The organism is Streptomyces triticagri (assembly GCF_003429565.1).
In the GTDB taxonomy this organism is placed as follows: Bacteria; Actinomycetota; Actinomycetes; order Streptomycetales; family Streptomycetaceae; genus Streptomyces; species Streptomyces triticagri.
Map to the genome: position 1 here is coordinate 55,242 of NZ_QUAK01000038.1, position 57,671 is coordinate 112,912.

General features: G+C 71.6%; 47 protein-coding genes and 1 pseudogene (1 of these 48 only partly in view). 21 read left to right on the forward strand and 27 right to left on the reverse strand.

The window, feature by feature from the left end:
• Positions 1-15: 15 nt before the first annotated feature.
• Positions 16-675, forward strand: a complete 660-nt coding sequence (locus DY218_RS07790; RefSeq protein ID WP_128555175.1) for a TetR/AcrR family transcriptional regulator — start codon at positions 16-18, stop codon at positions 673-675.
• A gap of 13 nt (positions 676-688) precedes the next feature.
• Here DY218_RS07790 and DY218_RS07795 read toward each other — a convergent pair whose 3' ends face one another.
• The 11 genes from DY218_RS07795 to DY218_RS07845 form a co-directional block, all read right to left on the reverse strand.
• Positions 689-1,798, reverse strand: coding sequence for a Zn-dependent alcohol dehydrogenase (locus DY218_RS07795; RefSeq protein WP_128555176.1), 1,110 nt, complete (start codon positions 1,796-1,798; stop codon positions 689-691).
• Between the two features lie 56 nt (positions 1,799-1,854).
• Positions 1,855-3,243, reverse strand: coding sequence for an aldehyde dehydrogenase family protein (locus DY218_RS07800; protein WP_128555177.1), 1,389 nt, complete (start codon positions 3,241-3,243; stop codon positions 1,855-1,857).
• Positions 3,244-3,311: 68 nt separating this feature from the next.
• Positions 3,312-4,592, reverse strand: coding sequence for an MFS transporter (locus DY218_RS07805; RefSeq protein ID WP_128555178.1), 1,281 nt, complete (start codon positions 4,590-4,592; stop codon positions 3,312-3,314).
• A gap of 86 nt (positions 4,593-4,678) precedes the next feature.
• Positions 4,679-6,142, reverse strand: coding sequence for a CitMHS family transporter (locus tag DY218_RS07810; protein ID WP_128555179.1), 1,464 nt, complete (start codon positions 6,140-6,142; stop codon positions 4,679-4,681).
• 152 nt (positions 6,143-6,294) lie between these two features.
• Positions 6,295-8,547 (reverse strand): molybdopterin oxidoreductase family protein, encoded by a 2,253-nt coding sequence (locus DY218_RS07815; protein ID WP_128555180.1) that lies wholly within the window; start codon positions 8,545-8,547, stop codon positions 6,295-6,297.
• Between the two features lie 313 nt (positions 8,548-8,860).
• Entirely contained in the window at positions 8,861-11,242 is a 2,382-nt protein-coding gene (locus tag DY218_RS07820; RefSeq protein WP_128555181.1) for a glycosyl hydrolase family 95 catalytic domain-containing protein, read from the reverse strand.
• A 46-nt stretch (positions 11,243-11,288) separates the two neighbouring features.
• Entirely contained in the window at positions 11,289-12,641 is a 1,353-nt protein-coding gene (locus tag DY218_RS07825) for a glycoside hydrolase family 27 protein (RefSeq protein WP_199566655.1), read from the reverse strand.
• 27 nt (positions 12,642-12,668) lie between these two features.
• A complete protein-coding gene (locus DY218_RS07830) occupies positions 12,669-13,574 on the reverse strand; it encodes a carbohydrate ABC transporter permease (protein WP_128555182.1) in 906 nt (301 codons plus the stop codon).
• Between the two features lie 3 nt (positions 13,575-13,577).
• Positions 13,578-14,555 (reverse strand): carbohydrate ABC transporter permease, encoded by a 978-nt coding sequence (locus DY218_RS07835; RefSeq protein ID WP_128555183.1) that lies wholly within the window; start codon positions 14,553-14,555, stop codon positions 13,578-13,580.
• 5 nt (positions 14,556-14,560) lie between these two features.
• Entirely contained in the window at positions 14,561-15,829 is a 1,269-nt protein-coding gene (locus DY218_RS07840; protein WP_199566656.1) for an ABC transporter substrate-binding protein, read from the reverse strand.
• A gap of 91 nt (positions 15,830-15,920) precedes the next feature.
• Positions 15,921-17,075, reverse strand: a complete 1,155-nt coding sequence (locus tag DY218_RS07845; RefSeq protein ID WP_199566657.1) for an ROK family transcriptional regulator — start codon at positions 17,073-17,075, stop codon at positions 15,921-15,923.
• Between the two features lie 74 nt (positions 17,076-17,149).
• Between DY218_RS07845 and DY218_RS07850 the strand changes: the two genes are divergently transcribed.
• Positions 17,150-19,207 (forward strand): alpha-galactosidase, encoded by a 2,058-nt coding sequence (locus tag DY218_RS07850; RefSeq protein ID WP_128555184.1) that lies wholly within the window; start codon positions 17,150-17,152, stop codon positions 19,205-19,207.
• Positions 19,208-19,234: 27 nt separating this feature from the next.
• Here the strand turns inward: DY218_RS07850 and DY218_RS07855 are convergent, their stop codons facing one another.
• The 4 genes from DY218_RS07855 to DY218_RS07870 all read right to left on the reverse strand — a co-directional run bounded on the left by DY218_RS07855 (position 19,235) and on the right by DY218_RS07870 (position 24,214).
• Positions 19,235-19,849 carry a TetR/AcrR family transcriptional regulator gene (locus DY218_RS07855; protein WP_128555225.1) on the reverse strand — a complete coding sequence of 205 codons (615 nt, stop codon included), beginning with the start codon at positions 19,847-19,849 and terminating at the stop codon, positions 19,235-19,237.
• A 98-nt stretch (positions 19,850-19,947) separates the two neighbouring features.
• Positions 19,948-21,243 carry a hypothetical protein gene (locus DY218_RS07860; RefSeq protein ID WP_233521426.1) on the reverse strand — a complete coding sequence of 432 codons (1,296 nt, stop codon included), beginning with the start codon at positions 21,241-21,243 and terminating at the stop codon, positions 19,948-19,950.
• The gene (locus DY218_RS07865) at positions 21,240-22,142 is read right to left on the reverse strand and encodes a cupredoxin domain-containing protein (protein ID WP_233521427.1); all 903 of its coding nucleotides are present in this window, start codon (positions 22,140-22,142) and stop codon (positions 21,240-21,242) included. The genes DY218_RS07860 and DY218_RS07865 overlap by 4 nt, the downstream gene beginning before the upstream one ends.
• On the reverse strand, positions 22,139-24,214 hold the full coding sequence (locus tag DY218_RS07870) for a right-handed parallel beta-helix repeat-containing protein (RefSeq protein ID WP_128555185.1): 2,076 nt from the start codon (positions 24,212-24,214) through the stop codon (positions 22,139-22,141). The genes DY218_RS07865 and DY218_RS07870 overlap by 4 nt, the downstream gene beginning before the upstream one ends.
• A gap of 162 nt (positions 24,215-24,376) precedes the next feature.
• Here DY218_RS07870 and hmgA point away from each other — a divergent pair, with 162 nt between their 5' ends.
• The 3 genes from hmgA (at position 24,377) to DY218_RS07885 (ending at position 27,783) form a co-directional block, all read left to right on the forward strand.
• Positions 24,377-25,690, forward strand: a complete 1,314-nt coding sequence (gene hmgA, locus DY218_RS07875; RefSeq protein ID WP_128555186.1) for a homogentisate 1,2-dioxygenase — start codon at positions 24,377-24,379, stop codon at positions 25,688-25,690.
• 80 nt (positions 25,691-25,770) lie between these two features.
• Positions 25,771-26,520: a GntR family transcriptional regulator gene (locus tag DY218_RS07880; RefSeq protein ID WP_128555187.1), complete on the forward strand. Its 750-nt coding sequence runs from the start codon at positions 25,771-25,773 to the stop codon at positions 26,518-26,520.
• A gap of 66 nt (positions 26,521-26,586) precedes the next feature.
• Positions 26,587-27,783, forward strand: a complete 1,197-nt coding sequence (locus DY218_RS07885) for a type ISP restriction/modification enzyme (protein WP_128555188.1) — start codon at positions 26,587-26,589, stop codon at positions 27,781-27,783.
• 40 nt (positions 27,784-27,823) lie between these two features.
• On the opposite strand, the gene DY218_RS07890 is transcribed toward DY218_RS07885, so the two are convergent.
• Together DY218_RS07890 and DY218_RS07895 are read right to left on the reverse strand one after the other, a co-directional pair.
• Entirely contained in the window at positions 27,824-28,588 is a 765-nt protein-coding gene (locus tag DY218_RS07890; RefSeq protein WP_128555228.1) for an ABC transporter permease, read from the reverse strand.
• A 216-nt stretch (positions 28,589-28,804) separates the two neighbouring features.
• Positions 28,805-29,074, reverse strand: coding sequence for a hypothetical protein (locus DY218_RS07895; protein ID WP_128555189.1), 270 nt, complete (start codon positions 29,072-29,074; stop codon positions 28,805-28,807).
• 244 nt (positions 29,075-29,318) lie between these two features.
• Between DY218_RS07895 and DY218_RS07900 the strand changes: the two genes are divergently transcribed.
• Positions 29,319-30,929: a serine/threonine-protein kinase gene (locus tag DY218_RS07900; protein ID WP_128555229.1), complete on the forward strand. Its 1,611-nt coding sequence runs from the start codon at positions 29,319-29,321 to the stop codon at positions 30,927-30,929.
• 12 nt (positions 30,930-30,941) lie between these two features.
• On the opposite strand, the gene DY218_RS07905 is transcribed toward DY218_RS07900, so the two are convergent.
• The gene (locus DY218_RS07905) at positions 30,942-31,751 is read right to left on the reverse strand and encodes an SGNH/GDSL hydrolase family protein (RefSeq protein ID WP_128555190.1); all 810 of its coding nucleotides are present in this window, start codon (positions 31,749-31,751) and stop codon (positions 30,942-30,944) included.
• 284 nt (positions 31,752-32,035) lie between these two features.
• Here DY218_RS07905 and DY218_RS07910 point away from each other — a divergent pair, with 284 nt between their 5' ends.
• The 6 genes from DY218_RS07910 (at position 32,036) to DY218_RS07935 (ending at position 40,598) form a co-directional block, all read left to right on the forward strand.
• A complete protein-coding gene (locus DY218_RS07910) occupies positions 32,036-32,473 on the forward strand; it encodes a hypothetical protein (RefSeq protein ID WP_199566658.1) in 438 nt (145 codons plus the stop codon).
• A gap of 1 nt (position 32,474) precedes the next feature.
• A complete protein-coding gene (locus tag DY218_RS07915) occupies positions 32,475-33,569 on the forward strand; it encodes a GNAT family N-acetyltransferase (protein ID WP_128555191.1) in 1,095 nt (364 codons plus the stop codon).
• Between the two features lie 346 nt (positions 33,570-33,915).
• Entirely contained in the window at positions 33,916-34,782 is an 867-nt protein-coding gene (locus DY218_RS07920; RefSeq protein WP_128555192.1) for a glycosyltransferase family 2 protein, read from the forward strand.
• Positions 34,779-35,834 (forward strand): glycosyltransferase family 2 protein, encoded by a 1,056-nt coding sequence (locus DY218_RS07925; RefSeq protein ID WP_233521428.1) that lies wholly within the window; start codon positions 34,779-34,781, stop codon positions 35,832-35,834. Before DY218_RS07920 ends, DY218_RS07925 begins: the two co-directional genes overlap by 4 nt.
• Positions 35,831-36,631 carry a polysaccharide deacetylase family protein gene (locus DY218_RS07930; RefSeq protein ID WP_199566659.1) on the forward strand — a complete coding sequence of 267 codons (801 nt, stop codon included), beginning with the start codon at positions 35,831-35,833 and terminating at the stop codon, positions 36,629-36,631. The genes DY218_RS07925 and DY218_RS07930 overlap by 4 nt, the downstream gene beginning before the upstream one ends.
• A complete protein-coding gene (locus DY218_RS07935) occupies positions 36,624-40,598 on the forward strand; it encodes a lipopolysaccharide biosynthesis protein (protein WP_407703580.1) in 3,975 nt (1,324 codons plus the stop codon). Before DY218_RS07930 ends, DY218_RS07935 begins: the two co-directional genes overlap by 8 nt.
• Positions 40,599-40,606: 8 nt before the next feature.
• Here DY218_RS07935 and DY218_RS07940 read toward each other — a convergent pair whose 3' ends face one another.
• Entirely contained in the window at positions 40,607-41,251 is a 645-nt protein-coding gene (locus DY218_RS07940; RefSeq protein WP_199566660.1) for a TetR/AcrR family transcriptional regulator, read from the reverse strand.
• Between the two features lie 110 nt (positions 41,252-41,361).
• On the opposite strand from DY218_RS07940, the gene DY218_RS07945 reads away from it, so the two are divergent.
• The gene (locus DY218_RS07945) at positions 41,362-41,838 is read left to right on the forward strand and encodes an ester cyclase (protein ID WP_199566661.1); all 477 of its coding nucleotides are present in this window, start codon (positions 41,362-41,364) and stop codon (positions 41,836-41,838) included.
• Positions 41,835-42,329: a DUF3237 domain-containing protein gene (locus DY218_RS07950; RefSeq protein WP_128555194.1), complete on the forward strand. Its 495-nt coding sequence runs from the start codon at positions 41,835-41,837 to the stop codon at positions 42,327-42,329. The genes DY218_RS07945 and DY218_RS07950 overlap by 4 nt, the downstream gene beginning before the upstream one ends.
• 10 nt (positions 42,330-42,339) lie before the next feature.
• Here the strand turns inward: DY218_RS07950 and DY218_RS07955 are convergent, their stop codons facing one another.
• Complete coding sequence (locus tag DY218_RS07955) at positions 42,340-43,755, reverse strand: GH39 family glycosyl hydrolase (RefSeq protein WP_128555195.1); 1,416 nt, start codon at positions 43,753-43,755, stop codon at positions 42,340-42,342.
• A gap of 427 nt (positions 43,756-44,182) precedes the next feature.
• Here DY218_RS07955 and DY218_RS07960 point away from each other — a divergent pair, with 427 nt between their 5' ends.
• Positions 44,183-45,280 (forward strand): DUF5925 domain-containing protein, encoded by a 1,098-nt coding sequence (locus DY218_RS07960; RefSeq protein ID WP_128555196.1) that lies wholly within the window; start codon positions 44,183-44,185, stop codon positions 45,278-45,280.
• 100 nt (positions 45,281-45,380) lie between these two features.
• On the opposite strand, the gene DY218_RS07965 is transcribed toward DY218_RS07960, so the two are convergent.
• Positions 45,381-45,752 carry a GntR family transcriptional regulator gene (locus DY218_RS07965; RefSeq protein ID WP_128555197.1) on the reverse strand — a complete coding sequence of 124 codons (372 nt, stop codon included), beginning with the start codon at positions 45,750-45,752 and terminating at the stop codon, positions 45,381-45,383.
• Between the two features lie 71 nt (positions 45,753-45,823).
• Here DY218_RS07965 and DY218_RS07970 point away from each other — a divergent pair, with 71 nt between their 5' ends.
• Positions 45,824-46,768: a GNAT family N-acetyltransferase gene (locus tag DY218_RS07970; protein ID WP_128555198.1), complete on the forward strand. Its 945-nt coding sequence runs from the start codon at positions 45,824-45,826 to the stop codon at positions 46,766-46,768.
• Positions 46,749-47,330 carry a DUF402 domain-containing protein gene (locus tag DY218_RS07975; RefSeq protein WP_128555199.1) on the forward strand — a complete coding sequence of 194 codons (582 nt, stop codon included), beginning with the start codon at positions 46,749-46,751 and terminating at the stop codon, positions 47,328-47,330. Before DY218_RS07970 ends, DY218_RS07975 begins: the two co-directional genes overlap by 20 nt.
• Here DY218_RS07975 and DY218_RS07980 read toward each other — a convergent pair.
• Positions 47,282-48,205, reverse strand: a pseudogene (locus tag DY218_RS07980) (NUDIX domain-containing protein); the annotation flags it as partial. The gene DY218_RS07975 and the pseudogene DY218_RS07980 sit on opposite strands and share 49 nt — an antisense overlap.
• Positions 48,206-48,481: 276 nt before the next feature.
• Between DY218_RS07980 and DY218_RS35600 the strand changes: the two are divergent.
• Positions 48,482-48,616, forward strand: coding sequence for a hypothetical protein (locus tag DY218_RS35600; RefSeq protein ID WP_267899366.1), 135 nt, complete (start codon positions 48,482-48,484; stop codon positions 48,614-48,616).
• Positions 48,617-48,640: 24 nt separating this feature from the next.
• Here the strand turns inward: DY218_RS35600 and DY218_RS07985 are convergent, their stop codons facing one another.
• Genes DY218_RS07985 through DY218_RS07995 form a run of 3 tightly spaced genes read right to left on the reverse strand, consistent with a single transcriptional unit; the run spans position 48,641 to position 51,700 of the window.
• The gene (locus DY218_RS07985) at positions 48,641-50,158 is read right to left on the reverse strand and encodes a tripartite tricarboxylate transporter permease (protein ID WP_128555201.1); all 1,518 of its coding nucleotides are present in this window, start codon (positions 50,156-50,158) and stop codon (positions 48,641-48,643) included.
• A 1-nt stretch (position 50,159) separates the two neighbouring features.
• Positions 50,160-50,720: a tripartite tricarboxylate transporter TctB family protein gene (locus DY218_RS07990; RefSeq protein WP_128555202.1), complete on the reverse strand. Its 561-nt coding sequence runs from the start codon at positions 50,718-50,720 to the stop codon at positions 50,160-50,162.
• Positions 50,717-51,700 carry a Bug family tripartite tricarboxylate transporter substrate binding protein gene (locus DY218_RS07995; protein ID WP_199566664.1) on the reverse strand — a complete coding sequence of 328 codons (984 nt, stop codon included), beginning with the start codon at positions 51,698-51,700 and terminating at the stop codon, positions 50,717-50,719. The genes DY218_RS07990 and DY218_RS07995 overlap by 4 nt, the downstream gene beginning before the upstream one ends.
• A 279-nt stretch (positions 51,701-51,979) precedes the next feature.
• Here DY218_RS07995 and DY218_RS08000 point away from each other — a divergent pair, with 279 nt between their 5' ends.
• Positions 51,980-52,666, forward strand: coding sequence for a response regulator (locus tag DY218_RS08000; RefSeq protein WP_199566662.1), 687 nt, complete (start codon positions 51,980-51,982; stop codon positions 52,664-52,666).
• Between the two features lie 278 nt (positions 52,667-52,944).
• Positions 52,945-53,931 (forward strand): lytic polysaccharide monooxygenase auxiliary activity family 9 protein, encoded by a 987-nt coding sequence (locus DY218_RS08005; RefSeq protein ID WP_128555204.1) that lies wholly within the window; start codon positions 52,945-52,947, stop codon positions 53,929-53,931.
• A 58-nt stretch (positions 53,932-53,989) separates the two neighbouring features.
• Here DY218_RS08005 and DY218_RS08010 read toward each other — a convergent pair whose 3' ends face one another.
• Positions 53,990-54,436, reverse strand: a complete 447-nt coding sequence (locus DY218_RS08010) for a MarR family winged helix-turn-helix transcriptional regulator (RefSeq protein WP_128555205.1) — start codon at positions 54,434-54,436, stop codon at positions 53,990-53,992.
• Between the two features lie 81 nt (positions 54,437-54,517).
• On the opposite strand from DY218_RS08010, the gene DY218_RS08015 reads away from it, so the two are divergent.
• Complete coding sequence (locus tag DY218_RS08015) at positions 54,518-54,892, forward strand: cupin domain-containing protein (protein WP_128555206.1); 375 nt, start codon at positions 54,518-54,520, stop codon at positions 54,890-54,892.
• Between the two features lie 67 nt (positions 54,893-54,959).
• On the opposite strand, the gene DY218_RS08020 is transcribed toward DY218_RS08015, so the two are convergent.
• Positions 54,960-57,671, reverse strand: the 3' portion of a protein-coding gene (locus DY218_RS08020) for an error-prone DNA polymerase (RefSeq protein WP_128555207.1). Its footprint extends 384 nt past the window's final position; the window shows 2,712 of its 3,096 coding nt (coding positions 385-3,096); its start codon lies beyond the right edge, outside the window; it ends in the stop codon at positions 54,960-54,962.

Here is a 57,671-nt window from a genome sequence, read left to right on the forward strand (position 1 = left end):
CCTACTATGAGCCGCATGGCCCGACCGCGCAAGCCCCTCCTGAGTACGGAACGCATCGTTGCGACGGCCGCCGCCCTGGTGGACGCGGAGGGTCTGGCCGCGGTGTCCACGCGGCGCCTCGCTGCGGAGCTCGGGGTCAGCGGGCCCTCGCTGTACAACCACTTCCGCACCAAGGACCAGATCCTGGAGGCGGTCGCGGACTCGGTCAGTGCGCAGGTCGACCTGTCGATGTTCGATCCGGAGGACGGACGGGACTGGCGTACCGCCCTGCACGACTGGGCGGTCTCGTACCGGGCGGCGCTGCTCGAGCACCCGCACATCGTGCCGGTGCTCGCGCGCGGGCCCGGGCACCGGCCGGCCGGACTCCGGCTCGCCGACGCGGTGTTCGGGGCGATGACCGCGGCGGGGTGGCCGCCGGCCCAGGCCACGTCGATCGGAGCGCTGATGCGGTACTTCGTGACGGGGTCCGCACTCGGGTCCTTCGCGGGCGGCTTCCCCGACGACCGGGAGGCGTACGATCCCGCGGACTATCCGCACCTGGGGCAGGCGCATCTCCTGGCGGAGCGGCAGGAGAAGGTCGACGAGCGGGCCTTCGAGGTGGGTCTCTCCGCGATTCTCGCAGGGCTCGAGGTGCAGTTCCGGGCTCTGCCGGACCGTCCTCGGCCCAGGCGCTGACGCACCTTCGTCCTCAATCGCCGGACGGGCTTGATCGTGGGGCCTGAAACTCGACCAGCGCACGACCCCCTCGCGCACCGCGCATCGCGTCGAAGGCCGCGGGGATGTCGGACAGGCCGATCCGGTCCGTCACCAACGACCGGAGGTCGAGGCGGCCCGCCCGGGCGTGCTCGGCGAGTGCGGGGAGGTCGACGGCGGGATCGCAGTTGCCGTAGACGCAGCCGGACAGGGTCCGGCCCCAGTGGAAGAGCTCCAGTGCGTTGAACGTGACCTGCTGGTCCTTGCCCCCGATGCCCACCACCGTCGTACGGCCGCCGCGCCGCGTGGACTCCCAGGCCGTACGGATGGTCTCCGCCCGGCCCACGCACTCCACTGCGACGTCCGCACCTCGTCCGTCGGTCAACGCCCGTACCTGCTTGGCCGTCTTGTCCGAGGCGAGGACGAAGTCCGTGGCGCCGGCGGCGCGGGCGAGGGCTTCCTTGCCGGGTGAGACGTCGACCGCGACGATCGGCCCGGCGCCCGCGATCCGTGCGGACTGCAGGGTCGCGAGACCGACGCCCCCGACGCCGTACACCACGACCGACTCGCCCTCCCGTACGGCCGCCGAGTTGTGCACCGCGCCGTAGCCGGTGAGGACGGCGCAGCCGAGCAGGGCCGCGTCGGTGAGATCGATGCCTTCGGGGACGGGCAGCAGGCAGTTCTCCGCGACGACCGTCTCCTCGGCGAAGGCGGCGACATTGAGCCCGGGGTGCAGTTCGGTGCCGTCGGGGCGATGGGCGTACACCGAGGCGGCGCCGGCCAGGGCGTTGTCGCAGAGCCATCCCTCGCCGATCCGGCACGCCGGGCAACTCCCGCAGGACGGCGCCCAGTTGAGGATGACCTCGGCGCCCGGCCGGACCGAGGTGACGCCCTCTCCCACGGCGATCACCGTGCCCGCGCCCTCGTGTCCGAGCACGCACGGGGTGGGGACGCGCATGGTGCCGTCGGCGAGCGAGAGGTCGGAGTGGCAGACACCGGCGGCGGCGAGGCGGACCCGCACCTGCCCGGGTCCCGGATCGGGCAGCTCGATCTCGGTGATCTCCAGCGGAGATCCGACGGCGGGCAGGACGGCGGCGCGGACCATGTTCGGGAAACCTCCGGGTGCAGCGGGTGTCGGGCGGCGATGCGGAACGGGAGCCGTCAGAACTGCAGCGACTTGGTCTGCAGATACTCCCCGAGACCGTGCGGGCCGAGCTCGCGCCCCACACCCGACTGCTTGTAACCGCCGAAGGGCGCAAGCGGGTTGAAGCGCCCGCCGTTGATGTCGACCTGCCCGGTCTCCAGGCGGCGGGCGAAGGCCACGGCCGTGTCCTCGTCGGCGGCCCAGACGGCGCCCGCGAGGCCGTACACCGTGCCGTTGGCGATGCGGACCGCGTCGTCCTCGTCCTCGTAGGCGATGAGGGACAGGACCGGTCCGAAGATCTCCTCCTGCGCGATCGTCATCTCCGCGGTGACGTCGGCGAAGACGGTGGGGCTGACGAAGTAGCCCTGCTCGTGCGGCGGTTCGGCGCCGCCCGCGACGATCCGGGCGCCCTCGGCCACGCCCTTCTCGATGTACCCGCGGACCCGGTCGCGCTGCTTGGCGTTGACCAGCGGGCCGATGCGGTCGCCGTACTTGGCCGCGGCGGTGGTGGCGAGCGAGACGGCCTCGTCGTAGCTGTCGCGGTGGACCAGCATGCGGGTCCAGGCGCTGCAGGTCTGGCCGGAGTTGGCCATCACGTTGGAGACGCCGACATTGACCGCCTTGGCGAGGTCGGCGCCCGGCAGGATCACATTCGCCGACTTGCCGCCGAGCTCGAGGGCGACGGGCTTGACGGCCGCACCGGCCGAGGCGCCGATCTGGCGGCCGACCGCCGTGGACCCGGTGAACGAGACGAGATCGACGTCCTCGTGCGTGACGAGCGCCTGCCCGGCCTCCGGGCCACGTCCGGTGACCAGATTGAACACCCCGGCCGGCAGCCCGGCCTCGTGCACGGCCTCCGCGAAGAGCTGGGCGACCAGCGGGGTGTCCTCGGCGGGCTTGAGCACCATGGTGCAGCCGGCCGCGAGCGCCGGGGCGGCCTTGGCGACGATCTGGTGCAGCGGATAGTTCCAGGGCGTGACGGCACCGACCACACCGACCGGTTCGAGCAGCACGGTGGAGTTCCCGATGCGCTCCTCGAAGGCGTAGCCGGCGGCGAGTTCGGCGTACGAACCGGCCACCGCGATCGGCACACTCGCGTGCACGGCCTGGGAGAAGCCGAGCGGCGAGCCGAGTTCGGCGGTGACGGTCTCGGCGATCTCGTCCTTGCGGGCGGCGAGCACGTCCCGCAGGGCGCCGAGCTTCGCGCCGCGCTCGGCGGGCGGGGTCGCCGACCAGCCGGGCAGCGCGGCGCGGGCGGCGCGTACGGCCGCGTCGACGTCCTCGACCGTGCCTGCCGGTACGGTCGCGATCGGCTGCTCGTCGACGGGATTGACCACGTCGATGACGTCCTGGCCCGCGGCGGCCCGCCACTCGCCACCGATGTACATCGCGTCATGGGCCTTCATCGCTGTCCTCCAGAGCGTCGCTGCGTGGTCCTGCCAACGTACACCCGTCAAACTAGCGGTGTTAGTTTTCAGGCGCCAGTGCCTTCGGTGCCGCGGTGGGCGGCCGGCGGACCGGACGCCGGTTGTGCACCCGGTCCTGCGGGGCGCGACGGCCGACTGCCGTGCCCCGGCTTTCCGTTGCCTCCGCGCAGGCTCAGGCCCGTCGCGCCGAGCAGCAGGAATCCGAGGGTGAGGAACGGGGCGCCGGGGCCGGCCACACCGGCGATCAGGCCGGCCGCCGCGGGTGCCGCGACCTGGCCGAGGCGGTTGCCGGTCAGCCGCAGGGCCAGGGCCGTGGAGCGGGCGCCGGCGGGCGCGGCCTGGACGACGGTGGTCATCGACAGCGGCTGTCCGACGCCGAGGCAGAAGCCGAGCAGCGCGAGTACGGTGCCCAGCGCCCAGATGGGCAGCGGCAGCGCGACTGCGGCGCACAGCAGGGCCCCGAGCAGACAGCTCACGGTGAGCAGGACCGTACGCCCGAGGAGCCGGATCATCGGGCTCATCACGAGCCGGCAGGCGACGGTGGCGGCAGCCCGCAGGCTCAGGAGCAGTCCGACGGTGGCGGGTGCGATGCCGCGGTGTTCGCCCACCACCGGGAGGTAGGCGGTGAGGATGTCGGTGGCGGAGAGCACGGCCAGGCTGATGAAGATGCCCGCCGGCACTCCTCTGGTACGCAGGATCCCGCCGACCGGGACGGTGGCGCCGCGCTCCGGCACCCGCACGCTCTCGCGCCGGTGCTCGAGCCGCCAGGTGGAGGTGAGCGAGACGGCGGCGACGATCGCGGCCACCACCAGGGCGAGGGCGCTGGTCCTGGCCAACTGCCCGTCGTCCGCGGAGATCAGCCGTCCCGCGGCGATCGGGCCGATCAGCTGCCCGAGCGAGGCGCCGATGGTGAAGTGCCCGAAATTGCGGTCCTGGCTCTCCGGCGCCGACTGCCGGGCGACGAGGGACTGGGCACCGATCACGAAGCAGAGATGGCCGAGCCCCATCACCCCGCTGAACGCCGCCATCGCCGGCAGCGACCCCGCGACACCACTGAGGGCGCAGCCGCCCGAGATGAGTACCACGCCGACCGGGAGCAGCGGGGCGCAGCGCCCGTGGTCGGTGCGGCGGCCGAGCGGTACGGCGGCGAAGAGCGGGAGCAGGGCGTAGACGCCGGCGATCACGCCGACCGCGCGCTCGTCGGCGCCCAGGGCGAGGGCCCGGTAGGAGACGGCGGGCCGCGCCATCGACACCGCCGACTGCGCGAAGCCGAAGGCGATGACGAGGCGGATCAGCCAGCCCCTGCCGGACCCGGACGCGTCACTCATGACTCTTGGAATTCATGACTCTTGGAATTCATGGCTCTTGGAATTCATGACTCTCGGACCCATGTCCTACGGCTGCTCCCGAACCGTCAGATGATGCCGAACAGCAGCCCGGCGGCCAGCACCACCAGACAGGTCAGCGCCGCCCACTTCACGGTGAACCGGGTGTGGTCGCCGAACTCGACCTTGGCCATGCCGACCAGGACGTACACCGCGGGCACCAGCGGGCTGGACATGTGCAGCGGCTGGCCGACGAGGGAGGCGCGGGCGATCTCCACGGGCGAGATGCCGTGCGCGGCGCCGGCTTCCGCGAGGACCGGCACGATGCCGAAGTAGAAGCCGTCGTTCGACATGAAGTACGTGAGCGGGACGGAGAGCAGGCCGGTGACCAGGCCCATGTGCGGTCCCATCGCGTCCGGGATCGCGCCGACCAGCCACTTGGCCATGTGGTCGACCATGCCGGTGCCCTGCAGGACGCCGGTGAAGACGGCGGCGGCGAAGACCATGCCGGAGACGTTCAGGACGTTCTCCGCGTGGGCGCCGATGCGGGCCTTCTGGTCGGGCATGTGCGGGAAGTTGACGGTCAGGGCGAGCGCGGCGCCGAGCAGGAACAGCACCGGGATGGGCAGCAGCTCCATGATCATGGCGGTCAGGAGTGCGACGGTGAGGCCCGCGTTGAACCAGTACAGCTTGGGGCGCAGGGTCGGCCTGTTCGGGTCGAGCGCCTGGAAGGCCTCGTCGGCGGCGGCGCCGGCCGCCGCCGTACCCGCGGAGTCGGTTCCACCGGAAGTTCCGGCTCCGGCTGCCTTGCGCTGCCGGCCGTTGCCCCGGCCCGGCTTTCCGGGGCCGCCCCGCTCCGCGGCGGCGTCGCCCCCGGCGCCGACGAGCACCGCCTCGGAGTCCGGCTCCTCGCGGCCCAGCGCCTCGTCCAGGGTGAGCACCCCGAGCCGCTTGCGCTCGCGCAGGCCCAGGACGTACGCGAGGAACAGCACGGCGACCAGGCCGACGGCGAGGGCCGGGATCATCGGCACGAAGACGTCGGTGGCGTCGAGCTTGAGGGCGGTGGCGACCCGGGCGGTGGGGCCGCCCCAGGGCAGCGTGTTCATCACGCCGTTGGCCATCGCGGCGACGCCGGTCATCACGACGAGGCTCATCTTCAGGCGCTTGTACAGCGGATACATCGCCGAGACCGTGATCATGAAGGTGGTCGAGCCGTCGCCGTCGAGCGAGACGATCGCCGCGAGCACCGCGGTGCCGACCACGATGCGCATCGGATCGGCCTGGCAGAAGCGCAGGATCGCCCGGACGATCGGATCGAAGAGACCGACGTCGATCATCACGCCGAAGTAGACGATCGCGAACATCAGCATCGCCGCGGTGGGCGCGAGATCCGTGACGCCTTCGAGGACGTAGTCGCCGAGTTGCGCGCCCTGTCCGACGAACACGCAGAACAGCGCGGGGATCAGGACCAGTGCCGCGATCGGCGACATCTTCTTCAGCATGATCAGGACCAGGAAGGTCGCGATCATGGCGAAGCCAAGGATGGTCAGCATGGGGGTACCTCACGTTCGCCCTTGAACTCCCACCGGGGACGGCGGTCCGGACGACGTTAGGGCGCGCAAACTTTCGTTAACAAGTAGTTGACGCGCGAGCAATACGCGCAAAACTCCAGGTCACGGGGTTGTGCCAGGTCATGGGTCGCGCTTCAGGCGGACGGGGTGATCTGCACGGGTACGCCGTTGAGCACGGCCGTCCCGGAGAGCGGGTCGAGCAGTGATCCGTCGAGCAGCTGGTTGCTGTTGACCCCGGGCCGGGCGGTCGCGACCGCCGTACGGGTGCCGGGGCGGTCGTGGCCCCAGCCGTGCGGGAGGCTCACCACTCCGGTGCGGACCGTGTCGGTGAGCTCGGCGGGTGCGACCACCTCGCCGCCGGCGCTCTTGACCCTGACCTGCGATCCTTCGGTGATGCCGGCGCGGGCGGCGTCCTCGGGGTGGATCTGCAGGGTGCAGCGGTTCGAACCGCCGTTCAGGGAAGGCACGTTGTGCATCCAGCTGTTGTTGGAGCGCAGATGGCGGCGGCCGACGAGGACGAGTCCCGCGGGCCGCTCGCGCAACGCCGCGCGCAGCCGCGGCAGATCGTCGGCGATCGGCTCCGGGCAGAGCTCGATGCGGCCGGAGCCGGTCTTGAGGATCTGCGGTACGCGGGGCGTGAGCGGGCCGAGGTCGATGCCGTGCGGACGGTCGAGGAGCCGGGCCAGGGTCAGGCCTTCGGGGTCGGCGCCGAAGCCGTCGCCGTACGGTCCGAGCCGCAGCATCATGTCGAGCCGCCGCTCGGTGCCGTCCTGCCCGGTGAGCAGCGCGGCGAGCTCGCCGGGGTCGCGGCCGTACACGCTCTGGTGCGGGTCGGCGACGGCCTTGCCGAGCACCCGCTCCACGACCATGGCGTCCACGGTGCCGGCGGGCAGCTCGGGCCGGCCGGACGCGGCGAGCACGAGCCGGGCCAGGATCTCGGGCTCGCCCGGCATGTCGTCGTCGGGCGGGATCGCCGCGCGGTTGTAGCGGACCTGGTTGCGTACGGCCAGCGCGTTGAACGCGAAGTCGAAGTGGGCGCTGCGGGACGGTGGCGGGGGCGGCAGGACGACATGGGCGTGCCGCGAGGTCTCGTTGAGATACGGGTCGACGCTGACCATGAAGTCGAGGTCCGCGAGGGCGCGGTCGAGCCGGTCGCCGTCGGGCGCGGAGAGCACCGGATTGGCGGCGATCGCGATGAGCGCACGGATCCGGCCGTCGCCGGGGGTGTCGATCTCCTCGGCGAGCGCGGCCATCGGGAACTCGCCCTTGACCTCGGGATGCCCGCCCGCCCTGCTGTGCCTGCGCCCGGTGCGGAAACCCTTGCCCGGGGCGGCGGGCCGTGGGGCGCGGTCGGTGGCCGACAGCGGGAACATCGCACCGCCCGGCCGGTCGAGGTTGCCGGTGAGCACATTGAGCACGTCCACCAGCCAACTGGCCAGGGTGCCGTGGGCGACGGTGCAGCTGCCGATGCGGCCGTACACGGCGGCGGTCTCGGCCGCGGCGAGTTCACGGGCCATCGCGCGGATCTCCGCGGGCGGTACGTCGCAGGCGGCGCCGGCCGCTTCGGGGGTGAACTCGGCCACGGCGCGCCGGACTTCGTCGACGCCTTCGACGTGCTCGGCGAGCGCTCCCGGCGAGGTCAGGCCCTCCTCGTACAGGACGTGGACGAGGGCGGCGAGGAACAGGGCATCGGTGCCGGGCCGGATCGGGACGTGCCGGTCGGCGAGGTCCGCGGTGCGGGTGCGGCGCGGGTCGACGACGGTGAGGGTGCCGCCGCGGCGGCGGAGTGCCTTGAGGCGGCCGGGGAAGTCGGGTGCGGTGCAGAGGCTGCCGTTGGACTCCAGCGGGTTGGCGCCGATGAGGAGGAGATGGCCGGTGCGGTCGAGGTCCGGCACGGGGATGGCGAGCGGGTCGCCGTACATCAGCCCGCAGGCGACGTGCTTGGGCATCTGGTCGAGGGTGCTGGCGGTGAACAGGTTCTGGGTGCCGAGGGTGGAGAGCAGCACGGGCGGATAGAGCTGGCCGGCCATGGTGTGCACATTGGGATTGCCGAGCACCACGCCGACGGCGTCCGCGCCGTGCTCCTCGACGAGCGGCCGCAGGCCGTCGGCGACCGCGGCGAAGGCCTCGTCCCAGCTCGCCTCGCGCAGCCGACCGTCCTCGCGGACCAGGGGGCGGCGCAGCCGGTCGGGGTCGGCGTCGAGCTGTCCGAAGGAGGCGCCCTTGGGGCAGATGAATCCGCTGCTGAAGACGTCGTCCCGGTCGCCGCGGGCGGCGGTCACGGTGGTCCCCTCGATGGTGAGGGTCAGTCCGCAGGTGGCCTCGCAGAGGGGGCATACGCGGGGGACGCGTCGGGGGGCGTCTTGGGACGGGTCGGTGGGACGCATCTGCCCTCCCGGGCGGGGCGGGGGTACGGGGCCGGCTTCCGCCAGCATACCGATCGGTATGTCCGGTGGGGAGGGTGTGGCGGGGATCGTTGTGGTCGATCCCCGCCACCTCTGCTCCGGTCGCCCGGGGCGTGCGTCATCCGGTCGCCCGGGGCGTGCGTCATCCGGTCCCCCGGGGGCGTGCGTCATCCGGTCCCCCGGGGGCGTGCGTCAAATGATGGCCTCAAACGCCGGCCGGGCTGATATTGCCCCGGACGGGCTGATATTGCCCCGGCCGGGCTGGGAAAGCTCGGCCGGCTGCGAGAGCGCGCGGTCACGGAATGGGGATGGTGATCGACTCCCCCGGTTTCAGGGCGAGTTCCCTGCTCCGGCCGTTAAGGGTCACCGTCGTGTCGTGGCCGCCGATGCTGTGGATCGTCGCCTCGCGGACACGGCCGCGCCGCCAGGACAGGTCCACGGTGAATCCGCCCCGTGCACCCACGCCGGTCACCGAGCCGGAGTCCGCCCATGCGTCGGGCAGTGCGGGGAGGAGTTCGATGTGGCCGGGTCGGGAGTACACGAGCATCTCGAGGATCGCGGCAGGGGTGCCGAGGTTGGCGTCGACCTGGAAGATGGCTCGGGAGTCGGAGACCCGGTACATGTCGAAGAGGTTCATGGCCGTGCCGGTGTCGCCGCCCGCCCAGGGCTGCAGATTGGTGAGCAGCAGGCGGTACGCCTTCTCGGCGTCCTTGAGCCGGGCCCAGCACAGCGCCCGCCAGGCGCAGGCCCAGCCGTAGCTCTCCATGCCGCGGGCGGTGAGCAGTTCGGTGGCGCCCTTCAGGACGGCGGGGTCTCCGCCGCCGGGGCGGATGCGGTCGCCGGGGAAGAGGCCCATGAGCGGGGAGAGATGGCGGTGGGTCCGCTCGCCGAGGTCGTCGGGGCTCATCCACTCCTGCAGCTGCCCGGAGTCCGGGCTGACCTCGGGGAGGTGGAGGCGCTCGCGCAGTTCCCGGATGGTGTCGGCATGCTCCCGGTCGCGTTCCAGGGTGCGGCACGCCTGCTCGTAGTGGCCGAAGAGGGACCACAGGAGTTCCTGGGTGTACGTGATGCCGCGGGCGTCCTGCGGTCCGTGTTCGGGTGACCAGTCGTGGTCGTCGATCAGGACCTCGCGTTTCTCGCCGGTGGCGGGGTCCTCGACCGTGGTGGTGAGCAGGCGGGCCTGCCAGAACTCGCAGGCGCCCTTGAGGAGCGGGTGGATACGGGCGAGGAAGTCTCGGTCCTGGGTGAACTCGTAGTGTTCGTGGAGGGATTCGCAGAGCCAGGCGTTGCCGGCGGGGTGCCACCACCAGCCGAGGCCGCCGTAGGGGTTGGTGGAGAAGGCGACCGTCCAGCCGGCGATCTTTCCCGAGGTGTTGCGGAAGCGGTTGCGCGGGTCGTTGAACCGCTTCCGGGTGACCTCGGTCCAGGCGGGCAGCTGGGCGAGCAGGTAGTCGGCGAGCGCGGTGAAGGTGTCGGGGAGTCCGGCGCGGTCGGGCAGCCAGTAGTTCATCTGGACATTGATGTCGGTGTGGTAATCGCCCATCCAGTCCGGGGTGTTGCCCTCCAGCCACAGACCTTGCAGGCCCATAGGCAGTCCGTCGCGGGAGCCGCAGATGGTGAGGTAGCGGCCGAACTGCAGGTAGCTCGCCTCCAGTTCCGGGTCGGGGCCGGATCCGTCGGCCGCGCGGGCCTTGATCCGGGACCAGGTGTCGAGGCGGCGCTGTCCGGGGGTGGATCTGCCGAGGTCGAGGGTGAACCGGTCGTAGCGGGACCGGTAGTCGGCGACATGGGTGTCGCGCAGCGCGGCCGCCGGACTGCTCGCGGCCGCCGCGGCCTTGTCCTGGGCGAGCCGGAGCGGATCGGCGTCGGGGTCGAGATAGCCGGTGGTGTGGTCGGGCGTGTAGGAGGTGCCGCCGCTGATGACGAGGGTGACCTCGGCGCAGCCGTCGAAGGTGACGCGGCTGCCCCGTGCGGACACCTCTCCTCCGCCGGGGCCCGCGGCGGCGGTGACGGCGCAGGCGTAGCGCAGTCCGTTCGCGAAGGCGTCGGAGAAGAAGGCGAGTTGCCGCCCGGCGTCGGCGTGCGTGGTCTCGCCATGGGTCCCGGCGAGGACGATGCTGCCGTCGAACCGGCCGCCGCCGCTCTGCCGGAGCCGGATGACGAGGGTGTCGTCGGGTGCGCTGGCGAACATCTCCCGTACGTAGGTGACTTCGCCCAAGGTGTAGGTGGTGGTGACGAGACCGTTGCTGAGGTCGAGACTGCGCCGGTAGTCGCGGACCGCGGCGCGGTCGTGGCCCGGCAGGCTGACGGTGACCCGGGAGAGCAGCGTGAAGCTGCCGAAGTCGTCGCGGCCGTAGGGGAATTGGCCCCCGTCGTCGAGGGTCGTGTTGGCGCCGCCGGTCCACATCGAGGCGTCGGTGACGTGCAGCACCTCGCGGGCCGGATCGCCCCCGGCGAGCGCGCCGATACGGCCGTTGCCGAGCGGCAGCCCCTGTTCGATGAGCAGGTCCTCGTCGGCGGGCTCGGGGTACCACAGGAGCGTCGCCTCGTCGGCCGGCACCAGCGGTGACGCGGAGGGCCGGCCCGGTGCGGAATGGGCGGTGAACGGCGGCAGTACGCCAAGGGTGAGGGCTGTGCCGAGGCCGAGGAACAGGCGGCGGGACGGTCCGTTGCTCATCTTCGGTCCTTTCCTTCCGTACGGACTGTGCGGACGGGCCGGGTGGCTACGACAGCTTGATCAGGCGGGAGCCGTGGGCGGGTACGGACTTCGCGGTCCAGCCGCCGCGGAAGGAGCCGAGGTCCTCGCGGGCCACCGTGTCGCGCAGGTTCTGGCGGCCGTGCAGGCCGAGCTTCTTGAAGGAGACCTTGATGTCCGTCGCCTCGGAGCCGAGGTTGTAGACCGCGAGGTAGGTGGCGCCGCCGACGCGCTTGGTCCACACCTGGCTGTCGCCCGCGCGCACCTGCCGGGGCAGCTTCGCCGCCTGGTCGACGGCGATGACCTCGGGGTTGGTGAGGATGGACTTCGCCTTGTCGTCCAGGAACCAGATGTCGCCGCCCACGTACAGCGGGGACGAGGCCATCGACCAGAAGGTCATGACGGTCTGCCGTTCGGTGTCGGTCAGTCCGTCCTGGAGGCCCTCACCGGTGTTGTTGTTGATGGGCATGGCGTCGAGGTCGCCCAGGTAGCCCGGGGCGTCCAGCTTCTCCAGCCACTTGGGCAGATCGTCGAAGCGGTCGTCGACGGAGCTGGTCCAGCTGCTGGTCGTCTCGCAGTAGCACTCGATGTCGGTGTCGATACGGACGCCGTCGGCCGCGCCCTTGAGTCCGTCGGCCGCGGCGATGTCGACGGGCCAGCCGCTGGCGCTGAGCCACATGCGGCGGCCGCTGTGGTCGATGGCCTTCGACCAGGCCTTGATGTCGGCGACGTTGTCCTTGGTGACGCCGTCGATCTTGATGAAGTCGACGCCCCAGGAGGCGTATCGGGCCACGATCGAATCGATGTAGTCCTGCGCGCAGGGGTTGGCGTAGTCGATCTTCCAGCTGCCTTCCCACATGTTCGTCGAGGTCAGCGGCTTCACCGCGATGTCCCGGGCATGACAGTCCGTACCGAGGATGGGCGCGTTCTTGTCGTACACCTCCTTCTCCAGGCCGGCCGCCCCGTACAGGCCGAGCTTGAGGCCCTTTCCGTGGACGTAGTCGGAGAGGGCGGGCATGCCGCTGGGGAAACGGCCCTTGTCGATGTCCGGGATGCCGTTGGTGTCGGTGTGGAACTCCCAGTCCAGGTCGGCGTTCCAGCCCGCGTCGATGTTGAGGTGGTTGTAGCCCGCCTGTGCGAGCTTGCCGCTCAGGGCGTCGGCGGCGTTCTTGATGTTCTCCTCGTTCAGCCAGTCGGTGCCGTAGCCGGCCCGTGTCGAGGACTCCACGCTCCAGCTGCTCCAGCCCATGAACGGCTTGACGTGCGGGGTACTGGCAGCTGCGGGGGCCGGCGACAGGACCAGGGCGAGCGGCAGGGCCGCGGCGAGTGCGGCGGTGCGGGGCCTGCTCACGAAGCGGCGCATGCGGGACGTGCTGTTCATCTGACGTACCTCCGGAAGTGGACGGAATTACGACTTCAGACCGGACATGGCGATGCCCTGGACGATGTGCCGCTGGGCGACCAGGAACATGATCACGAGGGGCAGGATCGCCACGACCGTGCCGGCGAACAGCTCCGGCAGATCGACGGTCTGCGAGGTGAGGAAGCTGGACAGGGCGATCTGTACGGTCCAGCTGTTCGGGTCCTGGCCGATCATCAGCGGCCAGAGGAAGGAGTTCCACGCGTCGATGAAGGACAGCGCCCCCAACGAGGCGATCATCGTGGTGGAGTTGGGCAGGATCAGGCGCCGGTAGACACCGAGGTGGCTCAGCCCGTCCAGGCGCCCCGCCTCCTCGATCTCGGCGGGGAAGGAGAGATAGAAGCTGCGGAAGAGGACGACGGCGAAGGCGTTGAACAGCCCCGGGGCGATCAGCCCCCACATCGTGTTCACGCCGCCCATCGAGCCGACCACCACGAAGGTCGGCAGGAAGGTGACGGCCTGCGGGATCATCAGCGTCCCGACGATCAGGGCGAGCACCACGGCCCGCCCGGGTACGGCGATCCTGGCCAGCGCGTAGCCCGCCATCGACGCGAAGAGTGTCGCCACCGGCGCCGTGACGACCGCGATGATCAGCGAGTTCATCAGCGAACGCCCGAAGGGCCGCTCGGGGTTGTCGAACAGGCCGGTGAAGTTCTCCCAGTGCAGTGCACCCGGCAGCCACTGCCAGTCGGTGCTCGTCACCTCGGGAGTGGTCATCAGTGCGTTCCGCAGCAGCATGTAGAACGGGATCAGACAGACCGCGGCGAGCAGGCAGAGCGCCAGATAGGTGAGTACGGAGCCGAGCAGCGTCCCGCGCAGCCGGGAGGCGCGCGGCGGCCGCTTCACTCCGGCGGGGCGAGGTGCGGTGCGCGGGGCGTCGAGAGTGCTGGTCATCGATCAGTCCTTGTCGCGGGCGAAGCCGAGGATCCGCCCCTGCAGCAGCGTGACGAGCACGATGAGGAGGGTCAGCAGGAAGGCACCGGCGGATCCGACGCCGTAGTCCTGGTCCTGCAGGGCCACGCCGTACAGGTGCATCAGCGGGGTGCGCACGGGTTCGCTGCCGAGCGACGCTCCCGTGGAGAAGATCGTGTAGAACTCGTCGAAGGCCTGCAGCGCGGCGATCAGCATCAACAGCAGGATGGCGACCGAGGTGTTGCGCAGCATCGGGAAGGTGATGCTGCGGAAGGTGCGCCAGGGGCCCGCGCCGTCCAGCTCCGCCGCCTCGTACAAGTGCCGCGGTATGGACTGGAGTCCGGCGATGAACAGGATCATGTAGAGGCCGACCTGCAGCCACAGGCGCAGGGTGACCAGGACGATCCAGTACAGGGGCGGGCTCTGGGTCTGGATCCAGGGGGTGGGGTCGGCCCCGAAGAGCGCGCCGAGGGTGTTGGCGAGGCCCGACGGGACGCCGCTGAACAGGGACATCTTCCAGATCATCGCCGCGGCGACGTAACTGACCGCCGCGGGCAGCAGGAAGGCCGTACGGAAGAAGGCCCGGCCGCGGCGCACCCGGTTGACGAGTACGGCGAGGCCCAGGGACGCGGCGAAGGTGAGCGGCACGATCAGGGCGGTGAAGAGGACGATCATCGTGAGCGAGCCGCGGAAGCGTTCGTCGCTCAGCAGCTGCTGGTAGTTGTCGAGGCCGACCCAGTCGCCGAGTGCGATGGTGCGCCGGGCCTCGCTGAAGCTGAGCAGGAAGCTCCAGCCGATGGCGACGTAGCGGAAGATGCCGAGGCCGATCAGCATGGGCGCGGTCAGCACCGCGAAGGCGAGGATCTTGGCCCGCCGCTCGGACAGTCGCCGGCGGCGCGGGGCCGCTGCGGGCGCCGGCGGGACCGCGTCCGTATGCAAGGGTGGGGTGTCCGTGGCGGTCATCGCGCTCAGACCGTCTGCTTGTCCAGGTCGGCCTGTGCCTTCGCCTGGGCCTTGTCGAGGGTCCTGGCCGGCGCGGCTCCCTTGGCGACGGCTGCGGCCGCGGCGATGAAGCCGGCCTGCATGGCCTGGGTCCACTCGGCCGGGAAGGACTTGCCGTGCTCGGTGGATATCCGGGCCGCCTCCTTGGCCGCCCCCTTGCCGAACTCCGGTGTCTTCGCGGCGACTTCGGTCTGCGCCGGGACATGGAATCCGTATTTGACGGCCCAGTCGATCTGCAGGTCGGTCTGCTTGACCCACAGCCATTCGAGGTACTTCTTGGCCTCGGCGACATGCTTGCTCCTGGCGTGGATCGCCTGGCTCCAGCCGCCGAGGCGCGCGACCGCCCGCCCCTTCTTGTCGTACGCAGGCCACGGCAGCACCCCGAAGTCGTCGCCGAGTTCCTTCTCGACGGCGGGCAGTGCCCACAGGCCGCACCACTGCATGGCGGCGGCGCCCTGGTTGAAGGCTCCGGGGTCGTACCAGTCGGTGGTGAAGCCGAGGAGTACGGACTTGTCGGCGTGCAGGTCGCGCAGGCCGCCGATGGAGCGCGCGGCGTCGGCGTAGACGACCTTGTCGCCGTCGATCAGGTCGACGCCCTCGGACCAGGCGAGCAGATACGGGCTGTCGCCGATGCCGTCGTTGCCGATGAACAGGCCCTTGGTGCCGTCCGATGTGAGCTTCTTCGCGGCGTCGGTGAGCTCGGCGAAGGTGCTGGGCGGGGTGACTCCGGCCTTCTTCAGGAGGGACTTGCGGTAGTAGAGGACCATGATGTCGTCCATGGTCTTGATGGCGTAGAGCTTGCCGTCGACGGTGAGGTAGTCGAGATCCGCCTTGTTGAAGCCGGACTTGGCGGCGCCGTAGACGTCGTCGAGTGGCTCCAGCTGACCCTTGCGGGCCATCTCGGCGCGGAAGTCGCCGAGTTCGAAGATGTCGGGGGCGTCGTCGCCGAGCAGCGCCGCATTCAGTTTGGTCTCGTACTGGGAGACGTCCGCGCCCCACACCACATTGATCGCGATGCCGGGGTGGGCCTCGGTGAACTCGGCGGCGTAGCGCTTGACCGCGGCCTGGGTGCCTTCCTCTCCGTACTGGTGATACCACTGCGTGAGCGTGACGTCGGCGCCGTTGGCGGCGGCGGTGCCCTGCGGGTCGCTCGAGCAGGCGACGACACTGCCGGCCACGAACAGCATGGACGTACCGAGGAAACCTCTGCGGGACAGGGCGGAACGGGCGGTCATGGCAAGGTCCTTCCGGGAAAGCGGGTCTTCCTAGGCAGAACAGCGGCCGAGCTGGCGGGGTGGCCGGTCGTGGCGCGAGGCAGGGCCGGCTTCAGGGCGCGAAGAGGGACTGGATGCTGACGGCCGCCGCCCCGCGCGCCCACTCCTCCCAGGGCAGCGGACGCACCACGAGCGGGCAGCGCTCGGCCGCCCCGAAGGCCTGCCGGCTGAAGGCGGCGCGGATCTGCTCCTCGAAGAGGTCGTACGCGGCGAGGCCCTCGCCGGAGACCACCACCCGCTCCGGTCCGACCAGATTGACCATGGCCGCGAGGCCGAGGCCGATGGCCTGCCCCGCCTCGGCGAACACCGCGCGGACCGCGGCGTCCCCGTCGTGGGCGCGGAGGATGGCTCCCGCCATGTCGAGTCCGGGGTCGCCGGCGGCCTCCCGGGCCCGCGCCACGATGGCCTCCTCGGAGGCGATCGCCTCGACGCAGCCGCGAGAGCCGCAGTGGCAGGTCGGCCCGTCCCCCGCGGCCACCGGGATGTGGCCGATCTCGCCGGCCACGCCGTAACCGCCGGGCACCAGGCGCCCGTTGACGACCAGGCCGCAGCCGATGCCGACGCCGACGGTGGCCAGGGCGAAGGAGTCCGCGCCGACGCCCTCGCCGAACCACTGCTCCGCCACGGTCAGGGCCTTCACGTCGTTCTCGACGGTGACCTCGAGTCCGGTGGCCGCGCCGACGAGTTCGGCCAGGGCCACATCGCGCCAGCCGAGGAAGGGCGAGTACCGCACCAGGCCGCCCGGCCGGTCGACGTCACCGGAGACGGACACGCCCACGTGATGGATGCGGTCCGCGAACTGGGGGGTCAACTCCGCGACGAGCGCGGCGACATCGGCGACGACCTGCTCGACGGACCGCCCCGAGACCGGCATCCGACTTGCGGCCCGCACCTCGGCCCGCAAGTCGGTGATGACACCGATGAGTTCGTCCGCGGTGACCTTGACCCCGACGAAGAACTCCCGGTCGGCCCGGATCGCGAGGGGATAGGCGGGCCGGCCCGCTCCCTCGGCGGCGCGTACGGACTGCGTCAGCTCCGCCAGATAGCCGGCCTCGATCATCGGCTTGACGGCCTTGGTGACCGCCGCCGACGACAGACCGGTGATCCGGGCTATCTCCGGACGGACCACGGGACCGCGCGTAAGCACCGTGGTGAACACCGAGTTGGCCGCCGGAGAGGTGAGCAACTCCGCTCGCTTCAGCAACATGGGGGAAACGTAGGGGCAATAATTTCCTTCGTCAATATTTAAATTGAAGCTGTCTGCGCCTACGCTCCTGAGCCATGTCTCAGGTGATCTTCGATGCGTCCACGCGCACGTTCCTGCTCGCCACCCCCACCACGTCCTACGCCCTGCGCCTCGACCGGGACGGCGCACCACGGCACGTCCACTGGGGTGCACCGCTGACTCTCGAACAGGTCGCCCAACTGCCCACGTACGACGGACTGACCAGCAGCTTCGCCTCGACCAGCGGCGAGGAGGTGGCAGTTGAGGGCGGGGCGCGGTTCGGCGTCCCTTCGCTCCTGGTGCGGTACGCGGACGGCGCGCGCGGCGTCGAGTGGGTGCACGAGGACCACGTGATCGCGGGCAACCGCCTGGAGGTACGCCTCCGGGACCGGCACTATCCGCTGGGCTGCACACTCCACTACACGGTCCACGAGGACAGCGACGTCATCGAGCGCTCGCTCACGCTGCGACACCTCGGGGACGCCGAGGAGCCGCCGATCGAGGTGCTGCGGTGCGATGCCGCCGTCTGGTCCGTGCCTGCCGTGTCCGGTCGGCGCATCAGCCATACGGTGGGCGAGTGGTCGGGCGAGACCCAGCTGCGGCGCACCGAAGCCCCGTACGCCGAGACGGTGTTCACCAGCCGGCGCGGGATCTCGGGCCATCACGCCGGACCCTGGGTGATGGTCGACGCGGGCGACGCGGACGAGACGCACGGCGAGGTGTGGAGCACGGTGCTCGCCTGGTCGGGCAGTTGGCGGATCACCGCGGTGCGGGACGCCGGTGGCGGACCGTTCACCATCACCGGTGGTGCCGGGCACGACGGCCTCACCTGGCGTCTTCGGCCGGGCGAGACACACCGGACCCCGGTGTTCGCGGGGATGTTCAGCCGGGGCGGCTTCGGCGCGACGAGCCGGGGCTGGCACGCGTACATCGCCGGGCACGTCCTGCCCGTACCGGACGAGTTGCGTCCGGTCGTCTACAACAGCTGGGAGGCGACCGGTTGGGACGTGACCCTCGAGGGGCAGCGGGCGCTGGCCGAGCGCGCGGCCGGTCTGGGTGTGGAGCTGTTCGTCGTGGACGACGGCTGGTTCCGGGGACGTGACAGCGACCGTGCCGGGCTCGGCGACTGGCAGCCTGATCCCGTGCACTTCCCGCAGGGCCTCGACCCGCTGGTCAAGGAGGTCCGCGGGCACGGCATGCGCTTCGGCCTGTGGGTGGAGCCGGAGATGACCAATCCGGACAGCGACCTCTGTCGCGAACACCCCGACTGGGTCCTGCACATGCCGCACCGGCGCCGCACCGAACTGCGCCATCAGCTGGTACTCGACTTCGCCCGCGCCGAGGTCAGCGACTGGGCCTTCGGGTGGCTGGACCGGCTGGTGGCCACGTACGGCATCGACTTCCTCAAATGGGACATGAACCGGCCCTTCACCGAGGCCGGCCGCCCCGGAGACCGCGACGCCGAACGCCTGTGGACCGAGCACACCCGCGGTGTGTATTCGGTGCTCGACCGGCTGCGGCGAGCACATCCGGAGCTGCGGGTCGAAGGCTGCGCGGGTGGCGGCGGCCGCGCCGACCTCGGCATGCTGGGCCGCACCGACCAGACCTGGATCTCCGACAACACGGACGCCGGCGACCGCATCGCGATCCAGCACGGGTACAGCCAGATCCATCCGGCCCGCACCATGTCGGCCTGGGCCACCGACAGCCCCAATCCGCACACACGCCGCACCGCCCCGCTCGCGTACCGCTTCCATATCGCGATGGCCGGCGCGCTCGGCATCGGCGGCGATCTGTCCCGCTGGAGCGAGGCCGAACTGGCCGAGGCCCGTGAGCTGGTCGCGCTCTACAAGGAGATACGCCCGGTGGTGCAGTTCGGCGAGCAGTTCCGGCTCGAGGACGCCGTGCTCCACCGCGCGGGCGACCGGGTGGTGGTGATCGCCTGGGGCCGGGACCGCACCCTGCGCCTGACCGGCCTCGCACCGTCCGCCGTCTACGCCGACGACACCACGGGTGCCGTGCACCACGGGGCGACACTGCTCACCCACGGGCTGCCGCTCGCGCTGCCGGCCGGCGATCACGCGAGCACGGTGGTGCGGCTGACCCGGCGCTGAGCGCGACGCATCGGGTTGAAGATCGAACTAGTCCAACGACTGCGCGAGATAGGCGTGCAGCAGCAGACGTGTCTCGGTGACGAGCGCCGGGTCTCCGGACGGGTCGGCGCGGAAGGCGAGTTGCAGCAGCGCGTCCGCGGCCTCCACACAGACCAGCAGGCTGCGCCGGATGCTCTCGTCGAGCGGACGGCCGAGCCGGCCCGCGAGCAGTGCGCCGATGCGGTCGGCCACCCGCTGGTTGACGTCACCGCCCGCCGGTACGCCGAAGTCGACGAGGGCGAAGCCGGGGACGACGCGCTTCATCGCCAGATACTCGTCGAGGGCCACATCGATCGCGGGCCGCCAGTCGCCGGGCGGCAGCTCGCCGACCCGCTCCTCGACCCGCTCCGCGTACTGGTCGAGATTGCGTACGGCGAGGGCGTCCGCCATCGCCCGCTTGTTGCCGAAGAAGCGGTACACCGAACCGATCGGCACTCCCGCTCGGTCCGCCACGGCCCGGGTGGTCAGTGCCTCGTAGCCGACCTCGTCGAGCAGGGCGGCACAGGCGTCGAGGATCCGTGCGAGGCGCTCGGCGCTGCGCCGCTGAATGGGTTCCCGGCGCAGAGCCCCGGCGTTCGGCGAAGTGGAAGACACGCGCTCCATGATGCCCCGGGTGTCGGGCGGGCCGATCTGCAGGGCGCGGTTCGGCGACGGCCGGTCGGCGGCGGCGGCGGCGGCGGCGGCACAGTCTGTCATCGGCTTCAGGCGATGAGCAGGGTCAGACCGCCGAGGGTGTAGGCGATCATCAGGGCGAGCATGGGGAGTTGGCCGGCGACCGCCTTCGACGGAGGGAAGAGCCGGACCGAGCGGTCGTGGGCGGCCACCACACCGAGCACATGTCCGGTCACGATCGCCACCACCTGCAGTACGGCGAGGCCGCCCGGCGACAGCGGCGGCTCCGGCGCCACCGGGTGCTCGCTGCCGGCCGCGAGGGCAAGGGTGCGGGGCCCTTCGGTGGTGAGCAGGGTGAAGTAGTGGGCGACCAGGTAGCCGAGTGCGATCGGTACCAGGGAGTGGGCGAAGTCCACGAGCGGGTGTTCCGCCCGGCCCAGCAGACGGGTTGCGCCGGCACAGAGTGCGTACAGGGCGGCGACCAGGGCGATCGCGCCGCAGAGGCCGAGCGTGGCGGTGGTGGTGCGGCCCAGCGGGGAGGTCTGCACGGTGCTGATCCAGGAGGGCGCGTCCGAGAATCCGTCGTACGCGGTGGAGCCGAGCATCACACACACCACCGCGACGAGTCCGGGCGTCGGCTCGGTCGCGTCGAGCCCGTGCAGAGCGTTGCGCAGCACGAGACGGCCGTCGCGGCGCCGGCCCCATGGCGAAAGTCGCGCGATCAGCGTCGAGTACACCTCGAAGGCGTCGCCGCGGGCGAACCAGCCCTCGCCGTACCGGGCCGCCGCGGCGAGCTGCAGCACCGTGTAGCAGCCGAGGAAGACCAGAAGTGTCGTACGGGACGCGGGCTCCGGCGCAGCGAGTTCCAGCCAGGTGAAGGCGAAGAGCCCGCCCGCGGCGGGCCGGAGGCCGAGAGGTGAACGCTCCTTGTGTACGGCGCCGGGCACCGCCCGGTGCAGGGCGTACTGGATCAGCCGGTGCACGGTACGCAGCGGGTTCAGCAGGCGCCAGACCGGACCGAGCAGCAGCGAGGCGGGCACCAGGCCGACCCAGAACAGGACATAGACGCTGCCGGCCGCCGGATTGCGGTCCGGGTCGTCGGGCCCGAGTACGAGGTGGAGTACGACGAACAGCGCGGCGGCCAGCCCGTATCCGCGCAGCACCAGGCGTACGGCCGGGGCGTCGGCGGCCCGCTGGACGGCGGCGGGCAGCGCGAGACCCGACCGGTCGCCGCGGAAGCGCGAGGTGGACCAGAGCAGTCCGAGCGCCAGGAACGAGACGAACAGCGCGGCGAAGGCCCCGGCGAAGGCGTAGAACGGCGAGATCGGCAGATCGTGCTGCGAGCCGACGCCGTGGGCGAGGAGCAGCGGTCCGGGATGGTTCACCGGACGGCCAACTGGGTCAGCAGAAGCCCCGATTCATGCGTCTCGACCTCGAAGAGCCCGGTGCGGTCGGCGGTGAAGGCGAGGGTGGCCGACCGGCCGGCGGGCAGTTCCGCCTCCCGGTCGTAGCCGTGCACATGCAGGGTGTCGGCGCGGTCGCTGGTCACTTCGAGCCGGATGCGCTCGCCCTTCTTCACCTCGATACGGCCGGGGGCGGGATCGACCTCGCCGTCCCGCACGGCGATCTTCACGGTCCGGTCGACGGGCGCCTTGTCCTTGTCCTTGTCCTTGCTCGTGTCCTTGTCCTTGTCGTCCTCCTTCCCTTTGTTGTCCCCGTCGTGGTGGCCCCCGGAGTGGCCCCGCCCACTGCCGCCGGACGACGCCGTGACCTCGGCGGTGGCCTGCACCGCCTTGCCCCCGACGGCCCAGACCGTGTGATCGTCCGCGTACAGGCGGACGGTGATCCGATGGGTCCCACGGGGCACCGCGGAGCCCGGCAGGTGGTGCCAACTGCCGTAGACCCGCGCCACCTTGCGGTCGTCCACGTACAGATGCGCGTGCCCGCGCCCCGCAATGGCCGCACCGCCCACACTGTCGGGGGTGAAGCGGAACCTGCTCGCGGACACCTTGAGATTCCAGCCGTCCTCGGAGTCCGGGCGTACGGTCAGCTCGGCCGACGGGGCGTCCGCACGCGGCAGTTGACGCAGTCGGTGGCCGGCCTCGTCCGTGGTCTCGAGGAGTTCGCCCACCGGACCGCTCGCCGCCTCGTGTCCGGTGCCCGGCTTGTGGTGGGTGGTCGGCCGCCCGCCGCAGCCGCTCAGGAGGACGAGGGCGAGTACGGCGACGAGGACCCCACGCGCCCCGCCGTATGTGGTACGCACGCCCGCGCGCCCCGCGTTCACGCCGGTGCTCCTTCCGCACCGGCCGGCGCGGGACCTGTCTCGTCGGTCCGCACAGTGACACCCTCGCGCTCCGCCGTCCGGCCCGCCGTGGCGACGACCGCCCAGAGCACCCAGACCACACCGAGCAGCGCACGCAGCCAGGCCGGGCCGAGAGGAATCCACGGGATCATCCACACGGCCTTGTCGAAGGCGTCGAGCAGGGTGAGTGCACCGAGCGCGACGGTGACCCACCCGAAGCCGGCGCGGCCGGTGCGGCGCAGCGCCAGGCCGACCCCGATCCACCAGACCGCCATCAGAAGCAGGGCGATCGCGGGCACATAGGTGGCTGTGAGGCCGGTCGAGGCGCCTGCGACATCGAGCCCGAGTCCGGCAAGTCCCGCCGCGGAGGCGGCCGTTGCCAGACGGTCGTGGCGGAGCCGACGCCACCACAGCAGGCCGCCCACCAGGGCGAGCACGGCGGCGGTGCCGAGGGCGAGCTGCATCTCGATGCGCTCGATGCCCCGCGCCCCGTACCAGTCGCAGCCGGCCGGCAGCCGTCGCGCCTGTACGTCGTAGTCGGCGCAGACCAGGAGCTGGGCGAGCTTCGCGGGTTCACCGGCGAGCCGGTCGGTGCCGCCCGAGACGTCGCCGCGTCGCTCGCCGCAGGTGGGCAGGGTGCGTGGGGTGGAGGCGCCGGTGTCGCCCTGCCAGCAGTTGCCCTCGCCCTGGCCGTCCCACCAGACGTCCGTACGGTTGGGCTTCTCGCGGCCCGCCCTGTCGGTGCCGAGGCGGTTGTCCGCGTACCGGTTGTGGTGGGAGGTGTCGGTCTGCTTGGACCAGGCCGACTCGCCGCGGATGAAGGCGGGCACGGCGCTGAGGAAGAAGCCGGCGCGGTCGTGGCCGTAGATCCAGTTGTCCTCGTAGATGTTCCAGTTCCCGCCGGCGGTGATGATGCCGGAGCCGGGTGGCATGGAGATCTGGGGGCAGACGACGCCGTCCTCGTAGCCGCGCTCGGCCGGGGGCTTGGCGCAGGTTCCGTCGGCGACGTGCCGGTAGTAGTCCTCGTTGTTGTCGTGGATCAGATTGCGCTCGAACTTGGCGTGGTTCTGCGGCAGTCCGGGGTGGCCGGGGAAGGCGGAGTCCATGGAGGCGCCGCCCATGTTGTGGTCGAACTCGTTGTCGTGCACCCAGACGGAGTCGCCCGCGGTGCCGGAGTACCCGACCATGTTGTGGTGGCTGTGGCAGCCGGTGATCTCGATGGAGTAGCGCGGGACGTCGTAGCCACGGCCGTTGTTGATGTCCGATGCGCTCCCCGGGTAGATGCCCGAGTCGCCGTTCCCGTACGACTCGCAGTTCTTGTACAGGCCGTGGTCGCTGGCGAAGGTGAGGAAGCCGTACTCGTCGTTCCAGCGGGTGAGCACGTCGTCGATGACGAAGCCGTCGCCGGCCAGGACGTACAGGGAGTTGAAGGTGGTGCGCTGGGCGGTGAAGTTCCTGAAGTAGACGCCGTCGGAGCGGTCGGCGCGGATCGCGTTCAGCTTCTGGTACTTGGCGTCCACCACGACATCGGTGCGCTCGGCACCGGTGCCCTCGATCTGCAGGTTCTTCTTGCCCATGATCGCGACCAGGTTCTGGTTGTGCGGACACCGCTTCTGCTGGGCGTACGACAGGATCTGGTAGCCGAGCTGGGAGTCGGGGGCCTTGAGCCGTGCGCAGGCGCCGCGGGGCTTGGGCTGGGAGGGCTCCTCCTCGTAGAGGCCGGGCAGGATCGCGATGTTCATGCCCGGCTCGTCGACGGCGTCGACCGCGGCCTGCAGGTGCTCGAAGCCCTTCTCCCGGCAGCGGTCGAAGAGCTTCAGGTTCCGTGTGCGGAGCTTCTCGGGGAAACCGGCGATCCGGCGCTCGAAGTCCTTGCGGTCCTTCTTGCAGACCAGGAGGTCGGGCTCGCCGCCGCGATGTTCGGGCACGCTGCCGGAGCCGTCCGGGAAGCTGACCGGGCGTTCCTCGTGGGCGGCGGCCGCCGGCGCGAGGAGGCCGACGAGCAGAGCGGCGAGCACAGCCAGGGTGAGGTGGAGCCTGCGAGGCCTGAGCATGCCGGGGAGAGTAGAGCAATGCTCATGTTTTTGGAGCCCCTTGCGCAGGAACTCGCACACAGGAGTTCCCCGGAGAGCGGACAAGCCCCTGCCTCACTCCTCTTGCCGCCGGCATCACAGAATCCTACGGTTATACATAGGAATCGCGACGAGGGAGCGAACATGAGCGGGGACCCGCGCAAGACCGCCGATGGCCTGACGTACCTGACGGGATTCGGCAACGAGCACAGCTCGGAGGCGGTCCCCGGAGCGCTCCCGCTGGGCCGCAACTCACCGCAGCGCGCCCCGCTCGGCCTGTACGCGGAGCAGCTGAGCGGCACCGCGTTCACCGAGCCCCGCGCGCACAACCGCCGCTCCTGGCTCTACCGCATCCGCCCGTCCGCCGCCCATCCGGCCTTCACCCGCAGGGACAACGGCCGGCTCGCCACCGCCCCGTTCACCGACGCCGTGCCCGACCCCAACCGGCTGCGCTGGAACCCGCTCCCGGAGCCCGCCCCGGGCACCGACTTCGTCGACGGCTTGTACACCCTCGGCGGGAACGGCGACGCGACCCGGCGCACCGGCATGGCCGTGCACCTCTACCACGCCAACTCCTCGATGCAGCACCGGGTGTTCAGCGACGCGGACGGCGAACTGCTCATCGTCCCCGAGCGCGGCGGGCTCCTCATCCGCACCGAGTTCGGCCTGCTGCGCGCCGAGCCGCGGCACGTCGCCCTGATCCCGCGCGGCGTCCGCTTCCGCGTCGAGCTGCTCGACGACTGCGCACGGGGTTACGTCTGCGAGAACTACGGCGCCCCCTTCCAGCTCCCCGACCTCGGCCCGATCGGCGCCAACGGCCTGGCGAACGCACGGGACTTCGCCGCCCCCACCGCCGCGTACGAGGACGTCGAGGAACCGGTCGAGGTGATCAACAAGTTCTGCGGGAACCTCTGGGGGGCCACCTACGACCACTCCCCGCTCGACGTCGTCGCCTGGCACGGCAACCACGTGCCGTACGTCTACGACCTGACCCGATTCAACGTCGTCGGCACCATCAGCTACGACCACCCCGACCCCTCGATCTTCACCGTCCTGACCTCGCCGTCGGACACCCCGGGCCTCGCGGGCGTGGACTTCGTGGTGTTCGCCCCGCGCTGGCTGGTCGGCGAGGACACCTTCCGGCCGCCGTACTTCCACCGGAACGTGATGAGCGAGTACATGGGCCTGATCGAGGGCGCCTACGACGCGAAGGCGGAGGGCTTCGTACCGGGCGGCGGCTCCCTGCACAACATGATGTCGGCGCACGGCCCCGACCACGACACCTTCCGCCGCGCCAGCGAGGCGGAGCTGGTGCCGCAGCGCATCGACGACGGCCTTGCCTTCATGTTCGAGACCCGCTGGCCGGTCACCCTGACCCCCGCTGCGGCCGGGGCGGACCACCTTCAGTCGGGCTACGACGACGTGTGGCAGGGTCTTGAGCGGCATTTCCGGTCCTGACCCGGTGGTGCCGGAGCGCGGTCCAACGACCGCGTGCCACCCGTTCGACCCCAACCGGCCCGGAGCAGTTCGGAGTTGTCGTGACCGCCTTTGCACCGGACTCGATCGTCCTGAACCGCAAACTGCCGCTCTGGTACCAGGTGTCGCAGTCCCTGCGCGCCTCGATACTGGGCCGGCCGGCCGCGGCCCCGCTCCGGCTGCCCACCGAGGAACAACTCGCCCTGCACTACGGGGTGAGCGTCCTCACCATGCGCCAGGCCCTCAAGGAGCTCGAGGCGGAGGGCCTGATCAGCCGGCACCGCAGACGCGGCACCTTCATCGAGCCGAGCGCCCGACGCGGCGCGCCCGTACGGCTGCTCGGCTCGGTGGATGCGATCGTCGCCCAGCAGTCCGGGATGCACACCCGGATCCTGGACAGCGGCGAGGGGCCGCCGCCGCCCGAGCTCGCGGAGCACTTCCCGGGCCTCGACCGGGTCGCGACGTACCACCGCCTTCGCCGCGACGAGAAGACCGGCGAGCCGACCAACCACGCACACAACTGGGTGCGCCCCGACATCGCCGCCCGGGTGGAGCTCGACGATCTGCAGCGGTGGCCGATGACCAAGGTCCTGCGGGACGCGGTCGGCGTCCGGATCGGCCGGATCACCGACACCGTCGAGGCGCGGCTCGCCGATCCGGAGACGGCCGGGCTGCTCGAAGTCCCGCTGCTCAGCCCGATCCTGCACTACACGGGCATCACCTACGACGAGCAGGGGCGGGTCGTGGACGTGGCACGCATCCACTACCGCGGCGACCGCTTCTCGTTCACCGTGACCCTGGACGCACACTGAGCCCGCGGCCGGCACCCGATCCGCCACTGATCCACCCCTGATCCGCCTCGACCAGCCGTGGGTACGATGCTGAGCGTGACGCAGGACGACGCGCCGCTGCTCGCGGACCTCATGCCGTGGTCGGTCGCCCCGCTGCGGCTCGGCCGCTCCTGGCCGATGGCCCCGGACCGCGGATCGCTCACCGCCCGCTGGGAGGCCCTCGTACGTGCCGAGGGCGCCGATCGCGCGGCGCTTCTGCAGCCCAGCCGCTCCCGCACGCTGCGCTCCGCGGTGGCCCAACTGCCCGGCCAGGCCTCGGGTACGGGCCGGCTCGCCGGGGCATCCGGCCGCTGCCCGGATCCGGTGCGGGTGCTGCACGGGCCCTTCGACGAGCAGTGGCTGATACCCGACCACCGTCTGATCGACGCGGCCCGCCCCGAACTCTGGCGGGTGGCCGACCCGCAGCAGCTCTTCCTCGTGGAACAGGGCCGGGTGCCCGACGCGAGCGGCCCCGCCGTACTCGCCACCGCCCTGCTCCCGGACGGCCGCTCCCTCGCCGGACGCCCTGGCCGTATCCGCCCGCTGTATCGCCGCCCCTCGGGCGTGGAGCCCAATCTGGCACCCGGTCTGCTCGACCTGCTCGGTGACCGCCTCGGCTCCCCCGTCGCCGCCGAACAGTTCCTGACCTGGGCACTGGCCACCGCGTACACCGATCCCGCGGGCTGCCGCGTACCGCTGACCGACGACCGGGATCTGTGGGCGCACGGCGTGGATCTCGGCCATCGGATGCTCTGGCTGATGCTGCGCAGCGGCGAACGGCCGAAGCTCCCGGGCGGCCGACGCCCGTATGTGCGCGCGGCCCTGCCCGCCCGCCCGGCCGAACTGCTCTACGACCGCGAGGAGGAGACCCTCGAGATCGGCGAGGGGCGCATCTCGCCGGTGCCGGCCGAGGCCTGGGACTTCCATGTCAGCGGGGTCCGGGTGCTCGAGCTGTGGTTCGCCCGCCGTACCGCACCCGCCGAGCCGGGCACTCTGGAGGCGATCCGCCCCGCCAAGTGGCCCCAGGAGTGGACCTCGGAGCTCCTGGAGCTGATCACGGTGCTCGCGCTGCTGGCCGAACTGCAGCCGCGGCAGGCGGAGTTGCGCGGCTCACTGACCGATGGCATCGCCTCGTCCACCCTGCGCAGGGCAGGCGTCCTGCCGGCGCCCGAGATCCTCCGCCGTCCGGCCTCGGTGCTCGACCATCACGAGGAAGGCCCGGAAGGGCAGTTCGCCCTCCTGTGACCAGTTCGCCCTCCTGTGACCACCTACGGGCCGGTCGCCCTCAGGATCCGTCCGTGGTCCGGTGCAGCCGCCCACGCGCGACCAGTTCGAGGACCACGGCCACCGCGACCGCCTGCACTGCGAGCAGCGCGACCAGCACGAACAGCTGGACCGCGCCCGCCTGCACCGGCGACGCCCCGCCGAGCAGCATGCCGACGAACGCTCCGGGCAGGGTGACCAGGCCGACGGTCCGGGTCTGGTCGAGGCCGGGGATCAGCGCGTCGGACGCCGCGGGTCTGGCCACTTCGAGGCGGGCCTCCGCGTCCTGCAGGCCGAGCGCGAGACCGGCCTCCACCTCGCCGTGCCGGCTCTCCAGTTCGTCCAGCGCCCGGCGGCCGCCGAGGACCGTGGCGGTGAGCGCGCCGCCGATCAGGATGCCGGTGACCGGGATGAGGGCGATGCCGTTCAGCGGTACGAGACCGGTGAGCAGCAGGGCGCCGACCACCGGCGCCACGGAGACTCCGATCGGCAGGGCGGCCAGCCGCCAGGTGTGATTGGGGGTGATGCGCCGTCCTGCGGTGCGCACGGCCACGGCGTACATCATGGCGACGAAGGCGAGCAGCAGGGGGACGGAGCGGACCACCCAGCCGATGAGCACGGAGACTGCGGCGAGTTGGACGGCGGCGCGGGCACCGGCGGTCGCGATCTCCCGGGCCCGGCCGCGGCCCGCGTCGGGTGCGAGCCGGGCGAGCGCCGCGACCAGCGCGGCGACGATCAGGAGCGCGGCGAGCACCGCTCCGAGCGCCGCATTGACAGGCAGCAGCACGGAAGCGGCGTACGCGGTCACGCCGCCACCTTAGTCACCTCGAGACACGCTCCGGAGCGGTGGATGCGTCGAATGCCGGGTCGTCGGCTCACCGATCTCGATCGTGCACCGGGGCAGCGCCGGGTGGGGGCCGGTGCGTCAGGTCGGCTGCGTCAGGTCGTACCGGGACGCGGCCGCGCTCCGTGGGGATGACGGGCGCGGTGCGTACCGGATCGGTCAGCGGCCGCCGAACAGCGTCCGGGTCAGCCGCCGCAGCGGTGCGAACAGCGAGACCCGCCACATGCGGGCACCGCGTCCGGTGCGCTCGTGCGCCATCTCACGGGAGGTCAGCTCCTGCATCAGCGACGTCGCCTCCGCCACCTCACGCTGCGGCACGGCGGGACCGCCGAGCACCGAGAGATGGCGGTCGAGGCGCGAGCTGGTCGCGCTGCTCCCGCAGGTGATCGCAGGGACTCGCGCCCTGCTGCGCACTGTTATCTGTTCCATGTCACTCCCCACCCGTACGAGGCACCCGGCCCGGGCAGGTTAACCCTAACGCCCCACTCCGACACTCGTGTATCCCGGGCTCAGGATTCACCTTCCCCGTAAGGGTGTTGACGATTACTCTCCGAATGCACCTGATTTCAGGTCGAGTTGGACACGAGGAGGTTCGCCGGTGAGCGAGGGGCCGGATCAGGAACGGCTGATCGCCGGGCGGTACCGGCTCCTCACCCGTCTGGGCGAGGGCGGCATGGGCACCGTGTGGCGGGCGCGGGACGAACTCCTGCACCGCGAGGTCGCGGTCAAGGAGGTCCGCGCACCGGCCGGACTGCCCGCACCGGATGTGGAGCGGCTCTACGCCCGGCTGGAACGGGAGGCCTGGGCGGCGGCCCGGATCACTCATCGCGGCGTGGTCACGGTCTTTGACGTGGCGATCGAGGAGGGCCGCCCGTGGATCGTGATGGAGCTGGTGCGCGGGATCTCGCTGGCCGAAGCGCTGGACGCGGAGGGGCCGTGCACCGCACGGCGGTCGGCGCACATCGGCGCGGAGCTGCTGTCCGCGCTGCGTGCGGCGCACGAGGCGGGCGTGCTGCACCGTGACGTCAAGCCGGGGAACGTACTGCTCGCCAATGACGGCCGGGTGGTGCTCACGGATTTCGGGATCGCCCGAGTGGAGGGGAGTTCTCCCCTCACGCTGACCGGCGAGATGGTCGGCTCGCCGGAGTTCCTCGCTCCCGAGCAGGCGCTGGGCCGGCCCCCGGTGCCCGAGTCGGACCTGTGGTCGCTCGGGGTGCTGCTCTACGCGACCGTGGAGGGGCACTCGCCGTTCCGGCAGGACACTCCGCTGTCCACGCTGCGAGCGGTCGTCGACGACGAACTGCCGCCGCCGCACCGGGCGGGGCTCCTTGCACCGGTCGTCGAGGGGCTGCTGCACAAGGATCCGGCGCGGCGCCTGTCGCCCGACGACGCGGAACGCGATCTGCGTCTGATCGCGGCGGGTGGCGCGCCGCGCGGCAGCGGCACGACCGCGCGGGACCGGCCGGCGGCCGGTACGCCCACGGTGACGGGCGGGACGCCCGCGGCGCAGTCCGCTTCGGATCCGTCGCCGGGGCGCTCCGGGCCGGACGGCTCCGACTCCCCTGCCGGGTCCGGCCGTTCACGCAGGGCCGTGGTCCTGATCGTGGCGGGCGCGGTCGCCCTGCTGCTCGCCGTCGGCGGCCTCGCGTACGTCCTGTCGGACCGTGCCGGGGGCGGCGGCTCGGGCGGTGACGGCGGTACGGGGCAGGGCGGCAGCGAGGGCAACCGGCAGGGCGCGGACGAGGGCCGGGCAGGCGGGGGCGCGGGCGGTGCCGGGAGTCCCACACCGGACGACGACGGCACGGGCGGCGGCTCGGGGGACTCCGGCGGATCGGACGGCTCGGGGGCCGGTGACGGCGAGGACGGAAGCGACGGCGGCGGGGACGCCACCACTCCCCCACCGCAGTCCGTACGGGCGCATGTGATGGCCGTACGCAAGGACTACACCGGCACGTGTCCGCCGCCGGAGGCCGAAGCCCCGTCCTTCCGGGCGACGTTGACGGTCGGGCGGACCCCGGCAGAGGTGGAGTACCGCTGGGTGACCGGCAACGGCGAGCCGTCGGATCCGGACTGGAAGACGCTGCGGTTCACCGCCGACGGCGGCAAGGTGAAAGAGGTCGCCCACACGGAGACCGGACACGACCCGGACGGCGCCGTGCGCAACCGGATCGGCGTCGAGGTCCGCCGGCCCGTCGCCGTGCGGTCGGAGACGATCGCATACAGCCTGACCTGCGAGCAGGAGCCCCCGACGGGCGGGGGCTCCTACACACCGAATGCGCGCTGAGGGCCGGGGCGGCTATGCGGCGGAGGTGAAGGCCGGCAGATAGCCGCCGGACTGTCCCGCGGCGGTCGGGTGGTACGACTCGCCGATGTTCGTCCAGTTGACGCTGTGCAGCCAGGCGTCGCCGGAGCAGATCTCGTGCCCGGTGAAGTTGCCCGTGACGTCGGCGAAGGCGAAGCCGTGGTCGGCGACGCTCTTCTGGGTGGTCTCGTTCAAGAGGTCGGCGGCCGAGTTGATCGCCGCGCGCTCGACCTCGGTCAGCCCGGCGAGGCAGCTGCCGTCCAGCTGGTAGAAGCGCGGGTAGCCGAGCACCACGACCTGGGCGTCGGGCGCCTTGTCGCGGATGGCCGTGTACGTCGAGGCGAGCCGGCCCGGCAGGGTGCCGGTGACGAAGCTCTTGGCCTCCTCGACCCGGGCCACACAGGTGGCCTCGGACTGCAGGACACAGGTCGTCATGACGTCGGCGAAGCCCGCGTCGTTGCCGCCGATGGACAGGGAGACCAGCGAGGTGCCCGAATTCACCGGGCCCAGCTGGTTGTTGACGACATCGCTGGTGACGGCTCCGGAGCAGGCCGTGAAGTCGAAGGACGCGGGTGAGTTGGCCGCGGCCCAGAGCACCGGGTAGGCGTTGTTGCTGCGCTTGCAGTCGCCGCTTCCGCCGTCGTAGTCGCCGGCTCCGACGCCGGACGAGTAGGAGTCGCCGAGTGCCACGTAGTTGGCCGCGGCGGTGGACGAATCTGCTTGCGCCGCGCCGGCGCCGGCCAGGGTCAGACCGGCGGCGAGGAGCAGGGAGGAGCCGTATGCCGTGATGCGGGACAGTCTCATGGGACCTCCGTGGGGAGAGGGCAGGGTCTCTGCCACCTCCTTTGTTACCCACACGTAACGCTCATGAGTATGTTCATGACAAGTAGATTTCAAGGAGGAACCTTCACGGCCTTCATGTTTGAACCAGCAATTGGCCACGGATCAACCAACTCATCTCCACAGAACGCGGCCTGACGGCCCGTCGGCCGGGCGGCGGAGTGGCTCCATTCCGCATCTTGACGCGCCGATACCGGCTGCGCGACATTGAAGCCCGGCATCCGGCGCGTCGGGGGGCAAAGTCGCCAATGCAGACGATCAGTGACAAGACATCAGCACCGAGACCGAGCGACGGCACACCGCGGCGGGCGGACGCCCCCGGTGGCGGGCCGTCGGCCTTCCTGTCCGGTGCGGCCGTCGCGGTGGCGGCGGTGGGCGCGGTGTTCGTGTTCAGCGGCCTCGAATCGCCGCTGCGCGGGCCGTGCGCCCTTCTCCTGCTGCTCGGTGCGCCCGCCGGCGCCCTCGCCCTCGCGCTGCGTGAACTCGAGCCGCTCGGGCGGGCCGTGGCGGCCGCGGCGGGAGCACTCGCAGTCGATCTGCTGGTCGCCCAGGCGATGCTCGCGCTGCACATCTGGTCGGTCCGCGGCGGCTGCGCGGCCGTGCTCGCGGTCAGTCTGCTGATCCTGGTGACGGCCCGGGCACGACGACCACGGCGCCCGCACTCCGCGAGAAGCCGGACCCGGTGACGTGGACATCGAGGTGTACCGCCCCGGCGAGCTCACGGCCGCCGACCGGGCGGCCTGGACGGCCCTGCAGTCCAAGGCCCACCTGGAGGGCGCCGCGGAGCTGGCCAACCCTTTCCTGTCACCGGAGTTCGCCCTCGCCGTCGGGCGCTGCCGGCGCGGGGTGCGGATCGCCGTGGTCCGCGAGGACGGCGAACCGGCGGCGTTCTTCCCGTACCAGCGCACTCTTGCGGGTGTGGGGCGGGCGATCGGGCTCGGGGTGTCGGACTGCCAGGGCCTGGTGCACCGGCCTGGCTTCGACTGCGACCCGGTGGAGTTGCTCGACGCCTGCGGGCTCGCGGTCTGGGAGTTCGACCATCTGGTGCACGGTCAGCGGCCGTTCGCCGGCGCCCGTGCGGCGCACTTCGCGTCCCCGGTGATCGACGTGGACCGCGGATACGAGGCGTATCTCGCCGAACTCCGCGCCCGCTCACCGAAGTTCACCCGGACCACGCTCGCCAAGGAGCGCAGGCTCGGGCGAGCCGCGGGCGGCACGCGCTATGTGCACGACGAGCGCGATCCGGCCGCCCTGCACACCCTGATGGAGTGGAAGTCGGCGCAGTACCGGCGCACCGGGCGCAGCGACCGCTTCGCACAGCCGTGGATCACCCGGCTCGTCGAGCAGCTCTTCCACACCCGGTCGCCGTCCGCCGGCGGGATTCTGTCCGTGCTCTATGCCGGGGACCGGCCGGTCGCGGCGCATTTCGGGCTGCGTTCCGAGCGGGTGCTCGCCTGCTGGTTTCCCGCCTACGATCCGGCGTTCGCCAAATACTCGCCCGGGCTCGTCCTGCATCTGCGGATGGCCCGGGCGGCGGCCGCCGACGGAATCGCCCATCTCGATCTCGGGCGGGGCAGGAAGGAATACAAGGATTCCCTCAAGACACGCGATCTTTCCGTGTCCGAGGGGTGGGTGACGCGCCGTCACCCCGTGGCGTCCGTCCACCGGGCACGACGCGCTCCGGTACGCGCTCTGCGCAATGCCGTGGTGACGAGACCCGAACTCTTCGGACCTGCGGACAAGTTGCTCAAACGGATCGGAAAGATCCGTTCGGGTAAGTAGCGCGAAAACCGAATAAACGCAGACGCTTGTCCCAGGTCTTGCCATAGAGTCTCATTCGTCAATACCGTCATGGAACCACCCGCAACGGCTCATCGAGAACGGCTCCGGGGGAGGGCTCAGGAGCGCGATGCCGCCGGTGCGGGGCGCGGTAGGGGGGTCTGCCGTGCTCGGTGCATGCACGTCTGCCGAGCCAAGTGCCGCACGGCCAGTAATGCCAGCTCGTCCGGTGCACGGAGTGCCGCACGGCCATTCCGGCACGCCCTGGACGAGAACCCTCCTTTCGAACCGGAAACTCATCCGGGCTGCCCGGGGGCGGGCCGCCCACCGGACGAGAGGGCACCGACTCATGAGCTCCTATCTCCATCCGGCAATACCCGGGGAAGATCCTGCACCGGGGAAAGATCGCGCGTCGGGAAAAGATCGCGCACCGGGAAAGGATCCGGTTCGCTCACCGGGCCGGTACCGGCCCATTTCCAGTCACCTGGCGATCACTCCACCGGTGAGTGTCGTCATCCCCGCCATGAATGAGGCGGAGAATCTTCCGTACGTCTTCAAGTCACTGCCCGACTGGATCCATGAAGTCGTCCTGGTCGACGGGAATTCCACCGATGACACGGTCGCCGTGGCCCGCGGACTCCGGCCGGACGTGAAGGTCGTCGAACAGCGCGGCAAGGGCAAAGGGGATGCCCTGATCGCCGGGTTCGGGGCCTGCACCGGCGAGATCATCGTGATGGTAGACGCGGACGGCTCGGCCGACGGCGAGGAGATCGTCGCCTTCGTCTCGGCCCTGGTCTCCGGCGCGGACTTCGCCAAGGGCTCCCGTTTCGCCAACGGCGGCGGCACCGACGACATGACTCCGGTCCGCAAGCTCGGCAATTACCTACTGTGTGCGGTGGTCAATGCCAAGTTCGGCGCCCGGTACACGGATCTCTGCTACGGCTACAACGCGTTCTGGCGGCACTGCCTCGACGAGATCGACCTGGACTGCACGGGTTTCGAGGTCGAGACGCTGATGAACATCCGGGTGGCGAAGGCGGGCCTGAAGGTGCAGGAGATCCCGAGCCACGAGTATCTGCGGATCCACGGCGCGAGCAATCTGCGGGCCGTGCGGGACGGCATCCGGGTGCTCAGGGTGATCCTCGGGGAGAGCGGGGTGCGGCGCACGCGCACCGCCGCCCTTCCCCTCAACACCCGTAGAGGAGCAGCGACTTGAGCGGCCATGCACCGAACGGCGGACCGGTCGGAGCGGGCGATGTGTCGGTGGTGATCTGTGTGTACACCGAGGAGCGCTGGGGCGACATCCTGGCCGCGGTCGCCTCGGTGCGGGCGCAGTCGCTCGCCGCCCGCGAGACGCTGCTCGTGGTGGATCACAACCAGGTACTCCTCGAGCGGCTCAGCGGCGAGTTCAAGGACGACGGGCGGACCGGGGCGGTGCGGGTGCTCGCCAACGCCGGCCCCCGCGGCCTCTCCGCCGGCCGCAACACGGGCATCGCCGCGGCCGGCGGCCGGGTCGTCGCCTTCCTTGACGACGACGCTGTCGCGGAGCGGCACTGGCTGCGGTACCTGGCGGAGGGCTACGCCGATCCCCGGGTGCTCGCGGTGGGCGGCAGGACCGAGCCGATCTGGGCCTCGGGGCGCCGCCCCGACTGGTTCCCCGCCGAGTTCGACTGGGTGGTCGGCTGCAGCTACCGGGGGCTGCCCGCGGGCCGGGTGCGGGTGCGGAACGTCCTCGGTGGCAACGCCTCGTTCCGCCGCGAGGCCTTCGACCTGGCGGGCGGCTTCGCCACCGGCATCGGCCGGGACGGCGACCGCCGGCCGCTGGGCTGCGAGGAGACGGAGCTGTGCATCCGGATCACCCGGGCCGATCCCGGCGCGGTGCTCCTGATCGACGACCGGGCGGTCATCCACCACCGGGTGCCCGCCGCCCGCGAGCGCTTCGGGTACTTCAGGGCCCGGGCGTACGCGGAGGGCCTGTCCAAGGCCCTGGTGGCGCGCAGCGTGGGCGCGGCGAAGGGCCTCGAGTCCGAACGCCGTTACACCACAAGGGTGTTGCCCGCCGCGGTGGTCCGCGGGCTCGCGGACGCGGTGCGCGGACGCCCGGGTGGCGGGGGCCGCGCGGGCGCGGTGCTCGCCGGAGTGGCGGCGGCCGCCGGCGGGTACGTCGTCGGTGGCGTCCGGGCCCGTAGGGGAGGCGGGTCGTTCTCCGCCCCCCGGCTCACCGGGGACACCGAGGAGAGCGAGGGACGCGAGGGGGCCGCCGCATGAGCACGGACGCCGTGCCGATCCTGATGTACCACGCGATCGCCGACGCGCCGGCGCCTGCGACCCGAGCCCTGTCGGTCACCCCTGCCGCCTTCGCCGAACAGCTGGCGGTCCTCGCGGACCGCGGCTTCACCCCGGTCACCACCGCCGCGCTCGGGGCCGCCTGGCGGTCCGGGGCGCGGCTGCCCCGCCGGCCCGTCCTGATCACCTTCGACGACGGGTACGCGGGGGTGCACCGCCACGCCCTGCCGGTCCTCGCCCGGCACGGCTTCCCGGCCACCCTGTTCGTGTCCACGGGCTGGATCCGGGGCACGTACGACACGGGTGGTGCGCTCGACACCATGCTGGACTGGGCGCAGATACGGGAGCTCGCGGCGGCCGGCACGGAGATCGGCGGGCACAGCCACACCCATCCGCAGCTCGACCAACTCCCCCACGACGCACTGCGGTTCGAGGTGCAGCGCTGCCGGGACATCGTCGCGGGCGAGCTGGCCGAGGCGCCCGGCTCCTTCGCGTACCCGTACGGGTACTCCGACCGAAGGGTGCGGGCCGAGGTCCGCGCGGCGGGCTTCGCCCAGTCGCTTGCGGTGGGCAACGACCTGGCCCGCCGGCGGCAGGGACCGTACGCCCTGCGCCGGGTGACGGTCCGTCGCACGACCGGCATCGAACAGTTCACCCGGGTCGTGGAGGGACGGGCCGTGGGCCGCGCCTACGCCCGCGACCGGGCGCTCACCCGCGGGTACGCCGTGCTGCGCAGGGCGAGACAGGCCCGGCGAAGGGCGGCCGGCTCCCGTGACTGACACGACCGCGGCCCGCGCCACGGAGCACCGGCCGCCCGGAGGAGAGCCGCCGGTGCGCCGACGGCTGCACCTGCGGCTGCCCGGCGCGGGCGGCGGCACCGGCGGCACGGGCGGCACCGCCGACAGCAGTCCGCTGTTCCGCAATGCCTATGCGCTGATGCTCAACACCGGGATCTCCGGAGTGCTCGGGCTCGGCTTCTGGCTGGCCGCCGCCCGGTACTACTCGGAGTCCGCGGTCGGCCAGGGCTCGGCGGCGATCGCCGCGATGAAGCTGCTCGCCGGCCTGACGGCGCTGACCCTGATGGGTGCGCTCGCCCGCTTCATCCCGGTCGCGGGCCGGGCCACCGGACGGCTCATCCTGCGGACGTACGGCATGAGTTCCCTGGTCGTCGCGATCGCCGCCGTCGTGTTCCTGGGGACGCTCGACCTGTGGGGGCCCTCGTACCGCTTCCTGCAGGGGCCGCTCCCGGGTGCGGGCTTCGTGCTCGCGGTGGTGGCCTGGTCGCTGCTCACCCTGCAGGACGGAGTACTGACCGGGCTGCGCAGCGCCAAGTGGGTGCCGGTGGGGAATGCGGCGTTCTCCACGGTGAAGCTGCTGCTGCTGGTGGCGCTGGCGGCCGCGGTGCCCACCGCGGGCGTCTTCGTCTCCTGGGTGGCGGCGATCGCGGTGTCCGTGCTGCCGCTCGGCTGGCTGGTCTTCCGGCGACTCGTGCCGCGGCATGTGGAGGCGACGAAGGACATCGCCGATCCGCCCGGTCTGCGGCGGATCGGACGGTTCCTGGCCGGGGACTACACCGGATCCCTGTTCTCGCTGGCGGTCGTCTATCTGGTGCCGGTGATCGTCGCCGCGCAGGTGAGCTCCGCGGACAACGCGTACTTCTACATCGCGACCACCATCGGCGGGACGGTCAATCTCCTCGCCATCAACATGGGAGCCTCGCTCACCGTCGAGGGCTCCCACGATCCCGCACGGCTCGCGGCCAACTGCCGTGCCGTGCTGCGCCGGATGGCGCGGATCATGCTGCCGGTGTGCACGGTGATGTTCATCGGCGCGCCCTACATCCTGGGCGTCTTCGGTGCGGGGTATGCGGACGCGGCGACCGGGCTGCTGCGCTGGTTCGCGGTGGGGGCCGTGCTGCGGGTGGTCATCGAGACGTACTTCGCGGTGCTGCGCGCACAGAGCCGGACCTCCGGGCTCGCCCTTCTGCAGGGGGCGCTGTGTGTGCTCGTCCTCGGTCTCACGCTGGTCCTGCTGCCCCGGCTGGGTCTGATCGGGGCGGGGATAGCGGAGATCGCCAGTCTCGCGGTGGTGGCGTCGGTGGCCGGGTTCAAGCTGTTCGCCATGGTCAGATCGGCTCCCCCGTCCGTGCAGGACGCGGCTCCGGTGGCTCCGGACGGCGATCTCGCGGACCTCGGTACGGGGCGTACGGCGGACGTACGGAAGCCCGACGACGGGTCCGACGACCGCGGACACCGGCCGAGTTGGGCGCATACTGCACATCCCGCGCACCCTGTGCACCCCGCGCATCCCGGGGAAGGGGGCGGGACGGGGGAAACCTCTGGCGCGGAAGCAGAGATGGAGCCAGAAGCAGAAGCAGAAGCAGAAGCAGAAGCAGAAGCAGAAGCAGCGGCGGAGCCTGAGCCGGCACCCGGAGCCGAACGCGACCACCGCCCCACCTGGGCCCTGCGCCTGCCGCCTCCCGCGCACGCCGAGGCCCGCCCACTCGCCGCCCCGACCGTCGAATCGCCCGGCGGCAAGGGCGAGTTGGCCGTACTCACCGAAGGCGGAGACGGAGGCTCGGACGTATTCGTCGACACACCGGACCGGCGCCCGTACCGCCCCTCGTTCCGGCCCCTGACCTCGTCCGCCGGCGCCGTCGCGCCACCTCCGGAAGCGCCGGCCGAGGAGGAGCCCCCGGACGCCGGCCCGCCCGAAACGCCGACCGCGGCGCCGGGCACCGCCGCCCGAGCCACCGCTCTCTGGCTCCTGCTCGGCGTGGCGCTCGTGCTGTTCTGGGTGCCGGTCCTGGGCATGGACGAGGCCGATCTGGACGCGATGGGCGGACTGGGTCTGATCTCGGTGCTGCCGGCCGCGACACTCGCAGGCGCCGCACTGTTCATCCTCGTGTTCGCCTCGCTGCTCTGGCACGAACGGCCGCGCAGGGCCCTGCTGTCGGTGACCCTGCTCGCCACTCTGGTGTCCCTGCACGCGCTGCCGGCCGTACTGGAGGACGTGCCCCGGTTCGCGACCGCCTGGCAGCACCTGGGCTTCCTCGAGTACATCGACCGGACCGGGACCGCGGTGCCGGATCTGGACGCCCGCTGGAGCTGGCCCGGCTTCTTCGCGGCGGCCGCCTTCCTGGCCGAGGCCTGCGGGATCTCCGACTTCACGGAGGTCATCCGCTGGTGGCCGGTCGCGATGCAACTCCTCTACCTGGCCCCGATGTTCCTGCTGCTGCGTGCCGTACGCGCCTCGTGGCGGGCCAAATGGACCGGCGTCTGGATCTTCGTCCTGAGCGGTTGGGTGGGGCAGGACTACTTCTCCCCGCAGGGCTTCACGTATCTCCTGTATCTCGCCTTCGTGGCGATCCTGCTGGTCTGGTTCCGGGCGCCCCGCATGCTGTGGGGCGCGCGCCGGCCGGGTGAGGCCGAGGTGCTGCCCGCCGGCCGTGGCACCCGGGTGGCGCTGCTCGGCATCCTGATCGCGCTGTTCGCGGCGTCGGTGCCCGCGCATCAGCTCACGCCGTTCGTGATGCTGGGCGTGCTCACCGTGCTCGTCCTGGTGGGCCGCAGCGAACTGCGCGGCCTTCCGGTCCTCTGCACGGTCGTGGTCACCGTGTGGATCGGGTATCTCGCCGAACCGTACTGGTCGGGGCATTTCCAGGAGCTGTTCGGCGGCGTGGGAGGCGTCGGCGGGAACGTCACCTCGTCGGTCTCCGGCCGTATCAAGGGCGGCAGTTCCACTCACCAACTCGTGCTCTACGCGCGCGTGGCGCTGGCCGGCGGAGTGATGGCACTCGCCTGTCTCGGCTGGTGGCGCCGGCGCAGCTACCGCTATGCCGAACGCTCCCTGCTCGTCCTGGCCTTCGTCCCGTTCCTCGGCTTCGGTATGCAGTCGTACGGCGGCGAGATGGCGCTGCGGGTGTTCATGTTCGCGCTGCCCGGCGCCGCGCTGCTCGCCGGGCTCGCGCTGTTCCCGCGCACGGGCGTCACGGCCGAGGAACGCGACCGGGACCGTGTCAGCCTGGCGCCGCTCGCCGCGCTGCTCGCGGGGCTGCTCCTGATCGGCGGCTTCCTGATCGCCCGCTGGGGCAACGAGCCGTTCGAGCGGGTCAGGACCGGCGAGGTCGCGGCGATGGAGTACGTCTACGCGCAGGCCGATCCGACCGTGCGGCTGCTCTGGATGAGCAACGACACCGTGGACAACGTCACTCCGGCCCTGCCCTGGGGCAAGCAGGACATGGAGAAGGTCACCTACCTCCCCACACTCGCCCCGCCCGATCCGGTGCTGGTCTCGTCCCTGGTCAAGGCCCTCAAGGAGGCCGGCCCGCACTCGTATCTGATGGTCAACCGCAGTCAGTCGGTGTATCTGACGATGGACGCAGGCTATCCGCGGAACTGGGAGGGGCGGCTGCTCGACAGCCTGGACGCACGGCGGGAGTTGACGAAGCCGTACGCGAACGACGACGTCGCCCTGTACACCCTGCGCAAGCAGCCGGACGGCCCGGTCGAGAAGGCCGATTCGGGGCCGGCCGGGCCACAGGTGACCTGGGCGCCGTGGTCCGTGGTGGGCGCTCTCGCGGCGGTGGCGCTGATCGTGCTGCTCGGGGTGCGCGAGGTGGTGCGGGTGGCGGCCCCGCCGAGCGTGCGGAGTCTGCAGTGGCTGCAGAGCACGTTCTGGTTCTCGCTGCCGCTGCTCGCGGTGCTCTTCGCAGCGCTGATCCAGCGCTTCGTGACGATGGCCTGAGACCGGCCTCAGCCCCGGGCCGGCTCGGCGAGGAACGCCTCGACCGTGCGGCGGATCCGGTCCGCCACCAGGTCCGGGTCCGTGTCGCCGGTGCGCAGCGCGGTGTTGGCGGCGAGCAGGACCGCGTCGATCTGGAACGCGGCGAAGGCGGCGTCGAGTTCGACGATCTCACCGGCGTCCGCGGCGGCGCTCAGCTCGGCGGCCAGGAGGTCGCGCCACTCCTGCCGGCTGCCGAAGAGCGCATCGTGCACCCGTCCGGGCCGGCTGTCGAAGTCGGCCAGATTCGCCGCCCAGAAGCAGCCGCCGGTGAACAGCGGCTCGCGGGCGTAGTCGATCCAGCGCTCGACCAGGGCGCGCACGCGTGCCGCGCCCTGCGGTACGCCGGACGCGGGCGCGACGACCGCGTCGTGGAACAGCCTCCGGGCGGCCTCGACCGTGGCGGCCTGCAGCTTCTCCTTCGATCCGAAGAGGGTCTGAACGCCGCTCTTGCTGATCGAGAGTTCGGCGGCGAGGCGGCCGAGGCTGAGCCCTTCGAGGCCGTCGAGCGACGCCAGGTCCACGGCCCGGCGCAGCACCGCCTGACGAGACCGGGCGCCGCGCAGCAGGCGGCCGTCGGTGACCGGCGCAGGAGGTGACTGTTCGGAGGTGCTCATCGCCGTCATTCTGCCAGACCCGCGACAAACAATACGTACGGCCGTATGCTTTGTTTCTCAGCGGCCTGCACACGGGCGCGCGCACAGATGCCTACGGAGGTGCAGCCACAGTGGACGAGCAGCAGATGATCGGACTCGCCCGGGAGTTGGCCGAGGCGAAGAGCCGGCAGGACGTGACCGCCGCCCTCGCCCTCTGCCACCCCGAAATGACCTTGCAGGCCCCGGCCTTCGGGACCACGGCCCACGGCCACGCGGCGAACGAACGAGCACTGACCTCCTTCTTCCGGACCTTCCCGGACTACGCCGTCGAGCCGGCCGGCGACGTCGGTCACCATGGCACCCTCGCCTGCTGGGGCACGGCCCGCATGACGCTGACGGGCGCGCGCTTCGGCGAGGCGCCGAACGGCCTGCGGGCCGAGCTGCCGGTGTTCCTGCACTTCACCTTCCGGGACGGCCTGATCGCGAGCGAACGGTTCTTCTTCGACCTCTCCGAGCTGTGCGCACAGTCCGGGATCTCCACGGACAAGGCGCGGCACGCCCTGTTCGGCGGGTCCGCGGAGCTCGGCGCCGTCGGGAGCGGGCGATGAGGGATCCACGGGTACGCGACGACATCGGCGCGGCCGAGACCTCCCGCCTCCTGGACATGGTCGTCGACCTCGAACCCCAACTGGACTTCGGCAGAGGCCCGTTGGGCCGCCGAGTGTTCTTCGGCTCCGCCGGGGGCAGCTTCGAGGGTCCGGCGGTGCGGGGGGATGTGCTGCCGGTCGGGGGCGACTGGACGCTCTTCCGGTCCGACGGAGTGATGACCCTGGACGTCCGCCTCGCCCTGCGCACCCACGACGGCGACCTGCTGCACCTGACGTACGGCGGCCGTCTGGTCACCCCGCCCGAGCAGGCCGGCGATCTCGCCGATCCCGCCCGCCGCCACCTCGTCGACCCCGCCCGCTACTACTTCCGCACCAACCCGCTCTTCGAGACGGGCTCGACGCGCTACGCCTGGCTCAACGACCTCGTGTGTGTGGGCACCGGCTACCTGGTCGAGGGCGGCATCGCCTACCGGGTGGATCAGGTGCGGTGAGTGCAGCGGCTCAGCGGCGCAGCCACTTCACGCCGTACGCCGGGAGGTCGAGAGACCTGCCGTCGACCTTCGCGGCGATCGGGCGGCCTCGGACGTTGACCACGAGCGCGGCCTCGTCGTCGGCCAGGACGCGGACGTCCGGCCGGTCGTCGTCGGCGACGGCGATGTCCTCGTAGCGGGTGCCGGGCGGGAACTCGCGCTGGAAGCGGGTGAGCAGCTGCAGCATCGGCAACGGGGTGCCGCCGTCCGCGAGGTCGGTGGCGCGCCACAGGCAACCGGCGCAGTCGGCGCCCTTGTTCTGCGGGTTCCAGTAGAAGCCGGTGGTCGCGCCGCCGCGGGCCATCGCGATCAGGCCGGCCGACTGCACGGCGACGCGCCGCGCTTCGCTCCAGCCGTCACGGTCGTCATCGTCGTCCCCCGGCTCCACGTAGTACTCGGCCCACCACAGCGGCAGATCGCCGGTGCGCTCGCGGATCCAGCGGCCGACCGCGGTGAACTTGTCGGTGGCCGTGACGGCGTCGGGGATCAGCTCGTCGTCGACCGTGTAGCTGGATCCGTCGACCACCACGAAGTCGGCGCCCGCCTTGTGCTTGTTCCAGTACGTGAAGGAGTCGAGCACACGCTGGTCGGCGCTCCCCCAGCGGCCGTTCAGCCCCTTGGCGGCGTTCTCCTTCTGGCGTGGGTGGACACTGTCCATGACCAGGTACGGGCCGCCGACCTGGATGTCCTTGTCGACCTTCTTGAGGGCGCGGTACACGAGGTTGTACAGCTCGGTGTAGCCCTCGTGGTCCCAGCGCCCCTCGGCGGAGTTCCAGAAGCCCTTGAACTCGTTCCATACGACGAAGTGCCGTACGTCCGGATAGCGCTTGGCGACGGTGGCGGCGAGCGCGGCGAAGTCCTTGTAGTGGGCCCTGTCGGGGGCGGTCTCCAGGGATTCCTGACTCCAGTCGGTGTCGTCGACGCCGGCCTTGCCGCCCTTCATCCAGTCGGGGGCGCAGCACAGGGTGACCACGGGGGTGCCCTTGGTGGCCCGGACGAAGTCGATGCGCCGGTCCATGGCCTCGAAGTCGTAGCGTCCCGGGGACGGTTCGGGATTGTCGGCGCCCCAGCCCATCAGGTGCTGGACCTGCGGCAGCGGGGTTTCGGCGAGCAGCCCGGTGGCCCGGTCCACGGCCGGCTGCTCGCCCTCGTCCGCGCTGTTCTGGGTATGGGTGAAACCCCAGCCGAGTTCCGCCTGCGGTTTGCCGGAGGGGCTGGCGGGGGTGCCGTGCGGGGTGTCGCCGTTCGGCGAGGTGCCGCGGGTGGAACCTTGCCCGTCGGGCGGGGTGTTCAGGGTGAGGAGCAGCGCGGCGGCGGCTGCGGCGACACCGAACAGGGCGGCGACCTGCCACCGCCGGGCCCCCGAATCCCACCCATGACGTCCCATCAAGGGCAAGAGTAATCAACGGGGTCACCCCCGCGTCAGCCCGTCCGGCATCATGAGGAGTTTCGGCAACCTCGGCCGACCCGGCCCCCTCAGCCGGCCCGGCAACCTCAGCCCGTTCAGGGCCAATCTTTCAGCCCGTCCGGCGTTTGAGGACAAGGCCCGTTCAGGGCCGTTGCGGTTTCAGGCGTAGGCCTGGCGGCCTCGTCCTCAAACGCCGGACAGGCTATAAAGATGTCCTCAAACGCCGGACGGGCTGGTGTGGCCCCGGACAGGCTGAGAGAAGACACCGGACCGGCCCGTGGGTGTCGACCCACTGAAGACGCCTGACAGACACCAGCACAGACCCACCAAAGCAGCCGGACGGGCCCGGGTACAGACACCCGAGAAATGCCGTGCACACACGGCACCCGTGGCGGATCATGGCCCCATGCCAGCAGATCCCCAGGACGCGCTGCCGATCCGGCTCAACGTCGACGACAGCGACTCCCCCGCAGACGTCGTCGACGCCCTTTTCCTCGGCCGCTTCGCCTCCGGCGAACAGCCCTTCGCCCACAGTGCCTCGATCGACCGCGTCAAGTCCGGCCTCACCCTCGTACCGCCGGACGCCGAAGTCCTCCGCTCGGCCCGCGACGACGACCGCAGCGCCACCCTCGCCGAGGGCGACGGCTGGACCCTGCTCGTCTCCCGCTGGAACAGGGGCGCGGACGTCACCGTCACCGCCGTCAGCGCCGAAGTGGCCGAGCGCGTGGTGAAGCAGGCCACGGACGGCGCGGCCGACGAACCGGAACCCCAGCCGGACAACGTCTCGATGGGCTTCTGGTACGTCTCACCGCGCCGCGGCCCGCACCGCACCACGCGCCAGATCACGGCCGGCGCCTGGGACGACGTACGGACCAACTACACCGCCCCGGTGGCCGAGGCGATGGACACCCTGATGAAGGTCACGCCCGAGGACATCGCGGGCCGGCTGCTGCTTCTGCACGGCCCGCCCGGCACCGGCAAGACGTCCGCCCTGCGCACCCTGGCGCGGTCCTGGCGGGACTGGTGCCAGGTGGACTGCGTACTCGACCCGGAGCGGCTCTTCGGCGACGTCGGCTATCTGATGGACATCGCGATCGGCGAGGACGACGGCAGCGCCAAGGGCCGCTGGCGGCTGCTGCTCCTCGAGGACTGCGACGAACTGATCCGCGGCGAGGCCAAGCACACCGCGGGCCAGGCGCTCTCCCGGCTGCTCAATCTCACCGACGGCCTGCTCGGCCAGGGGCGGAACGTCCTGGTGGGCGTCACCACCAACGAGGATCTGGAACGCCTGCACCCGGCCGTCGTACGCCCCGGCCGCTGTCTGGCCCGGATCGAGGTCGGCCCGCTCACCCACACCGAGGCCGTCGACTGGCTCGGCACGGACGAGGGCGTCAATCGGGACGGGGCCACCCTGGCCGAGCTGTTCGCCCTGCGTCGCGGCATCTCCCCGACCTCCGTGCCGGATCAGCGGGACTCGGGGGCGGATGCGGGGCTGTACCTCTGATGGAGGGCTGCACCACCAGGGAGCGTGTCCATCAGGACGTGCCCCCTCTTTCCGTGCGCCGCTTTCCCGTGCCCCGCTTTTCCGTGCCCCGAGGGCCCGTTCAGCCGTAGACCGCGCGCAGCGCCTCGTCCGCCGCCGTAGCGGCCGCCTCGCGGTCGAGGCCGAGCCGCTGCGCCTCCTCGGCGAAGGAGCGCGCGGCCTCGGCGGCCCGGCGCGCCGCCGCGTCGTCGGCCGCGGCGACGAAGGTGCCCCGGCGGCCGCGGGTCTCGATGACCCCGTCCGTCTCCAGGGCGCGGTAGGCCTTCGCCACCGTGTTGGCGGCGAGGCCGAGTTCCTCCGCGAGGCCGCGGACGGTGGGGAGTTTGTAGCCCACCGGCAGCGCGCCGGAGCGGGCCTGTCCGGAGATCTGGGACCGCAGCTGCTCGTAGGGCGCGGTGGCGGTCTGGTGGTCGATGCGGAGCTTGAGGGTCACGAGGCGATTCTTGCGCACCCGCCGGAAATCCGGAGGCGCGGGCACGGGTCCGCGCCGTAACGTGCCGGTCCATGACCGTGACTGTCCGAGAATTCCGCGCCGCCGACGCCGAGGCGACCGCGGAGGTGCTGCGTGCCGCGATCCCGTTCCTGGTGATCACCCCGGAGGCGATGATCTGGGCGATGGACCATGTCGCGCCCGCCGCGCGGCAGTTGATGCTCGTCGGTGAGCTCGACGGCCGCATCGTGGCCCGCGGTGAGATCGATCTGGCGTACGACAGCCCGGAGCCGGGGCAGGCCAATGCGAACATCTACGTCCATCCCGAGGAGCGCGGCCGCGGCGTGGGCACCCGGATCCTGCGCGCCGCGGAGGAGTATCTGGCCGCCCAGGGAGCGACGGCGGTGTACTCGTGGGTGCTCGACGAGCCCGCAAACCGCACCTTCGCCGCCGCGCACGGCTACCGGCCGAGCCGATCCGCCCACTTTCTGCGGCTCGACCTGACGCAGGGCCTCTCCCAGGGCCCGGCGCAGGGCGGACTGCCGCCGCTCGCACCCGTACCGCCGGGCGTGCAGGTGCGCAGCGCCGCCGACTTCGCGGACGATCCGCGGCCGTTGTTCGACCTCGATGCGGAGACCACCGCCGACGAGCCGGGGGACGTGGCCGCCCGGCTCGACGACTACGAGGACTGGCTGCGTACGACCTGGGCGCATCCCTGTCTGGACCGTGAACTGACCACGGTGGCGGTCGTGGACGGCGTGCCGGTCGCGTTCACCGCGGCCCGCACCGACGGGCGTACCCGCTACATGTCGGGCATGACCGGGACCGCCCGCGCCCATCGCGGCCGCGGTCTGGCCCGCCTGGTCAAGAGCCACTCCCTGCACCGCGCCGCGGCGGCGGGCTGCACCGAGGCGTTCACAGGCAACGACACGGAGAACGCCCCGATGCTCGCCGTCAACAAGTCGTTCGGCTACGAGATCTGCGCCACGGAGATCCGCCATGTCCGCGAACTCGGCTGATCCCGCCGGGACTTCGGCCACCGGCGAGTCAGCCCGGTGGGAGATCGTGCTGGTCAAGGCGGGCCGTACGAAGATCCGCTACCCGGCGCGGCTGCTGCACGACGACGGGACGCGGGTGAGCCTGCGGGCGGCGTGGGCCGGCGACGGGGTGCGCGACTTCGGGGCCTTCCGCTTCGAGCCGGGCGATGTGTTCACCGAGCACTACTGGCGCGACCGCTGGTACGCGGTCAAGGAGGTCCGCGCGGAGGACGGTGTACTCAAGGGCTGGTACTGCGACGTCACCCGTCCAGCGATGGCCGGCGACGGCGAGGTGCGGGTGGAGGATCTCGACCTGGACCTGTGGTGCTCGGCGGACCGGCGCACCGTACTGCGCCTGGACGAGGACGAGTTCGCCGGCAGCGGCCTGGCCGAGCGCGATCCGGAGGCCGCCGGGGAGGCGCTGCGGGCGCTCGACGAGCTGGAGCGCCTCGCCACGGGGCCCGGTCTGGACGGCCTCGTCGCCCGAGCGGGACGTCACCCGGCGACCAGTTCCACCTCGAAGCCGTCCGCGTCCTCCAGATAGGCGGCGCAGTGCCCGGCCCCGCCCGCGTACGGGTGGAGGTCGGGGAAGAGCAGCGTCCAGCCGTGTGCCGGGGCCGCGGCGACCAGGGCGTCCAGGGCCGGGCGGTCGCGGACGTGCAGGGCCAGGTGGTTCAGGCCGGGGCGGGTGCGGTCGTGGTGCGGTGCGGTCAGGGCGTCGGACTCCTCGATGACCAGGTACGTGTCACCACGCCGCCAGCTCCGGCCCGACTCCCAGTGCTGGTACGGCAGATGACCGAGCTCGCCGAGCAGCCAGCCCCAGGAGGCCTCGGCCCGGCCCAGGTCCGGCACCCACAACTCGATGTGGTGCACGGCGCCGTGCGGCTGCTCCCGCGCGGGCCCGGGCCGCACGGGGTCCGTCGCCGCCAGCGGCACCGAGCGCGAGGGGCCGCCCGGGCGGTGGGCGACCGGGTCGTCGGGGGCGTGGCGGTGCAGCACGAACCGGTCACCCGCGAGATAGGCGTCGAGCCCCGCCCGGCAGTAGGCGACGAGGTCGTCGGGCAGCGCCGTGAGCGGGTGCCAGGAGAGCTCGGAGCACTTGTGCGGCTCCGCGTTGTACGGCTCGCCGCCCGCGCCGTACGCCGTCTCGAAGAACCAGCCGGTGCGGGTGGCGCCGCCCGGTGCCTGGTGCTGCATCACGAGGGCGACCCGCAGGTCTTCGGGCTCGAGCGCCAGGCCGGCCTCCTCCCGGGCCTCTCTGATCATGGCCGTGCGCACGTCCTCGCCGGACTCCACATGTCCGGAGGGTGCGTGCAGCAGCCCGTCCGCGTACCCCGTGTCCTTGCGGCGGGCGAGCAGCACCTCGCCCGCACGGCGGACGATCAGGTGGACGTCGACGATCTCGGTGTGGCGTGCGGGGCGGCCGTCCGGATCGCGCCCTGTTCTCGAACTGCCTTCGGTCATACGGAAGATCCTCGCAGCCGCCACTGACAACGGCCCGTCCCGCGGTGCGCGCCGGCCGGCGTCCGGGGCGGTGAAACCCGTGACGCGACGGGCGCTTGTGGTGCCGCGGCGGTGGGTACCACGTGCGTGATGGGCGCCACTGACAGATCCGGAGCGATGAGCAAGGCTTTCGTTCCGGGTCTACCTCTGTGAAGGCACAGAACGCCCGGGACACGACCCCAGGAGGCCGTCATGCGCCGCCAGACCGTGCAGAAGCCGATCCAGAGGCCCGCGAGCCGCCGCGAGCGCGAGCTCCGCGAGGAAGCCGCCCGGCCTCGTCCCGAGATCCGTCGTGACATCCACAGGACCTGGTGGCCGGACGGCTGAGGTTCACCCGCTGCAGCGCCCCGGCTACTCCTCCGGCTGCCCGGAATCCGCAGTCTCCGTACGCCGCCCGGGCAGCAGCTTCTTCAGGAGCGGCCAGGCGAGCAGCAGCGCGACGATCACATAGACCGTCACGGAGAACGGCGTGTTGACCAGGCCCGTCACGCTGCCGTCGCTGATCTGCAGGGCGCGGCGCAGCTGCTGTTCCGCGGCCGGGCCGAGGATGACGCCGATCACCGCAGGCAGCACCGGCAGCCCGTAGCGCCGCATGCCGAAGCCGATGAGCCCGATGACCAGCAGGATCACCAGGTCGAAGGCCTCTCCCCCGACGGCGTACGCGCCGACCGCGGCGAAGAACAGGATGCCCGCGTACAGATAGGGCCGCGGGATCCTGAGCAGCTTGGCCCAGACCGGCGCGAGCGGCAGATTGAGCGCGAGCAGTAGGACCATGCCGACGAACAGCGAGGCGATCAGACCCCATACGAGGTCGGGTTCGCGTTCGAAGAGCAGCGGCCCGGGCTGGATGCCGTACTGCTGGAAGGCGGCGAGCATCACGGCGGCGACCGCGGTCGTGGGCAGGCCGAGGGTGAGCATCGAGACGAGCGTGCCCGCGGCCGATGCGGAGGCGGCCGACTCGGGGCCCGCCACGCCCTCGACGGCGCCCTTGCCGAATTCGTTCTTGTGCCGCGAGAGACGCTTCTCCGTGACGTAGCTGAGGAAGGTCGGGATCTCGGCGCCGCCCGCCGGGATCGCGCCGAACGGGAAGCCGATGACCGGTCCGCGCAGCCAGGGCTTCCAGCTGCGGCGCAGTTCGCTGCGGCCGAGCCAGGGGCGGCCCACGGGGATCGCGTCTCCGGTGGTGCGGCGCAGATGGGCGGCGATCCAGAGGGCCTCGCCGATGGCGAAGAGACCGACCGCGACGATCACCACGTCGATGCCGTCGGCGAGTTGGAGCGTGCCGAAGGTCAGGCGCTGCTGTCCGGTCATCTGGTCCAGGCCGACCAGGCCGATGGTGAGGCCGATCAGCAGGGAGGCGAGTCCGCGGATCCGGGAGGAGCCGAGCACCGAGGTGACGGCGATGAACGCCAGGACCATGATGGCGAAGTAGTCGGGCGCGCCGATGCCGACGGCGAGGTCGGCGACCGTCGGTGCGAGGGCCACCAGCAGGATCGTGCCGATCAGGCCGCCGGCGAAGTGTCCGATGGCGGCGGCCGCGAGCGCCTGCGCGCCCCGTCCTGACTTGGCCATCGGATGGCCTTCGATGGCGGCGACGACCGCGGCGGTCTCACCGGGGGTGTTGAGCAGGATGGAGGTCGTCGAGCCGCCGAACATCGCGCCGTAGTAGATGCCGGCGAACATGATGAACGCGCCGGTCGGATCGAGTCCGTAGGTGACGGGCAGCAGCAGCGCCACCGCCATCGCGGGCCCGATGCCGGGCAGTACGCCGATGGCCGTGCCGAGCAGGACGCCGACGGCGGCCCAGAGCAGGTTGATCGGGGTGAGCGCGGTACCGAAGCCGTCGATCAGGGAGTTCAGGGCGTTCACGTCAGAGCACTCCCATCAGCGGACCGCCGGGCAGGGGGACGCCGAGCAGATTGTTGAAGAGTCCGTAGGTGGCGACCGAGAGCACGGCGGCGATGAGCGGGTCCCGGTCGAGGCGCCGGCTGCCGAGCGCGAAGGCCGCGCCCCAGAAGAGCAGCGCGCCCGCGACGGGGAAGCCGAGCGGGTCGATGAGGACGGCGGTGGCGAGGAAGACCCCGGCCAGGAGCAGCACGGTGCGCCAGTCGGCGGGTTCGGCGAGGTCGATGTCCTCGCCGCCCTCGGCCTCGCCGCGGCCGCCGCGCAGTACGTCCACGGCGAGCAGGGCGGCGATGAGCAGGAGGCCGATGCCGATCGCGATCGGGACGGTGCGCGGGCCGACCGGTCCGCGCTGGGAGATGTCGACGTCCATGGTGAGGGCGTCGGTGAGGACAAGCACGCCGAGCGCCAACAGCAGGACGCAGACGCCGAGTTCGGAGTGTTCGCGCAGCCAGGCGCGGCGGCCGGCGGGCTCCGCCGCGGGCTTCCCGGTGGGTTCCTCGGCGGTCCGGTTGTCGTGGGAGGTCACAGGCCGAGCTCCTTCAGTACGGACACCACGCGGCCGTCCTCCTCGGCGAGGAAGTCGCCGAACCTGTCGCCGGTGAGGAAGGCGTCGTCCCAGCGGTTCTTGGCCATCGACTCCTGCCACTCGGGCGAGTCGCGCAGCTTCCTGACCAGGCCGGTGAGCTTGGTGCGCTGGGCGTCGGAGAGGCCCGGGGGCGCGACGATGCCCCGCCAGTTGGTGAAGTGGACGTCGTAGCCGGACTCCTGGAGCGTCGGGGCGTCCAGGCCCTTGACGCGTTCGGGGCCGGTGACGGCGAGCAGCCGCAGTTCGCCGGACTTGATCTGGTCGAGGTACTCGCCGACGCCGGAGACGCCGAAGGCGACCTTGTTGCCGAGGATCGAGGCGAGCAGTTCGCCGCCGCCGTCGTAGGGGATGTAGTTGACGTCCTTGGGTTTGATGTCGGCCGCGCGGGCCGTGAGCATCGTGGCCATGTGGTCGGGCCCGCCCGGGGACGAGCCACCGCCGGCGGGGACCTTGCCGGGCTTCTCCTTCCAGGCCTCGATCAGCTGCTTGATGTCCTTGTACGGGGAGTCCTCGGCGACGACCACGACGTCCGGTTCCTCGGTGAGGCGGGCGATCGGGGTGGTGTCGGCGAGGGTCTTGGGCGAGTGGTTCGAGCGTGCGGCGCCGACCACGCCGAGGCCCATGGACATCGCGAGCTTGCCGTTGCCGTGTTCGCCGACGAGCCGGGTGAGGCCGACGGTGCCGCCGGCGCCGGGCAGGTTGAACACCTCGATGTTGTGGGTGAGTCCGGCGTCCTCGGCGTCCTTGGCCGCGGTGCGGGCCGTGATGTCGTAGCCGCCGCCCGGGGAGTTGGGGACCATCAGGCGCAGGCCGGGGATCTGGGTTCCGGTGTCGGCGCCGCTGCCGCTGGTGATCAGCGGGGGTCCGGCGAGCACGAGTACGGCGGCCCCGAGCAGGGCCGAGGGGGTGCGCAGGCGCACGTGTGCCACCACCTGTGGGTCGGAGGGACGTTGCAGTGGACGAGGTGGGACGGGGAGGGGAGGGGAGGGGAGGGGAGGGGAGGGGACGGGACGGGTGCGGAGGCTTGTGAGGTGGCCCACATGTTGCCTGCGCGTAAACAAGCTGTCCCGCTTCCGCAAGCAACGAACGTTGTGGTCGTTGTGGTCGCATACGGGAGGTGCGGTAGGGGTCCCGTGTGGGCGCCGCCGGGATCCGTCGGCCCCTCCCTGGACCGTACGGACACGGCCTAACCTGACGCGGTGACGAAGGTGCTTGTCGTGGACGACGACTTCATGGTGGCGAAGCTGCACGGCCGCTGCGTCTGTGCACTGGACGGGTTCTCCGTCGTCGGGGTGGCACACAGCGGCGCCGAGGCGCTGCGCGCGGCCGAGCGGCTGCGCCCCGATCTCGTGCTGCTCGACGTGTATCTGCCCGACATGGACGGCATCAGTGTGCTGCGTGAGCTGCGCGCCGCGGAGGAGCGCGACCCGTCCCGCAAGGGCGTCGACGCGCTCCTGATCACCGCGGCCCGCGATGCGGAGGTGATCCGCTCGGCCCTTCGGGCCGGGGTGCTGCACTATCTGATCAAACCGTTCAACCCGACTGCCCTGCAGGAGCAGTTGAGGCATGTGGCGGCGCTGCGGGCCCGGCTCGACGGTCTGGGCGAGGCGCGACAGAAGGACGTCGACCAGATCTTCGGCACCCGTCCCCCGGGTTCCCGTGAGCTGCCGAAGGGGCTGGCTCCGCCGACGGCCGATCTGGTGGAGGGCGTGCTGCGGGAGCACCCGGAGGGCCTGTCGGCGAGCGAGTGCGCGGAGCGGGGCGCGCTCTCGCGGGTCAGCGCACGCCGCTATCTGGAGTTCTTCGCCGACACCGGCCGCGCCGAGGTCACGCTCCGGTACGGGGGCACGGGGCGGCCCGAGCGCCGCTATCGCTGGGTGAGGTGACCTCAGGCCGGCCGCGCGGTGCGGCCGCGCGCCGTGGCGGTCGGCACGGCCCGGACGGCTGGGCCGCACGCGCTTCGGGCAGGCGCTCCGGACATTCCCGGCCCGCTCTTAAACATCACTGAGCCGCTCCTTAACGGGGCCCTAAGGATCGCCCCGCACCCGCTTCAGCGGCCGAATTCGCGCTTCGTGGGGGCTAGTTTGCTGATCGCCGGAAGGGCGTCGAACACCTTCCCGCACCCGCCCCCCGCATCGAACGAACCGCTCGAAGGAGATCCACCATGACCGCTCGCCGCCGCATACTCCCGGCCGTCGCCGCCCTCGGTGTCGCCCCGCTCGCGCTGACCGCCCTCGCGGCCTCGCCCGCCTCGGCGCACGGCTCGATGACGGACCCGGTGAGCCGGGTGTCGGCCTGCTTCCAGGAGGGTCCGGAGTCTCCTCAGTCCGCGGCGTGCAAGGCGGCCGTCGCGGCCAGCGGTGCCCAGGCGTTCTACGACTGGAACGAGGTCAACATCGGGGACGCCGCGGGCAAGCACCGCGAGATCATCCCGGACGGCAAGCTGTGCAGCGCGGGCCGCGACAAGTACCAGGGCCTCGACCTGCCGCGCGCCGACTGGCCCGCGAGCGACCTGTCGGCGGGCAAGCACACCTTCCGCTACAAGGCGACCGCCCCGCACAAGGGCTCCTTCGAGCTGTACATCACCAAGGACGGCTACGACCCCTCGAAGCCGCTGAAGTGGTCCGACCTGGAGTCGGAGCCGTTCGCCGAGGTGAAGGACCCGACCCTGACCGACGGTGACTACGTCTTCGACGGCGACATCCCGAAGAAGTCGGGCCGCCACCTGATCTACAGCATCTGGCAGCGGTCGGACTCGCCCGAGGCGTTCTACACCTGCTCGGACGTGGTGTTCGGCAAGGACAGCGGTGCGGCGGCCAACGCCCCGAAGGCGGCCGCACCGAGCAACGACCAGATCGAGAAGGGCGCCGAGGAGTCGACCGTCGACCACGGCGGGCACGGCGGCGACTCGGCGCACGAGGGCCACAAGGCCGGCGACGACGCCGCGAAGACGGACGGCGCGGGCAACGCGCCGGAGGCCAAGGGCGGCGGCGCCGAGCCGGTGGCCGCCGAGGAGGACCTCGCCGAGACCGGCGGCGACAGCACCACCCCGTACATCGCGATGGGCGGCGCCGCGGTGCTGGCCGCGGGTGCGGCCGTGCTGTTCGGTACGGCCCGTCGCCGCGCCGCCGCGGGTCGCCGGCACGGCTGATCCTGCTGCTCGCACTGCGGGGCGTCCGGCCGTTGCGGCCGGGCGCCCCGCCGTCGTTTCACCACATGGGGCGCGCCGGGCCGCCCCGGGTCAACCCGCCGAGGTCGGCGAGGAGTTGCCGCAGCCGCCGCTCGCCGAGCAGGTCGGCCCAGGGCCGCACCGCGTCCGCGGCGGCCTCCTCGGCCGCCCGGGTGCAGGCCCGGCCGCGTTCGGTGAGGACGACGAGGCGGGCCCGGGCGTCGTCCGGGTGGGGCCGGCGCTCCACGTACCCCTTGCGCACCAGCTCGTCGACGAGCTGGCCGGCGGCCTGTTTGGTGACACCCAGGTGCTCGGCGAGTTCGGTCGCGGTGGCGCCGCCGGGCGCGAGCCGGGTGAAGGCGAAGCCGTGCGCGGGTCTGAGGTCGTCGAATCCGCGGTCCACGACGCCGTCGTGGATGCGCCGGGTCAGCTCGCCGGCCGCGGCGAGCAGGGTGGCGGTCAGGGCCATCGCTTCTTGGTGCTGCACGGATCCATCTTGACACGAAGGTCAAGCAGCTTGACCATATAGACAAGCAAATTGACCATTCCCTCTTGCTGGAGGTCCGCCATGCCCGTCATCCGCGCATCCGACGCCACCGTCCATGAGATCCACGGCGCCCGCTTCGTCTCGTACGCCAACTCCACCAGCGGGGCACGGGAGTTGTGCGCCTGGCGGGGCGAGATCCCCGCGGGCACCCGGGCCTCCGCGCACACCGTGCAGCGCGAGGAGGTCTTCCACCTGCTCGACGGCACCCTGGAGATGACCCTCGACGGCCACACCGAGACCGTGCACGCGGGCGACACGGTGATCGTGCACGCCGGCACCACCCTGCGGGTCGAGAACCACACCGACAGCCCGGCCCACTCCTGGGTCACCACCACCCTCGGCTTCACCGCCCTCCTGGAGGACGGCACCCGACTCGCCCCGCCCTGGGCGAACTGAGCCGCCGGCCGGCGAACCCGGACGTCACAGCGCCGCTGAGCGCGTCATGCCCGGCCCGGAACAGCAGTCACCCTTGTCGCCCGCGGACCGGTGCGCCGATCATCAGCGGTTCAAGGCTCCGGGCCACCAGGTTGACCGCGCCGTCGGCCCGTTCGATGCGGCCGCGGACCAGAAGTCCGGCGTTGTCGACAGCCATCTTCATGTGGATGTCCCAGACCGGCGGAGGCACGATCACATTGGTCATGCCGGTCTCGTCCTCGATGTTGAGGAAACAGGTGCCCTTCGCGGTGGGCGGGCGCTGGCGGTGCGTGACCAGACCGCCGATGGTGACGGGGGTGCCGTCCGGCAGTCGCCGTACGGCGGCCGCGGTCACCACACCGCCCGTCTCCAGGTGGGCGCGCAGATGCTGCACGGGGTGGCTGTCGGGGCTCGAGCCGGTGGTCCACAGATCGGCGAAGGTCTGCTCCACCACGGTCAGGACGGGCAGGTCCGGGGCCGCGGGCGGTGCGGCCACCCCGGGCAGGAAGCCGTCGTCGGCCCCGGCCAGCGCCCCTGCCGCCCACAGCGCTTCGCGCCGGTCCACGCCGAACGCGGCGAGCCCGCCGGCCGTGGCGAGGTTCTCGAGGACCTTCGCCGACAGGCGAGTTCGCCGGGCGAAGTCCTCCAGATCCCGGTACGGCCGTCCGGCGACGATCTCCTCGGCCGCCGCGTCCGGCATCCCCCGCACCCCGCTCAGGCCGAGCCGGATGGCCTGCCCGCCCTCGGAGCCCTCGTCGGCCTCGAGGCCGGAGTGCAGCCCCGAGCGGGTCACATCCACACCACGGACCCGCACACCGCGGCGGCGGGCGTCGCCGATCAGGGTGAGCGGCGAGTAGAAACCCATGGGCTGGTTGGCCAGGACACCGGCGATGAACGCCGCCGGGTGATGCAGCTTCAGCCAGGCCGAGGCGTACACGATGTGCGCGAGCGACTGGGAGTGCGACTCGGGGAAGCCGTAACCCGAGAACGCCTGGATCATCGTGTACAGCTCCTCGGCGGCCCGCTCCGGGATGCCGCGCTCGGCCATCCCGGCGAGCAGCTTCCGGCGCAGCTCCGCGACCCGTTCGGGTGCGTGCTTGGCGGCGAGCGCCTTGCGCAGGGTGTCGGCCTCGCCGGGTCCGAATCCCGCGCAGTCCATCGCGAGAAGCATCATCTGCTCCTGGTAGAGCGGGACTCCGAGGGTACGTTTCAGGGCCCGCTCGGCGAGCGGGTGCGGGTAGGTGACCGGCTCCTTGCCGGCCCGTCGGCGCAGATACGGGTGGACGGATCCGCCCTGGATCGGCCCGGGTCTGATCAGGGACACGGCGACCACGAGGTCATGGAAGGTCCGGGGCCTCAGACGGGGCAGCGTCGACATCTGCGCCCGCGACTCGACCTGGAAGAGACCCACGGTGTCCGCGCGCGAGATCATCTCGAACACGGCGGGGTCGTCGCCCGGTATGGACGCCAAGTCGTAGGTGACACCCTGGTGTTCGGCGATCAGGTCACACGCGGTGTGCAGGGCGGAGAGCATGCCGAGACCGAGCAGGTCGATCTTGACCAGGCCGGCCTGCTCCACGTCCTCCTTGTCACCCTGCAGCACACTGCGGTCCTCGGCCGTGGCCCATTCGACGGGCATCACCTCGCCGATCGGACGGCGGGTCAGCACCATGCCGCCGGAGTGCACGCCGAGGTGGCGGGGCAATCCGGCGATCTCCCCGGCCAGTTCGCGTACGTCGGCGGGTATGTCGCTGTCCTCGCCCGGTGGTTCGTGGTGCTGGATGTGCCGGGTCATCTCGTCGATCCGGCCGATCGGGTACCCGAGCACGCGGGCGGCGTCGCGGACGGCAAGCCGGGGACGGTACGTGATGATGTTGGCGACCTGGGCGGCATGGCTCCGGCCCCAGCGTTCGTAGACGTACTGGATGACCTCTTCGCGGCGGGCGTTCTCGAAGTCGATGTCGATGTCCGGGGTTTCGGTCCGCTCCAGAGACAGGAACCGCTCGAAGAGCAGCTGGTGCTCGATCGGGTCGACGGCGGTGATGCCGAGGACGTGGCAGACGACGGAGTTCGCGGCGGAGCCCCTGCCCTGGCACCAGATGCCGTGGTCCATGGACCAGCGCACGATGTCCCACACGATCAGGAAGTAGCCGGCCATGTCGAGCCGGTCGATGACCCGGAGTTCCTTCTCCAGCTGGATCCAGGCCGTGTGCGCGGCGGCTGTGCGCGGGCCGTAGCGGCGCTCGGCGGCCCGGACGGCGAGCTCGCGCAGATACGACATCTCGGTGTGACCGGGCGGTACGGGAAAGCCGGGCAGCTCGGGCTCGAGTCCGGCGAGGTCGACGGTGCAGAGGCGGCCGAGCTCGAGGGTGGCCTCCCGCACGCCGGGGTAGCGGGCCAGGCGCCGGGCCATGTCGTCCGGGGCGCGCAGATGTGCGGTGGGCGCCGGAGGCAGATGGCCGGCGGCGCGGTCCAGGTCCTCGCGACGGCGCAGCGCGGCCAGTGCCTGGGCGAGTCGGGCGTCGCGCGGGCGGGCGTACTGCACCGCGTTCGAGGCGATGACGGGCAGGCCGAGCCGCTCGGCGGCGGCGTACAGGGCGTCGTTGCGCACGGAATCCGTGGGCAGGGCGTGGTCGATCAGCTCGGCGTGCAGATGATCGGGGCCGAGGAGACCGAGGAGCGTTTCGAGGCGCTGCGCGCCGGTCTCGGGACAGCCGGTGAGGACGGCCAGATGTCCGTCCCGTACTTCATCGGCAAGCCG

What these genes read in the sequence shown, in the direction of transcription:
- DY218_RS07790 (WP_128555175.1), top strand. Translation starts at nt 16, where the DNA reads ATGGCCCGACCGCGCAAGCCCCTCCTGAGTACGGAACGCATCGTTGCG.
- DY218_RS07795 (WP_128555176.1), bottom strand. Translation starts at nt 1,798, where the DNA reads ATGGTCCGCGCCGCCGTCCTGCCCGCCGTCGGATCTCCGCTGGAGATC.
- DY218_RS07800 (WP_128555177.1), bottom strand. Translation starts at nt 3,243, where the DNA reads ATGAAGGCCCATGACGCGATGTACATCGGTGGCGAGTGGCGGGCCGCC.
- DY218_RS07805 (WP_128555178.1), bottom strand. Translation starts at nt 4,592, where the DNA reads ATGAGTGACGCGTCCGGGTCCGGCAGGGGCTGGCTGATCCGCCTCGTC.
- DY218_RS07810 (WP_128555179.1), bottom strand. Translation starts at nt 6,142, where the DNA reads ATGCTGACCATCCTTGGCTTCGCCATGATCGCGACCTTCCTGGTCCTG.
- DY218_RS07815 (WP_128555180.1), bottom strand. Translation starts at nt 8,547, where the DNA reads ATGCGTCCCACCGACCCGTCCCAAGACGCCCCCCGACGCGTCCCCCGC.
- DY218_RS07820 (WP_128555181.1), bottom strand. Translation starts at nt 11,242, where the DNA reads ATGAGCAACGGACCGTCCCGCCGCCTGTTCCTCGGCCTCGGCACAGCC.
- DY218_RS07825 (WP_199566655.1), bottom strand. Translation starts at nt 12,641, where the DNA reads ATGAACAGCACGTCCCGCATGCGCCGCTTCGTGAGCAGGCCCCGCACC.
- DY218_RS07830 (WP_128555182.1), bottom strand. Translation starts at nt 13,574, where the DNA reads ATGACCAGCACTCTCGACGCCCCGCGCACCGCACCTCGCCCCGCCGGA.
- DY218_RS07835 (WP_128555183.1), bottom strand. Translation starts at nt 14,555, where the DNA reads ATGACCGCCACGGACACCCCACCCTTGCATACGGACGCGGTCCCGCCG.
- DY218_RS07840 (WP_199566656.1), bottom strand. Translation starts at nt 15,829, where the DNA reads ATGACCGCCCGTTCCGCCCTGTCCCGCAGAGGTTTCCTCGGTACGTCC.
- DY218_RS07845 (WP_199566657.1), bottom strand. Translation starts at nt 17,075, where the DNA reads ATGTTGCTGAAGCGAGCGGAGTTGCTCACCTCTCCGGCGGCCAACTCG.
- DY218_RS07850 (WP_128555184.1), top strand. Translation starts at nt 17,150, where the DNA reads ATGTCTCAGGTGATCTTCGATGCGTCCACGCGCACGTTCCTGCTCGCC.
- DY218_RS07855 (WP_128555225.1), bottom strand. Translation starts at nt 19,849, where the DNA reads ATGGAGCGCGTGTCTTCCACTTCGCCGAACGCCGGGGCTCTGCGCCGG.
- DY218_RS07870 (WP_128555185.1), bottom strand. Translation starts at nt 24,214, where the DNA reads ATGCTCAGGCCTCGCAGGCTCCACCTCACCCTGGCTGTGCTCGCCGCT.
- hmgA (WP_128555186.1), top strand. Translation starts at nt 24,377, where the DNA reads ATGAGCGGGGACCCGCGCAAGACCGCCGATGGCCTGACGTACCTGACG.
- DY218_RS07885 (WP_128555188.1), top strand. Translation starts at nt 26,587, where the DNA reads ATGCTGAGCGTGACGCAGGACGACGCGCCGCTGCTCGCGGACCTCATG.
- DY218_RS07895 (WP_128555189.1), bottom strand. Translation starts at nt 29,074, where the DNA reads ATGGAACAGATAACAGTGCGCAGCAGGGCGCGAGTCCCTGCGATCACC.
- DY218_RS07900 (WP_128555229.1), top strand. Translation starts at nt 29,319, where the DNA reads ATGGGCACCGTGTGGCGGGCGCGGGACGAACTCCTGCACCGCGAGGTC.
- DY218_RS07905 (WP_128555190.1), bottom strand. Translation starts at nt 31,751, where the DNA reads ATGAGACTGTCCCGCATCACGGCATACGGCTCCTCCCTGCTCCTCGCC.
- DY218_RS07910 (WP_199566658.1), top strand. Translation starts at nt 32,036, where the DNA reads ATGCAGACGATCAGTGACAAGACATCAGCACCGAGACCGAGCGACGGC.
- DY218_RS07920 (WP_128555192.1), top strand. Translation starts at nt 33,916, where the DNA reads ATGAGCTCCTATCTCCATCCGGCAATACCCGGGGAAGATCCTGCACCG.
- DY218_RS07930 (WP_199566659.1), top strand. Translation starts at nt 35,831, where the DNA reads ATGAGCACGGACGCCGTGCCGATCCTGATGTACCACGCGATCGCCGAC.
- DY218_RS07940 (WP_199566660.1), bottom strand. Translation starts at nt 41,251, where the DNA reads ATGAGCACCTCCGAACAGTCACCTCCTGCGCCGGTCACCGACGGCCGC.
- DY218_RS07950 (WP_128555194.1), top strand. Translation starts at nt 41,835, where the DNA reads ATGAGGGATCCACGGGTACGCGACGACATCGGCGCGGCCGAGACCTCC.
- DY218_RS07955 (WP_128555195.1), bottom strand. Translation starts at nt 43,755, where the DNA reads ATGGGACGTCATGGGTGGGATTCGGGGGCCCGGCGGTGGCAGGTCGCC.
- DY218_RS07960 (WP_128555196.1), top strand. Translation starts at nt 44,183, where the DNA reads ATGCCAGCAGATCCCCAGGACGCGCTGCCGATCCGGCTCAACGTCGAC.
- DY218_RS07970 (WP_128555198.1), top strand. Translation starts at nt 45,824, where the DNA reads ATGACCGTGACTGTCCGAGAATTCCGCGCCGCCGACGCCGAGGCGACC.
- DY218_RS07975 (WP_128555199.1), top strand. Translation starts at nt 46,749, where the DNA reads ATGTCCGCGAACTCGGCTGATCCCGCCGGGACTTCGGCCACCGGCGAG.
- DY218_RS35600 (WP_267899366.1), top strand. Translation starts at nt 48,482, where the DNA reads ATGCGCCGCCAGACCGTGCAGAAGCCGATCCAGAGGCCCGCGAGCCGC.
- DY218_RS08005 (WP_128555204.1), top strand. Translation starts at nt 52,945, where the DNA reads ATGACCGCTCGCCGCCGCATACTCCCGGCCGTCGCCGCCCTCGGTGTC.
- DY218_RS08015 (WP_128555206.1), top strand. Translation starts at nt 54,518, where the DNA reads ATGCCCGTCATCCGCGCATCCGACGCCACCGTCCATGAGATCCACGGC.